This window comes from Spirillospora sp. NPDC048819, from assembly GCF_040650055.1.
Classification (GTDB): Bacteria; Actinomycetota; Actinomycetes; order Streptosporangiales; family Streptosporangiaceae; genus Spirillospora.
This window is the reverse complement of the sequence record NZ_JBEZGN010000055.1, coordinates 1-43,757: the sequence shown is the minus strand read 5'-3', so window position 1 is coordinate 43,757 and position 43,757 is coordinate 1. Positions and strand designations below refer to the sequence as shown.

Sequence of the window (43,757 nt, the reverse complement as noted above, 5' to 3'; positions counted from 1 at the left end):
GCATTCCGACCGCGAGTCACCACGACGATCACTAAGGCCACCTGCCGATTTCTGCGTCCCTCGAAACCCACGAGGCAAGTACCGCGGCCCACTGTTAGCTCACCCTCTTCTACATCCGTGAATGGTCGAGGGCGCCCGGCGCGGGGCTCGGAAACTACGAGGTGGCCGTCGACTTCGACGGCGCCATCGGCCGGGGCCTGCTGCAGTCCTTCCTGGTCACCCTCGCCGTCACGCTGCTCGCGGTCGGCCTGTCGTGGCTGTTCGGCACCGCCGCCGCGATCCTGATGCAGGAGCGGTTCCGGGGACGCGGCACGCTGCGCGCCCTGTTCCTCGTCCCGTACGCGCTGCCCGTCTACACCGCCGTGATGACCTGGGCGTTCATGTTCCAGCGCGACAACGGCATGATCAACCACGTGCTGGCCGACCAGCTGCACCTGACCGGCGGCGACCGGCCGTTCTGGCTCATCGGCGGCAACAGCTTCTGGGCGCTGGTCACCGTCATCGTGTGGCGGTCCTGGCCGTTCGCGTTCCTGATCCTGATGGCCGGACTGCAGAACGTCCCCCGCGACCTGTACGAGGCGTCCGCGCTGGACGGCGCCGGCATGTGGAGGCAGATCCGGCACATCACGCTGCCGTCGCTGCGGCCCATCAACCAGGTGCTCGTGCTGGTGCTGTTCCTGTGGACGTTCAACGACTTCAACACGCCGTTCGTCCTGTTCGGGAAGGCGGCGCCCGCCGGCGGCGACCTGATCTCGGTGCACATCTACCACGCCTCGTTCGTCACCTGGAACTTCGGGACGGGCTCGGCGATGTCGGTGCTGCTCCTGCTGTTCCTGCTGCTGGTCACGGCCGTCTACCTGATCGCCACGTCGATTTCCGCGCGCACTTCGCCGGGCGGTTCAGGGGGGTCGGCCCCCCTGAAGGACAGGAGGCCCGCTCATGGCTGAGACACGCACCGCCCGCGTCCGCGCCGCCGGGACCCGGACCCGCCGCCCCGGCCGCGGGAGGGGACGCGCGCCGGGCGACCCGCCCGCCTCGTTCGTGTGGACGCGGCGGATCGTGCTGACGCTGCTGACCGTGTTCACCCTCGTCCCCGTCTACGCGATGGTCAGCTCGTCGGTGAAGCCGCTGCAGGACGTCCAGGACGCGTTCCGGTGGATCCCGTCCGAGCCGACGATCCGCCCCTACATCGACATGTGGTCGACGGTTCCGCTGGCGCGCTACTTCGTCAACAGCGTCATCGTCGCGGGCGGCGCCACCGTCGCGTCCGTCGTCATCGCGATCGGCGCCGCGTACGCGGTGAGCCGGTACCGGTTCGCCGGGCGCCGGGTGTTCACCGTGACCGTGCTGTCCACGCAGATGTTCCCGGGGATCCTGTTCCTGCTCCCGCTGTTCCTGATCTTCGTGAACGTGGGGAACGCGACCGGCCTCGCCCTGTACGGCAGCCGCGGCGCGCTGATCCTCACGTACCTGACGTTCTCGCTGCCGTTCTCGATCTGGATGCTGGCCGGCTACTTCGAGTCGATCCCCCGCGAACTGGACGAGGCGGCCCGGGTGGACGGCTGCGGGCCGGTCGGCGCGCTGCTGCGGGTTATCGTCCCGGCGTCCATGCCGGGCATCGTCGCGGTGACCGTCTACGCGTTCATGACGGCGTGGGGCGAGGTGCTGTTCGCCTCGGTCATGACCAACGACGCGACCCGGACCCTGGCGATCGGCCTGCAGGGCTACTCGACGCAGCACGAGGTCTACTGGAACCAGGTGATGGCCGCCTCCCTCGTGGTGAGCGTCCCCGTCGTCGCCGGGTTCCTGCTGCTCCAGCGCTTCCTGGTGGCCGGCCTGACCGCCGGCTCCGTCAAGTGACCCGCCACGACCCACGACCGACAGCCCGCCCGCACCGAAGAGGGAGACCCGTGCCCATCGACGATCTGACCGCGTTCGGCCCCGACTTCGCCTGGGGGGCGGCCACGTCCGCCTACCAGGTCGAGGGCGCCACCGGCGAGGACGGCCGCGCCCCCTCCATCTGGGACGTGTTCTGCCGCGTCCCCGGCGCGATCGCCGGCGGCGACACCGGCGACGTCGCCTGCGACCACTACCACCGCTGGCGCGAGGACCTCGCGCTGATGTCGGCGCTGGGGCTGCGCGCGTACCGGTTCTCCATCGCGTGGCCGCGGGTGATGCCCGGCGGCGACGGCCCGGTGAACCCGGCCGGCCTCGCCTTCTACGACCGGCTCGTGGACGCCCTGCTGGAGGCGGGCATTGAGCCGCACCCGACCCTGTACCACTGGGACCTGCCGCAGGCCCTCCAGGAGCGCGGCGGCTGGCCGTCCCGCGACACCGCCGCGCGCTTCGCCGAGTACGCGTCCGCCGTCGCCGCCGCGCTCGGCGACCGGGTCAAGTCGTGGGCGACGCTGAACGAGCCGGTGTGCGCGGCCTGGATCGGGCACCTGCAGGGGGAGATGGCGCCCGGCCTCGCCGACGTCCGCGCGGCGGTGCCCGCCTCGTACCACATGCTCCTCGCGCACGGCCTCGGCGTGCAGGCGGTCCGCGCGGCCGCCCCGGACGCCCGCGTCGGCGTCGTCAACCTGGTCACCGACTGCGAGCCGGGAAGCGACCGGGAGGAGGACGTGGAGGCGGCGCGGCGCGAGGACGGCCACCACAACCGCTGGTGGCTCGACCCGGTCCACGGGCGCGGCCTGCCCGCCGACATGATCGAGGTGTACGGGGTGGAGCCGCCGGTGCGGCCCGGCGACCTGGAGGCGATCGCCGCGCCGCTGGACTGGCTCGGCGTCAACTACTACCGCCGGTCGGTGAACGTCGCCGACCCCGCCGCCCGGCCGCCGCACACCCGGCAGATCACCCCGGCGGGGACGCCGCGGACCGGCATGGACTGGGAGATCCACCCGGACCGGCTGGAGAAGGTCCTCGTCCGCGTCACCGACGACTACGCGCCCCGCAGCGTCATGGTCACCGAGAACGGCTCCGCGTACGCCGACACGGTGACGCCCGGCGGCGCCGTCCACGACGCCGAGCGCACCGCCTACCTGGAGGCGCACCTGTCGGCGTGCGCGTCGGCGATCCGCCGGGGCGTGCCGCTGGACGGCTACTTCGCCTGGTCGCTCCTGGACAACTTCGAATGGGCGTACGGGTACGCGCAGCGCTTCGGGCTCGTCCACGTCGACTTCGCCACCCAGGAACGCGTCGTCAAGGACAGCGGCCGCCGCTACGCCGACATCATCCGCGCGCACCGGGACCTCACGGCCGGCGCCGTCACGACCGGCCACTAGCGGGACGGGTCGTCCGGGCCGGGGTCCTCCGCCGCAGGAGGCCCCGGCCCGGACGCACCACATCCCCGCCCGCCTCTCTAAAGTGGGGCCCCGTCGGGCCGGGTGAGGTGGAGGAGGACCGGGTGGACGGAATCCTTGTGGCCAACCGGGGGGAGATCGCGCTCCGGGTCGTCCGGGCGGCGGCGGAACTGGGCCTGCGGACGGTCGCCGTGCACACCCCCGACGACGCCGCCTCCCCGCACACCCGTCGCGCCGACGAGGCGCGGGCGCTGCCCGGCGAGGGCGTCGCCGGCTACCTCGACGCGGACGCGCTGCTCGCCGCCGCCAAGGACGCGGGCGTCGCCGCCGTCCACCCCGGCTACGGGTTCCTGAGCGAGAACGCGGCGTTCGCCGCGCGCTGCGCCGCCGCCGGGCTGACGTTCACCGGCCCGCGCCCGGAGCTGCTCGAGCTGTTCGGCGACAAGACGCGCTCCCGCGCGCTCGCACGGGAGGCGGGCGTGCCCGTGACGCCCGGCACGGAGGGCCCGGTGAGCCTCGCGGACGCGGAGGCGTTCGCCCGCGAGCACGGCCCGGTGATGCTCAAGGCCGTCGCCGGAGGCGGCGGACGCGGGATGCGCGCCGTCACCGACCCCGGTGAGATCCCCGCCGCGTACGAGCGGTGCCGGTCGGAGGCGCTGGCCTCGTTCGGCGACGGCGGCCTGTACGCGGAGAGGTACGTGCCGCGCGCCCGCCACATCGAGGTCCAGATCGCCGGTGACGGGACCGGAGCGGTCGTCCACCTGTGGGAACGCGACTGCAGCGTCCAGCGGCGGCACCAGAAGCTGATCGAGGTCGCGCCCGCGCCCGCGCTGCCGGAGGCCGTCCGGGACGCGCTGCTGGACGCGTCGCTCCGCATGGCCGCCCGGGTCCGCTACGACGGCATCGGCACGTTCGAGTTCCTCGTGACCGGTGCGGAGTTCTGGTTCCTGGAGGTCAACCCGAGGCTCCAGGTCGAGCACACCGTCACCGAGGAGATCACCGGCGTCGACCTGGTGAAGACCCAGATCAGGCTCGCGCTGGGGGAGGACCTCGCCGCCGTGGGCCTGGGCGGCGGGCCGCCGCGCCCGTCCGGCTGCGCCGTCCAGGTGCGGGTCAACACCGAGACGCTCGACGCGGACGGCGCCCCGCACCCGCGGACGGGGACGCTGACCGCGTTCGCGCCGCCGGCCGGGCCCGGCGTCCGCGTCGACACCCACGGGTACGCCGGATACCGCACGAGCCCGCGCTACGACCCGCTGCTCGCGAAGGTCATCGCCCGCGCGGAGGACCTCCCGGCCGCCGCCGCCCGCGCGCACGGCGCGCTCGGCGAGTTCGAGGTCGCGGGCGTGGCCACCAGCATCCCGCTGCTGCAGGGCGTCCTGCGGCATCCCGGGTTCACGTCCGGCGGCTTCGACACGTCCTTCATCGCCGACCATCTGCCCGAGCTGCTGGAGAGCGAGCACCGCCGCTACTACGTCGAGACCACCCGGGACGAGGCGGACATCCCCGCCGACGCGCAGCCGGACGCGCCGCCCGGCACCGTCGCCGTGCCGGCGCCGATGCAGGGCACGGTCGTCGCGGTTGAGGTGGCCGAGGGCGACCTCGTCCTGGCAGGGACGCCCGTCCTGATCCTCGAGGCGATGAAGATGGAGCACGTCGTCCGCGCGGGCGAGGCGGGCGTCGTCGCGAGCGTCGCCGCCGCGGCCGGCGACACGGTCGCCGAGGGCGCCCCGCTGCTGTTCGTCGAACCCGCCGAGGTCGACGGCGCCCACGCCGCCGAGGACGCCGAGGCCGACCTCGGCGAGATCCGCGCCGACCTCGCCGAGGCCCTGCGCCGGCACGAGCTCGGCCTGGACGCGTCCCGGCCCGAGGCCGTCGCGAAGCGGCACGCGCGCGGGCACCGCACCGCCCGGGAGAACATCGACGACCTGTGCGACCCCGGCACGTTCGTGGAGTACGGCGCCCTCGCCATCGCGGCGCAGCGGCAGCGCCGGTCCCTGGAGGACCTGATCGCACGCACCCCCGCCGACGGCATGGTCTGCGGCGTCGGCGACGTGGACGGCGCGCAGGCCGTCGTCATGTCCTACGACTACACGGTCCTCGCCGGGACGCAGGGCTACCAGAACCACCGCAAGACCGACCGGATGCTCGACATCGCCCACCGCCGCCGCCTGCCGCTGGTGCTGTTCGCCGAGGGCGGCGGCGGGCGGCCCGGCGACACCGACACCTCGTCGGTGTCCGGCCTGGACGTGACGACCTTCCACGCCATGGGGCGGCTCAGCGGCCTCGTCCCGTCCGTCGGGATCGCGTCCGGGCGCTGCTTCGCCGGGAACGCGGCGCTGCTCGGCTGCTGCGACGTCATCATCGCCACCCGCGACGCCAACATCGGGATGGGCGGCCCCGCGATGATCGAGGGCGGCGGGCTCGGCGTGTTCGCGCCCGAGGAGATCGGCCCGATCGGCGACCAGGAGCCCAACGGCGTCGTCGACATCGTCGTCGAGGACGAGGCGGAGGCCGTCGGCGCGGCCCGCCGCTACCTGTCCTACTTCCAGGGGCCGCGGGACGAGTGGGCGTGCGACGACCAGCGGATCCTGCGGCACGTCGTCCCCGAGAACCGGCTGCGCGCCTACGACGTCCGCCGCGCGATCACCCACCTCGCCGACACCGGGTCGGTGCTGGAGCTGCGCCGCGCGTTCGGCATCGGGATCGTCACCGCGCTGGTGCGGATCGAGGGGCGCCCGATGGGCCTGATCGCCAGCAACCCGGCGCACCTCGGCGGCGCCATCGACCGCGACGCCGCCGACAAGGCCGCCCGGTTCCTGCAGCTGTGCGACGCCCACGGCCTGCCCGTCGTGTCCCTGTGCGACACCCCCGGCTTCATGGTCGGCCCGGACGCCGAGCGGACCGCCACCGTCCGGCACTTCAGCCGCATGTTCGTCACCGGCGCGAACCTGCGCGTCCCGATCATCACGATCGTGCTGCGCAAGGGCTACGGGCTCGGCGCGCAGGCGATGGCGGGCGGCGGGTTCAAGGCGCCGCTCGCGACCGTCGCGTGGCCCACCGGCGAGATCGGCGGCATGGGCCTGGAGGGCGCGGTCCGGCTCGGGTTCCGCAGGGAACTGGCCGAGGCCGACGACCCGCAGGGGCTGTTCGAGAAGATGGTCGCCGCCGCCTACGAGTACGGCAAGGCGCTCCACGCCGCCACGGTCTTCGAGCTCGACGACGTCATCGACCCGGCCGACACCCGCCGCCGGATCACCACGGCGTTCGCGTCCGCTCCGCCGCCCGGGGACCGCCACCGCTGGATCGACACCTGGTGACGGCGGCGCCCGTCCCGCATCGCGGGAGCGTCACTCCAGCCGGTCGCGGGTCCATTCCTTGACGCCCGCGACGAACGCGTCGACGTCGGCGGCCTTGCCCGAGGCCATCTCGGAGAACCAGCCCGGCACGTACTCCTCGAACCGGCCCTTCGCGAGGACGTCCATGACGGCGTCGGCGACCTCCTGCGGCGGCAGCGCCTCGGAGACGTCGCTGAGCGGCTCCTCGTTGCCGGGCAGCGTGAACAGCTCGGTGCCCGCGATGAGCGCCGGCTGCACCACGTGGACCTGCACGCCGGTGCCGTCCAGGTCGACCGCCATGCTCTCCCAGAACGCGGTGAGCGCCGCCTTGGACGCCGCGTAGGCGGCCTCGTGCGGCGGCCCGAGCCGCGCGGCGACCGAACCCACCGCCACCAGGTGCCCGCTCCCGCGCGCGACCATCCCCGGCAGCAGCGCCAGCGTGAGCCGCACCGGGGACAGGTAGTTCAGCCGCATCACGTCCTCGGCCTCGGCGGGCGACAGGTCCTGGACGCGGCGCCGCTTCGGCATCCCCGCGTTGTTGACCAGCACGTCCACGCCGCCGAACTCGCGCTCGACGGCCGCCGCGAGCCCGGCGATCCCGTCCAGGTCCGCGAGGTCGGCGACCCACATCGCCGACCCGGGCGCGTGCTCGCGGCACCGGGCGAGGACCCGCTCCAGCCCGGCTTCGCGCCGGGCCACCAGCCCGACCCGCGCCCCGGCCCCGGCCAGCGTCTCCGCGACGACCGCGCCGATGCCGGACGAGGCCCCAGTGACCAGTGCGGTCCGCCCGTGCAACGTCATCGTGTCGCTCCGCTCGGGAACACCATGCCGCCCAACGTCACACACGCCGCCGCGCCCGGCAAGGCGCAGCGCCGCCCGGGGCCTTTCACGGCCATCGAGTAGAGTGTCCCGATCAGCGGTACTCGCGCCCCCTCGGCCCACAAGGCCCCGGCCGGAGCGCGATCGCGGGGATCGACGAGATCCCAGGTGGCGCGAGCGGCGCGCCGCCCGGCGGCGAGGGCACCGGCTCCGGTGGGACGGAGCGGACGACACGGTGCCCCGGGCGTAGCGGCCGCCGGTCGCCTGGACACCCGGGGGAATGTTGCGTCCACTTCGTCGTTCAGGCTGCACGGCCGAACCCGAGCACGCTGTCTTCCGGTCGCGGGACGCGCCTCCCGAGCGCACCCTCCTGGACGTCCTCGACGCGACCGCGCTGCGGCACCCGTACGCGCCCGCGCTGGACGACGGCTCCACCCGCCTCGACTACGAGGGCCTGCGCGCCGAGGTCGCCGTCCTCGCCAAGGACCTGGAGCAGGCGGGGATCGGACGCGGCGACCGGGTCGGCGTCCGCGTCCCCTCCGGCACCGCGGACCTGTACATCGCGATCCTCGCCGTCCTCACCGCGGGCGCCGCCTACGTCCCGGTCGACGCCGACGACCCGGCCGAGCGCGCCGCGACGGTCTTCGGCGAGGCCGGCGTCTGCGCCGTCGTCGGGGAGCACCGGGAGGTCGCCCTCCGCGGGGTCCCCGGCGGCCGCACCGGCCGCCCGGAACCCGGCGACGACGCCTGGATCATCTTCACGTCCGGCTCGACGGGCCGGCCCAAGGGCGTGGCCGTGTCGCACCGCGCGGCCGCCGCGTTCGTGGACGCCGAGGCGCGGCTGTTCCCGGCGCACGAGTCCGACCGCGTGCTGGCCGGGCTGTCGGTGGCGTTCGACGCGTCCTGCGAGGAGATGTGGCTGGCCTGGCGGCACGGCGCCTGCCTGGTGCCCGCGCCGCGCTCGCTCGTGCGCACCGGCGCCGACCTCGGTCCCTGGCTCGCCGGCCGGGGCATCACGGTGGTGTCCACCGTCCCGACGCTCGCCGCGCTGTGGCCGCCCGAGACCCTCGACGGCATCCGGCTGCTGATCTTCGGCGGCGAGGCGTGCCCGCCCGAGCTGGCCGCGCGCCTGGCCGTCCCGGGACGCCGGGTCTGGAACACCTACGGGCCCACCGAGGCGACCGTCGTCGCCTGCGCCGCCCCGCTGGGCGGGCCCGGCCCCGTCCGGATCGGGCTCCCGCTCGACGGCTGGGACCTCGCCGTCGTCGACGCCGCCGGCGACCCCGTCGCCCCCGGCGGGACCGGCGAGCTCGTCATCGGCGGCGTCGGCCTCGCCCGCTACCTGGACCCCGTCAAGGACGCCGAGAAGTACGCGCCCCTGCCGTCCCTCGGCTGGGACCGCGCCTACCGCAGCGGCGACCTCGTCCAGGCCGACCCGGCCGGCCTCGTCTTCGTCGGCCGCGCCGACGACCAGATCAAACTGGGCGGCCGCCGGATCGAGCTCGGCGAGGTCGACGCGGCGCTGCAGGCGCTGCCCGGCGTGACGGGCGCCGCCGCCGCGGTCCGCGCGACACCGGCCGGTCACCGGCTCCTGGTCGGCTACCTCGTCACCGGCGACGGATTCGACCCGTCCGGAGCGCGCGAGCGGCTGCGGGAGGCGCTCCCGGCCGCACTGGTGCCGCGCCTGGTCAGCGTGGAGACGCTCCCCACGCGCACGTCCGGGAAGGTCGACCGGGACGCGCTGCCCTGGCCGATGCCCACCGCGGGCGACCCGGACGGGACGGACACGCACGCTGACGCGGAACCGCTCAGCGGAGCGGAGGAGTGGCTGGCGGCCAGATGGGCCGAGGTACTGGGGGAGGCCCCGGCCGTCCCCGGCGCGGACTTCTTCGGACTCGGCGGCGGCAGCCTCGCGGCGGCGCAACTGGTCTCGGTCCTGCGGCCGCACCATCCGTCCGTCGCCGTCGGCGACGTCTACGAAACCCCGACGCTGCGCGGCCTCGCCGCCCGCCTCGGAGACCGGGAACCGCTCCGCCCGGCGTCGGAGCCGGCGCCGGAGCGCGCCGTGCGGCCGGTGCCGGCGGGGGCGTCCGCCGTCCAGGCGCTGCTGATGATCCCCCTGCTGACGCTCGGCGCCATGCGGTGGGTCGTCGGCCTGGCCGCCCTCAACAACCTGGCCGCCCGGTACGCCCCCGCCGCGTTCCCGTGGGTCCCGGGCGTGTCATGGTGGGCCGTCCTCGCGGGCGTGCTGCTGTTCGTCGCGCCGCCGGGGAGGATGGCGCTGGCCGCCGCCGGGGCGCGGCTGCTGCTGCGCGGGCTGCGGCCCGGCGCCTATCCGCGGGGCGGCGCCGTCCACCTGCGGCTGTGGACGGCCGAGCAGCTCGCCGTCCGCCTCGGCGCCGCCGAACTGTCGGCCGCGCCGTGGTTCGCCTTCTACGCCCGCGCGCTGGGCGCCAGGATCGGCCCGGACGTCGACCTGCACTCCGCGCCGCCCGTGACCGGCATGCTCTGGCTCGGGCGCGGCGCCGCGATCGAACCCGAGGCCGACCTCAGCGGTCACTGGCTGGACGGCGACGTCCTGCACGTCGGCGAGATCCGCGTCGGCGCGGGCGCCGTCGTCGGTGCGCGGGCCGTGCTGTTCCCCGGCGCCCGTGTCGGGAAGAAGGCGCAGGTCGCGGCGGGCGCGGCGGTGACCGGCCGGGTCCCGGCCGGGCAGCGCTGGGCGGGCGCCCCCGCCGTCCGCAAGGGCAAGGTCAAACGGCAGGGCGACGCCGCCCGGCCGCCGAGACGGCGCCGCTGGACGCTGGCGTACGCGGCGTCCGCGCTCGGGCTGGGCCTCCTGCCGCTGATCGCGGCGCTGCCCGGGCTCGCCGTCCTCGGCTACTTCGTGCACGGCACCGCGAGCCTGAGCGGCGCCCTGGCGGCGGCCCTGCTCTCTGTGCCCATGGCGACGCTCGCGGGCCTGGGCGCGTTCGCGTTGATCACCCTGGTCTGCGTGCGGCTCCTCGGCCTCGGGCTGCGCGAGGGCGAGCACCCGGTGCACAGCCGCCAGGCATGGCAGGCGTGGGCCACGAGCCGGCTGATGGGGACGGCGCGCGTGTGGCTCTTCCCGCTGTACGCCAGCGTCCTCACCCCCGCCTGGCTGCGCGCCCTCGGGATGAGCGTCGGCCGGGACGTGGAGGCCTCGACCGTCCTCGCGCTGCCCACGATGACCTCCGTCGACGACGGGGCGTTCCTCGCCGACGACACGATGGTCGCGGCCTACGAGCTGGGCGGCGGGCGGATGCGGATCGCGCGGGCCCGCATCGGCGAGCGCGCGTTCCTCGGCAACTCGGGGATGACGGGCCCCGGACGCAAGGTCCCCAAGGGCGGCCTGATCGGCGTCCTGTCGGCGGCGCCGAAGAAGGCCAAGGCGGGCGCGTCCTACCTCGGCATGCCGCCGGTGCGGCTGAACCGCAGGGCCGACACCGCCGACCAGGCCCGCACGTACCGGCCGCCGCGCAGGCTCAAGGCGGCGCGGGCCGCCGTCGAGGCGTGCCGCGTGGTGCCGGCGATGTGCACCGTGGCGGTCGGCGTCCTGGCCGCCGCCGCCCTCGAAGGCCTCGCCGCCGCTCACGGGCCCGGCGTCGCCGCGCTCCTGGCGGGTCTCGTCCTCACGGCCGCCGGCGTGCTCGCCGCGGTCGTCACGGCCGCGGCCAAATGGGCGCTCGTCGGACGGATCGCGCCCGGAAACCGGGCCCTGTGGAGCTCGTTCGTCTGGCGCAACGAGCTGGCCGACAACTTCGTCGAGGTCCTCGCGGCGCCGTGGTTCGCCGAGCCGTGGCTCGGCACTCTCCCGCTCAACCTCTGGCTCCGGTCGCTCGGCGCCCGCATCGGACGCGGCGTCTGGTGCGCCACGTACTGGCTCCCGGAGGCCGACCTCGTCCGGCTCGGCGACGGCGCGTGCGTCAACCAGGGCTGCGTCCTGCAGACCCACCTGTTCCACGACCGGATCATGCGGGTCGACGCGGTCGTCCTGGAACGCGGCGCGACGCTAGGCTCGGGCGGCGTGATCCTGCCCGCCGCCTCGGTCGGGGCGGGCGCCACGGTCGGTCCGGCGTCCCTGGTGATGCGCGGCGAGCAGCTGCCCGCCGGCACCCGGTGGCTGGGCAACCCGATCGCGGCCTGGACCCCGGGCGGAACCGGCCGGGACGACACCGAACGACGACCCGAGGGACCCCACCGTCCGTGAACATCCGACCGACCCCGGACACCCGGCCGGCCACCAGCACCCGGCCGGACGCGTACTTCCCCGGCCACGGCGACGACGGCTACGCGGTCGCCGCCTACGACCTCGAACTGGACTACCGGGTCGGCCCCAACCGTCTCGCCGCCACCGCCCGGCTGTCGGCGGCGGCCGCCGCGCGGCTCGACCGGTTCGCGCTCGACCTCGGGCCGTTCCGCATCGGCAGGGTCCTGGTGGACGGGAGCCCGGCGCGGTTCCGGCACCGGCGCGGCAAGCTGACCGTCACGCCGGCGCGGCCTCTCGGCCCGGGCGCGTTCACCGTGGAGGTCCGCTATACCGGCAACCCGTCGCCCGTCCGCAGCCACTGGGGCGGGCTCGGCTGGGAGCAGCTGACCGACGGCTCGATCGTGGCGGGGCAGCCGACCGGCGCGCCGTCGTGGTTCCCCTGCAACGACCGGCCCGGCGACAAGGCCCGCTACCGGATCGCGGTCACCGCGGCGTCCGCCTACACCGTCGTCGCGAACGGACGGCTGACCGGAAGGCGGAGCTCCGGCGCGAACACCACCTGGGTGTACGAGCAGGACGAGCCGACCGCGACCTACCTGGCGAGCGTCCAGATCGGGCGGTACCGGTCGCTGGAGCTGGACGGTCCCGTCCCGCAGCACGTCCACTTCCCGGCGGCGCTGGAACGGCGGGTGCTGCACGACCTGGGCCGGCAGGGGCAGATGATCGGCGTGTTCTCCGAGCTGTTCGGCCCCTACCCCTTCGGCGCGTACACGGTCGTGGTCGCCGACGACGAGCTGGAGATCCCCGTCGAGGCGCAGGGCATGTCGATCTTCGGGACGAACCATGTCGACGGGGACCGGGGCGAGGAACCGCTCGTCGCGCACGAGCTGGCGCACCAGTGGTTCGGCAACAGCCTGACGGTGGCGCACTGGCGGGACATCTGGCTGCACGAGGGCTTCGCCTCCTACGCCGAATGGCTGTGGTCGGAGAGGTCCGGCGGAGCGCCCGCGGCCGAGCACGCCCGCCGGTGGCACGCGCGGCTGTCCGGCCAGTCGAAGGACCTCGTGCTCGCCGACCCCGGGCCGCGGCACCTGTTCGACGACTACGTCTACAAGCGCGGGGCCCTCACGCTGCACGCGCTGCGGTGCGCGGCCGGCGACGACGTGTTCTTCGGGATCCTGCGCGAGTGGACGGCCGGGCACCGCCACGGCTCGGTGACGACGGAGGACTTCACCGCGCTCGCCGCCCGCCGCTCCGCCCGTCCGCTGGACGACCTCTTCTCCGCCTGGCTTCACCGGCGTCAGCTGCCTCCGCTGCCCTGAACCCGGTAAGGTAGCGGGTTTGCCCCCACCCATTCCTCGCCGCCGGAGGTCTGCCCGCATGCCCGCCGAGTCCACCGTCCTCGCGGCCGAGCGCGCCCACCTGGCCGAGTCCCGCGCCGCGCTGCGCCGGATGCGCGAACATGCGCGGAGCCTGTCCGCCGACGTCGCGGCGGACTGGGTGTCCAAGCAGTTCCTGGAGTCGCTGCTCGACCAGCGCGTCGCGGCGCTCGCCGACCATCCCGGCACGCCGCTGTTCTTCGGGCGGATGGACCGTGGCGGCGGAGGCGCCCCCGACCTGCCCGCGACCATGTACGTGGGGCGGCGGCACGTCCACGACGGCGACGAGGGCCGGCCGCTCGTCCTGGACTGGCGCGCGCCCGTGTCGCGGGCCTTCTACCAGGCCGGACCCGCCGATCCCCTGGGGTGGAGGCTGCGGAGGCGGTTCGGGTTCCAGGGCGGTGAGCTGACCGCGTTCGAGGACGAGCCCCTGGACGGCGGCGAGATCGGCCCGTCCCGGATCCTGACCGAGGAGATCGAGCGCCCCCGCACCGGGCCGATGCGCGACATCGTCGCCACCATCCAGCCGGACCAGGACGTCATCGTCCGCGCCGACCTGCCCCGCACCGTGTGCGTGCAGGGCGCGCCCGGCACCGGCAAGACGGCCGTCGGCCTGCACCGCGCCGCCTACCTGCTGTTCACGCACCGCGAGCGGCTGTCGCGGTCCGGGGTCCTCATCGTCGGGCCCAACCGGGCGTTCCTCGCCTACATCTCGGCGGTCCTGCCCGCCCTCGGCGAGGTCAGGGTCGAGCAGGCCACGATCGACGACCTGCTCGGCGCGCCCACCGGGGAGGAACCGGCGTCGGTGTCCGCCCTCAAGGGCGAGGCGCGCATGGCGGACGTGCTCCGCAAGGCGCTGTGGCTGCACGTGAGCAAGCCCGAGGAGGGCCTCGTCGTCACCCGGGGCGCCGCCCGCTACCGGCTCGCCGACCACGAGGTCAGGGAGATCGCCGCCGCGCTGCGCGGCACCACCCGCTACGGCAGCGGCCGCGCCGCGTTCGCCCAGCGGCTCGCCCACCAGATCCTCGTGCGGATGGAGCGCCGCGGAGAGGCGCCCGACGACCGCGTCCAGGACCAGGTGGCGCGGAGCAGGCCGGTCAAGCAGGTCCTCGACGCGGTGTGGCCGAAGGTCACGCCCGAGCAGGTCCTGTACCGGCTGCTGTCGGACGCCGCCTTCCTGAGCAGGGCGGCGAAGGGCGTCCTGGACGAGGACGAGCAGGCCGCCGTCCGGTGGGCCAGGTCCCCCCGGTCGCACCGCTCGGCCAGGTGGACCGCCGCCGACCGCGCGCTCCTCGACGAGCTGCACGACCTCATCGAGCGCACCGCCTCGCTCGGCCACCTGATCGTGGACGAGGCGCAGGACCTGTCCGCGATGCAGCTGCGCGCCCTCGGCCGCCGCTGCGGGACGGGTTCGGCGACCGTCCTCGGCGACCTCGCCCAGGGCACCACCGCCTGGTCGGCGCGGTCCTGGAAAGAGGTCCTCGCCCACCTCGGGCAGGACGGCGACGTCACCGAGCTGACCCTCGGCTTCCGCGTCCCGGGGACCGTCCTGGACTACGCCGCCCGCCTGCTCCCGCACGTCGCGCCCGGGCTGGACCGGCCGCGCTCGCTGCGTCCCGGGGCCGGCGCCCTCGGCGTGCGGCGCGTCCCCGACCTGACCGCCGCCGTCGTCGAGGCCGCCCGCGCGGCCCTCGCCCGCCCCGGCTCCACCGGACTGATCGTGCCCGACGCGGAGGCGGCCGCGTACGCCGCCGCGCTGGAGGACGCCGGGCTGGAGCACACCGTCCTCGGACCGGACGCGGGAGGCGACGCCCGCCTGCTCGTCGTCCCCGCGGCGCTCGCCAAGGGCCTGGAGTACGACCACGTGATCGTCGCGGAGCCCGCCGCGATCGCCGCCGCCGAGACGCGCGGCCTCGCCCGCCTGTACGTCGTGCTGACCCGCGCCGTCACGTCGCTGACGGTCCTGCACCGCGCCGACCTCCCCGCCGAACTGGCCTCGTGACGCCCACCGGGCGGTGTCGTGACCGGTGGATAGTGTGCGCTCATGTTCACCGAGACCATCGACCTGCCCGCGGCGCCGCCGTTCGACCTCGGCCCGGCGCTCCGCTTCGTCCGGGGTTTCCCGCCGACATCCGGTGAGCAGGCGATCGAGGACGGGACGCTGACCAAGGCCCTGCGCGCCCGCGGCCGGACCGTCGTCGCCCGGGTCGTCCAGGCGGGAGACGGCGTCCGGGTCACGCTGCACGCCGGCGGGCCCCTCACCCCCGACGACGTCGCGGCGGCGGCCGACCGCGTCCGCTTCCACCTGAGCCTGGACGACGACCTCGCCGAGTTCTACCTCCTGGGGCGCGACGACCCCGGCTTCGCGCCCGTCATCGGCCGCCTGCACGGATACCACCACGTCAAGTTCCCCACGCCCGTGGAGAACCTCGTGTGGGCGATCCTGTCGCAGCGCACCCCCATCGCCGCCGCCGCGAACGGCAAGCGGGCCCTGGCGGGGGAGTTCGGCAACACCCTCGTCGTGGACGGCGCCGAGCACACCGCGTTCCCCGACGCCGAGCAGCTCGCGAGCCTCCCGGAGACGCGCGTCGCCGACCTGGTCGGCAACCGGCGCAAGGGCGGCTACCTGCACGGCGCGGTGCGCTCCTGGCTCGAGGTCGACGAGGACTTCCTGCGCACCGGCCCGTTCTGGGACGTCAAGGCCTTCCTGCTCGGCCTGCCCGGCATCGGCCCCTGGTCGGCCGGCTTCATCCTCATCCGGGGGCTCGGGAGGATGGATGAGACACCGGTGGAGAGGTCGCTTCGGGACGCGGCGTCCCGCGCCTACGGCAGGGCGTTCACCGAAGCGGACCTGCGGAGGCTCGCCGCCCGGTACGGGCGCTGGCAGGGCTACTGGGCCCACTACCTGCGCGTCGCGGCCTGAGCCCGAGGCTCACGCCCCGCTCCGATCCGCGCCCGCCTGGCCTGTGCCCGCCTGAGACGTGCCCGCCTGATTTCAGCCAGCCTGCGTCGTGCCCGCCTGATCCGGGCGGGGGCGCAGGCCGTCGAAGGCGATCTTGAGGACGTCGTCGCGGGCCCCGGCGCGCCCGGCCGCGTAGGACATGCCCGTCAGCAGCGCCATGACCTCGCCCGGGCCCACGTCGGCCCGGACGGCCCCGGCCTCCTGCGCGCGTTCGAGGAGCGTTCCGAGGGCGGCCTTCAGTCCCGGACCGGCCGAGCCGGTGGCCGCGCGGGCGTCGATGCCGGCCTCGGCCAGCGCCTCGGTCACGGCCTGCTTGGCCGCGGCCTGCGCCACCACGCGGGAGAAGAACCCGAAGAACGCGGCGCCGGCGTCGCGGGCGGACCCCAGCTCCCGGGCCTCCGCGGCGAGCCGCTCCAGCAGCGCGACCAGGACGGCCTCCAGCAGCGACTCCTTGGTGGGGAAGTGCCGGAACACCGTGCCGATCCCGACGCCCGCCTTCCGCGCGACCTCCTCGGTGGGGGCGGAGGTCCCCTGGACGGCGAAGACCTCCTCGGCCGCGGCGAGGACCTTGGCGCGGTTGCGCAGGGCGTCGGCGCGCAGCGGCCTCCCGGACGCGGGTGACGTCATCGCGGCCTTTCCGTTGACAAGTGGAGTTCCGACTCCATATTTTCTCATACGGAGCAGCAACTCCGATTGTAGTGGAGGGACATGTCCGAGTTCGCCAGCCCCCGGGCCGTCTTCCAGCGGCTGATCGACGGGGTGACCGCGCGGCGGCCCGAGGCGCTGCCGCGGCTGTACGCCGAGGACGCGGTGGTCGTGCACCCGCTCGCCCATCCCGCCACGCGCCTGGAGGGGCGCGAGGCCCTGCGCGAGCACTTCGCCCGCCTGGAGACGCTGCCGCTGGAGATGTCGGCGCGCAACGTCGTCGTCCACGAGACGGCCGATCCCGAGGTGATCATCGTGGAGTTCGAGTACGCGGGGCGCAACACCGAGACCGGACGCGAGTTCGTCGTGCCCAACATCTTCGTCCTGCGGGTGCGCGGCGGGCGCATCGTCGAGTCCCGCGACTACCACGACCATCCGGGGCTCGACCGGGCGCTGGGCCGCGACGGCGGTTGACGCGCCTGCCGGGGGTTTCTAGGGTGGACGGACCATACCGACCGGTTGGTATGTCCGGGTGGACGGCCCGGCCGCCACCCTCGCCCGCGGAGGTCCGCCCTGTGAGCACAGCACCACCCGACGCCGACGAGCTGGAGAGGCGGGTCGGCGAGTTCCTCGCCGCGCACGACCCCTCCGCCACCGAGCCCCTGGAATTCCTGCGGGCCCGGTTCGACGCCGGACTCGCCTGGGTCCACTATCCCGAAGGGCTCGGCGGGCTCGGCGCCCCGCGCGCGCTGCAGCCCGCCGTCGACCGGCGGTTCGCCAAGGCCGGCGCGCCCGGCAACCACCCCGAGCGCAACGGCATCGGCCTCGGCATGGCGGCGCCGACGATCCTCGCGTTCGGCACCGAGGAGCAGAAGCGGCGCTTCCTGCGTCCCCTGTGGACCGGCGAAGAACTGTGGTGCCAGCTGTTCAGCGAGCCCGGCGCGGGCTCCGACCTCGCCGCGCTCGCCACCCGCGCCGTCCGCGACGGCGACGCCTGGACGGTCAACGGCCAGAAGGTCTGGACGTCCATGGCCCACGAGGCGCGCTGGGCGATCCTCGTCACCCGCACCGACCCGGACGTCCCCAAGCACCGCGGCATGACCTACTTCGTCTGCGACATGACCGCGCCGGGCGTCGAGGTGCGGCCGCTGCGGCAGATCACCGGCGAGGCCGAGTTCAACGAGGTCTTCCTCACCGACGTGCGGATCCCCGACGAGCACCGGCTCGGCGAGGTCGGGCAGGGCTGGCGGGTGTCCACCACGACGCTGATGAACGAGCGCGTCGCCATCGGCGGCGCGGCCGCGCCGCGCGAGAGCGGCATGATCGGCGTGGTCGCCGCCCTGTGGCGCGACCGCCCCGAGCTGCGCACCCCCGGCCTGCACGACTCGGTGCTGCGGGCGTGGGTGCAGACCGAGGCGGCCCGGCTCACCGGGGAGCGGCTGCGCCAGCAGCTCACCGCCGGGCAGCCCGGCCCGGAGGGCTCGGGCGCCAAGCTGGCCTTCGCCGAGCTCAACCAGCGGGTGTCCGGCCTGGAGCTGGAACTGCTCGGCGAGGAGGGCCTGCGCTACGACGACTGGACCATGCGCCGGCCCACCGAGGTCGACTTCACCCGCCGCTCGCCCGGCTACCGCTACCTGCGCGCCAAGGGCAACTCCATCGAGGGCGGCACCTCGGAGATCCTGCGCAACATCATCGCCGAGCGCGTGCTGGGCCTGCCCGGCGAGATCCGGGTCGACAAGGACGTGGCGTGGAAGGACCTCCCCAAGTGAGCGACCTGCTGTACAGCGAGATCGAGAACGACCTGCGCGCGAGCGTCCGCGAGGTCCTCGACGACAAGGCGCCCTGGACGTCCGTCCTCGCCGGGACCGAGAAGGACGAGCCGTACGACGCGGCGCTGTGGCAGGCCGTCGCCGCCCAGCTCGGCTGTGCGGGGCTGCCCGTCCCCGAGGACCTCGGCGGCGCCGGCGCCACCTGGCGCGAGACCGCCGTCGTCATGGAGGAGCTCGGCCGCTACGCCGCGCCCGTCCCGTTCCTGAGCGCCTCCGTGATCGCGACGGCGGCGCTGATGGCCGCCGGGGAGCGCGACCTGCTGGCGGGGCTGGCGTCCGGCGAGCGGATCGCCGTGCTCGCCGTCCCGTTCAGCACCGCGCCCGGTGACGCCGTGGCCGCCGCCCGGGTCGAGGACGGCGCCGTGACCGGCGTGGTCACGAGCGTCGCCGACGGGATGGCCGCCGACGTGTTCCTGGTCCCGGCCGGCGACGGTCTCTACGCGGTGGACGCCGCCGGCGTCCGCCGCACCGCCGTGACCTCCCTGGACATGACGCGCCGCCTCGCCGACGTCGCCTTCTCCGGTGCGCCCGCGCGCCGCGTCGGGGAGGGGGACGGCGCCGTCCGCGCCGCCCTGCTGACCGGTGCCGCGATGCTGGCGTCCGAGCAGCTCGGGCTCGCCGAGCGGTGCCTGGACGACACCGTCGCCTATGTGAAGACGCGCTACCAGTTCGGCCGGCCGGTCGGCTCCTACCAGGGCCTCAAGCACCGCCTCGCCGACCTGTGGACGTCCATCACCCAGGCCCGCGCGGTCGCCCGCCACGCGGCATCGCGCGTCGCGGCCGGCGATGCGGGCGATGCCGGTGACGCCGGCACCGCGATCGCCGTCGCGGTCGCGCAGGCGCACTGCTCGGCCGTCGCCCTCAAGGCCGCCGAGGAGTGCGTGCAGATGCACGGCGGCATCGGCTTCACGTGGGAGCACCCGGCGCACCTGTACCTGAAGCGGGCGAAGGCCGACTCCCTCGCCCTCGGCACCCCCGGACACCACCGCGCCGCCCTGGCCGCCCTGGTGGACCTGCCCCCGGCCTGAGATCCGGTGAACCGGCGGCTCCGCGCGTCCGCGCGCGGGGCCGCCCGGCTCACCCGCGCCGCCCCGGCCGCCGGGTCACCGCGGCATCGGCAGCCGGAGCCTGTCGCGGAGCGTCCGCTGCACCTCGTCGATGCCGGGCCGCGCGTCCACGGTGACCACGTACTCCTTGCGGCCGAACAGGTCCAGGACGGGGTCGGTCTTGTCGTGGTACTGCCGCAGCCGCTCGGCGAGGGCCTCCTCCGTGTCGTCCTCCCGCGCGACCAGCTCGCCCCCGCACACGTCGCAGCGCCCCTCCTCGGTGGGACGGTCCGCGATCAGGTTGTAGTCCATCCCGCACCCGGCGCAGAGCCGGCGGGCCAGGACGCGGCGGCGGACCTCCTCGTCCGGCAGGTCGAGATGGATCACGCCGTCGATGTCGTAGCTCTCCAGGAAGAACTCGGTCTGCCGCCGGTTGCGCGGGAAACCGTCGATGACGAACCCGTAGTTCCAGTCGTGCTGGTCGAGCCGGTCGCGGACGACGCCCTCCACGAGGTCGTCGCCGACGAGCTCACCGGCCCCCATGATGCGCCGCACCTGCGCGCCGAGCTTCGTGTGGCTCTTGACGTGCCACCGGAAGATGTCGCCGACGCTGATGTGCACGATGTCCAGGTCACGGGCGAGCAGCCCCGACTGCGTGCCCTTGCCGCTGCCGATCGCGCCGATGATGACGTACTTGCGCATACCGGAAGACTATGCGGGCGGCCCGGTCACGGTGGCGGGGTCAGAGCGGCAGGCGAAGGCGGCGGCCCAGCCGGCGGAACCGGGAGCCGGGCACGTGACCGGGGGACTCGTCCTGCGCGGCCAGGCGCTCCAGCAGCGTGTCGAACGCGGGCGCGCTGACGCACACCAGCGTCGCCCGGGCGCGGCGGGCGCAGTGCAGCCGGACCGACGGCCGCAGCATCCGCGAGAACGGGCCCCGCGTCCCGTGCCCGACGACGAGGATGTCGTCGTCGCCCGCCAGCCGCACCAGCGCCGCGCCCGGCTCGCCGACCAGCGCCAGCGCCGACATCTCCACGCCGTCCGGGGGGCCGTCGCTCACGTCCGACAGGACCCGGGCGATCAGCTCGGCGCCCGAGCCGCGCAGCGCCTCGGTGATGCCGCAGCCGAGCTGCCCGGCCGCCGACACGTGCGGCGGCAGCGGCGCGGCATGGGCCACCAGCAGCGGCAGCCTCCGCAGCCGCGCCTCCCCGATCGCCCACGACAGGGCGCACCGGGCGCCCGCGGAGTCGTCGACCCCCACAACGACGCGGGGGCCGCCCTCCGGTCTCGCGATCACGGTCCCTCCCGAGGCCCGCCTGTTGATGTGCAGTCTAGGGTGCAGGCATACCCGTTCCGAAGGAAGAGTTTCGCCTTTTGGAAACTCCGGTTTCCGTAAAGGGCGCGGCCGGCTGGACCGGCCGCCGCCGCGCGGGGCAGACTTCGGGGTATGGGCACACCGCACGAGAACGATCCGTCCTGCGCCGTCGCGCACGGCGACGTCCCCGCACCGGCGGGGGAGCGGACGCTGGTCGCGGTGTTCGCCGGCCCCGTCGCGGAACACCTGCTGCGCTACGGCGCCGACCTCGGTTACCGCACGTTCCTGGTCGACCCCGACAAGGACCGCGAGGGGACCGCGGACCTGCCGCACCTCGACTCCACCGCGGACGTCGTCGTCACCGACCACCACCGGCCCGAGCTGGGGCCCGTCCTGCGGGACGTGCTGACCCAGCCCGTCCGCTGGGTGGGCGTCATGGGCAATCCCCGGCATCCGGCGCCGCACATCCCGGCCCTCACCGAACTCGGCGTCCCCGCGGAGGACATCGCCCGGGTGCACCGCCCCATCGGCCTCAACATCGGCTCCCGGTCCCCGGCGGAGATCGCCATCGCGACCCTCGCGGGCCTCATCGCCGACCGGAACGACCGTCCCGGCGGCTTCGAGTTCTGATGCGGCCCCTCTAGTGCGGGCCGTCGTCTACGAGGCGTTCGGGGCGCCGCCGCACGTCCGCGAGGTTCCCGATCCCAGGCCGCCCGGCGGCGGCGCGGTGATCCGTGTCGAGGCGACCGGGGTGTGCCGCAGCGACTGGCACGGCTGGCAGGGCCACGACCCCGCCATCCGGGTCTTCCCGCACGTGCCCGGCCATGAGCTGGCGGGGACGGTGGAGGAGGTCGGCGCGGGCGTCACCGGCGTGCGCCCCGGGGACCGCGTGACCGTCCCGTTCGTGTGCGCCTGCGGCCGCTGCGCCGCCTGCGCGGCGGGAGACCAGCAGGTCTGCGAGGCGCAGACCCAGCCCGGCTTCACCCGCTGGGGCTCGTTCGCCCACTACGTCGCGGTCGAGAACGCCGACGTCAACCTCGTGCGCGTACCGGACGAGATGTCGTCCACGACGGCCGCGGGCCTCGGCTGCCGGTTCGCCACCGCGTTCCGCGCCGTCCTGGCGCAGGGCGGCGTCACCGCGGGGATGCACGTCGCCGTGCACGGCTGCGGCGGCGTCGGGCTGTCCGCCGTCATGATCGCGGCGGCGGCCGGCGCCCGCGTCGTGGCCGTCGACGTCTCGCCCGCGGCGCTGGAACTGGCGCGCCGCTGCGGGGCGGCCGCCGTCGTCGACGCCGCAGGCCACAGCGACGTGGCGGGCGCCGTGCGGGACGCCGCCCGCGGCGGCGCCCACGTCTCCCTGGACGCGCTGGGCAGCCCGGCCACCGCCCGCGACTCCGTCGAATGCCTGCGCCGCCGCGGCCGGCACGTCCAGGTCGGCCTGCTCCCGTCCGGCGCGGGCGCCGCCGGCCTCCCGATGGACCGCGTCGTCGCCTGGGAACTGGAGATCGTCGGCAGCCACGGGATGGCCGCCCACGCCTACCCCCCGATGATGGAACTGGTACGGGCGGGCACGCTGCGCCCCGACCTGCTGATCGGCCGCGTCCTCACCCTCGACGACGCCCCGGCCGCCCTCGCCGAGATGCCGGGTCCCGGAATCACCATGATCGAACCTCACCGGCGCGGCGGGCCGGAGGCCACGCCCGGCACCTGACCGCCGGTCCGGGCCGCCGGAGCCACTCGCCCGCCATGAGGCGCTCACCGGTGATCTTCCCGGTGGGGGGCGTAGGATGTGGGGGTTGCGCATTCTGTCGGTGGGCTCGCCTACGGTCGGGGACGACGGGGCCCGTCGGCGGCGCCCGTCCACGTGACGACGCCGAGCGAAGGTGACGACCACCATGGCGAACAGCACCATAGAAACAGACCGGGACTTCCAGGAACTCGCCGATCCGTACCGGCGGGAGCTGCTGGCGCACTGCTACCGGATGCTCGGTTCCATCCACGACGCCGAAGACCTGGTGCAGGAGACCTACCTGCGGGCGTGGCGCTCGTACGGCAACTTCGAGGGGCGCTCGTCGCTGCGGACGTGGCTGTACCGGATCGCCACGAACGTGTGCCTGACGGCGATCGACCAGCGCGGCAACCGGCCGATGCCGTCCGGGCTGGGCGCGCCGAGCGACGAGCCGGAGCGGCCCGTCGTGGCCTCGCCCGAGGTGCCCTGGCTGGAGCCCGCACCCGACACCGTGCTCGGCGCCGACGCCGCCGACCCCGCCACGATCGTCGCCGCGCGGGAGAGCACCCGGCTCGCGTTCGTCGCGGCGCTCCAGCACCTGCCCGCCAAGCAGCGGGTCGTGCTGATCCTGCGGGACGTCCTGAAGTGGCGGGCCGCGGAGGTCGCCGAGCTGCTGGACACCTCGACCGCCGCGGTCAACAGCGCGCTCCAGCGGGCCCGTGCGCAGCTGGACGAGCACGCCCCGGCGCGGGACGAGCTCGTCGAGCCGACCGACCCGGCCCAGCGCGAACTCCTCGAACGCTACGCGAAGGCGTTCGAGGACGCCGACATCACCGGGCTCATCGAGCTGTTCAAGAAGGACGTCATCTGGGAGATGCCGCCGCACCTCCAGTGGTTCGTCGGCGCCGACATCGTCGTCCGGCTCATCCGCACCCAGTGCGCCCCCTCCCCGGGGGACATCCGGATGGTGCCGGCCGCCGCGAACGCGCAACCCGCGTTCGGGCTCTACATGCGCGACGAGGAGGGCGTCCACCGCGCCTACCAGCTCCAGGTGCTGAGCGTCACCGACGACGGCGTCGCGCACGTCTCGGCCTTCTTCGACACGAGCCTGTTCCCGCTGTTCGGGCTGGCCGAGCACCTCTGATCAGGCCCCTGTTCTTCCACTCTGCGGAAACCTCGATGTGCCGCGGGCGCCGGGTGCTGCCATGGTGGCGGCGGCGGCGCGGGCGCCGTCCGCCGAGTGGGAATGGGAGGCACATGGACAAGGTCGTGGCGTCGGCGGCGGAGGCCGTCGCCGGCATCGGCGACGGGTCGTCGCTGGCCGTCGGCGGGTTCGGGCTCTGCGGGGTTCCCACCGTTCTGATCGGCGCCCTGCACGAGCGCGGCGCGTCGGACCTGAAGATCGTGTCGAACAACTGCGGGCTGGACGGCCGGGGGCTCGGGCAGCTGCTGGCGGCGGGCCGCATCGCCCGCGCCATGGGCTCCTACGTCGGGGCGAACAAGGAGTTCGCGCGCCAGTACCTCGCGGGCGAGATCGAGGTCGAGCTGATGCCGCAGGGCACGCTCGCCGAGCGGCTGCGCGCGGGCGGCGCCGGCATCCCGGCGTTCTTCACCCCGGCCGGCGTCGGCACGATGGTCGCCGACGGCGGGCTGCCGTGGCGGTACGCGCCGGACGGGACGGTCGCGGTCGCCTCCCCCGCCAAGGAGGTCCGCGAGTTCGGCGGCCGGGAGTACGTGCTGGAGGAGAGCATCACCACCGACTTCGCGCTCGTCCGCGCGGCGCTCGGTGACCGGCACGGCAACCTGGTGTTCGACAAGGCCGCCCGCAACTTCAACCCGCTGGCCGCGATGGCCGGGCGCGTCACGCTCGCCGAGGTCGAGCGGCTCGTCGAGCCCGGCGAGATCGACCCCGACGCCGTCCACCTGCCGGGCGTGTTCGTGCAGCGTGTGCTGGAGCTGACGCCCGAGCAGGCCGCCGACAAGCCCATCGAGCTGCGGACGGTCCGCGACGGCGCCGGCGGGGAAGGGGACGGCTGATGGCCTGGTCCAGGAACGAGATCGCCGCCCGCGCCGCGGCCGAGCTGCCCGACGGCGCCTACGTCAACCTCGGCATCGGGCTGCCCACGCTGATCCCCGGCTTCATGCCGGAGGGCAGGCACGTGACGCTGCACGCCGAGAACGGCGTCCTCGGCGTCGGCCCGTACCCCGCCGAGGACGAGGTCGACCCCGACCTGATCAACGCGGGCAAGGAGACGGTGACCGCGCTGCCGGGCGCGGCCTGCTTCGACTCGTCGCTGTCGTTCGGCATGATCCGCGGCGGCCACATCGACATCGCGGTCCTCGGCGCCATGCAGGTCTCGGCGCGCGGCGACCTCGCCAACTGGTCCGTCCCCGGCAAGATGATCAAGGGGATGGGCGGGGCGATGGACCTCGTGCACGGCGCCGGCAAGCTGATCGTCGTGATGAGCCACACCACCCGCGACGGCGAACCCAAGATCGTGGACGAGTGCACGCTGCCGCTGACCGGCAAGGCGTGCGTCGACCAGATCATCACCGACCTCGGCGTCCTGGACGTCACCGCCGACGGCCTCGTGCTCGTCGAGACGGCCCCCGGAGTCGGCGCGGAGGAGATCCGCGCGGCGACCGGGCCGCCACTGATCGAGCGACGAACGGCCGGGCCGACCGGGCGCGTCGCGGCAGAAGGGAACAGCGCATGACGCACCCCCCGTACCTGTCCCCGGGCTACAAGAGCACCGTGCTCCGGGCCCCCGCACAGGAACTGATCATGCCGAAGCTCGGCCCGGACAGCGTCGAGCTGACCTCGCCGGTCTTCGGGCACCAGGAACTCGGCCGGCTGGACGAGGACCTCACCGTCCAGCACTCCGGGGAGCCGCTCGGCGAGCGGATCATCGTGACCGGCCGGGTGCTCGACGGCGCCGGCCGCCCCGTCCGGGGCGCGCTGGTCGAGGTGTGGCAGGCGAACGCGGCGGGGCGGTACGCCCACCTCGGCGACGTCCACCCGGCGCCGCTCGACCCGAACTTCACCGGCGCCGGGCGGTGCCTCACCGACGACGACGGCCGCTACCGGTTCGTCACGATCAAGCCGGGCGCGTACCCGTGGCGCAACCACCACAACGCGTGGCGGCCCGCGCACATCCACTTCTCGGTGTTCGGGACGGCGTTCACCCAGCGCCTGATCACCCAGATGTACTTCCCGGGCGACCCGCTGTTCGCCTTCGACCCGATCTTCCAGTCGATCCCCGGCGAGGGGGACCGCGAGAAGCTGATCTGCCGGTTCGACATGGACACCACCGAGCCGGAGTGGGCGCTCGGTTACCAGTGGGACATCGTCCTCGGCGACACCCCGATGGAGGCTTGATGAGCACCTCGTCCCAGAACGGCGTCTCCCGGGCCACGCCGTCGCAGACCGTCGGCCCGTTCTTCGGCTACGCGCTGCCGTACGAGAGCGGCCCGCAGGTCGTGCCGGGCTGGCGGCCGGACGCGATCGACGTGCGCGGGCGGGTCCTGGACGGCGCGGGCGAGCCGGTGCCGGACGCGCTGCTGGAGATCTGGCAGGCCGACGGGGCGGGCGAGATCCCGCGGCGGCCGGGCGGCATCGTCCGGGAGGGACACGACTTCTCCGGGTTCGGCCGGTGCGGCACCGACGGCGACGGCGGCTACTGGTTCACCACCGTCAAGCCCGGCGCGGTCGGCGGCGGCGCCCCCTACATCGCCGTCCTGGTCTTCGCCCGGGGCCTGCTCAAGCCCGTCTTCACCCGCCTGTACTTCCCCGAGGACGAGTCCGCCCACGCGACCGACCCGCTGCTCGGCGCCGTCCCGGCCGAGCGGCGCGCGACCCTGATCGCCGGGCGCGAGGGGGAGCGGAGGTACCGTTTCGACATTCACCTGCAAGGGGAGCGGGAGACGGTCTTCCTTGGTTTCTGACGAACGCGGCCCGGCGCCGGACGCCGTGTCGCCGGACGCGGGGCTGCTGTCGCCCGTCCGCGCGGGGACGGCGGCCGAGGCCGCGACGGGCGACGCGGCCTACCTGGCGGCGATGCTGGACGCCGAGGCGGCCCTCGCCCGGGCGCAGGCGCGCCTCGGGATCGTCCCCGTGGACGCGGCCGCCGCGATCGGCGCCGCCGCGGACGCGGGCCGGTTCGACCTGGTGGACGTGGCCCGCCGGGCGCGCGGCTCCGGCAATCCCGTCGTGCCGCTGGTCGCGGATCTGCGTGCGCTCGCCGGGCCGGCCGGCGAGCACGTCCACAAGGGCGCCACCAGCCAGGACATCGCCGACACCGGCGCCATGCTCGTCGCGGCCCGGACCAGGCGCGTCGTCCTCGCCGACCTCGACCGGGCACTGGACGCGCTGGCCGGGCTCGCGGCGCGGTACCGCGACACCCCGATGGCGGCCCGCACGCTCGGCCGGCAGGCGCTGCCGACGACGTTCGGCGCGAAGGCCGCGAACTGGCTGATGGGCTGCCTGGAGGCCCGCGAGCGGCTCGCCGCGGTGCCGCTGCCGGTGCAGCTCGGCGGCCCGGCCGGGACGCTGGACGCCTTCGGCGACCGCGCCCTCGACGTCGTCGCGGCGTTCGCGGACGAGGCGGGGCTGGCCCGTCCCGTCCTGCCGTGGCACACCCGCCGCACCGCGGTCGTGGACCTGGCGGCGGCGCTGGCGCTGACCGCCGGGGCGCTCGGCAAGATCGCCACCGATGTGTGGCTGCTGTCGCAGAGCGAGGTCGCGGAGGTCGCCGAGGCCGCGGGGGCGGGGAAGGGCGGCTCGTCGTCGATGCCGCACAAGCGCAACCCGGCGCTGTCCACCATGATCCGCTCGGCCGCGCTGCAGGTTCCCGCGCAGGTGCAGGTACTGCTCGCCGCGCAGGCGGCACCGCACGAGCGGCCGGCGGGGGAGTGGCACGCCGAGTGGCAGCCGCTGCGCGAATGCCTGCGCCTCACCGGCGGCGCCGCGGAGACGGCCGCCGATCTGCTGGACGGCCTGGAGGTGTCGGCGGAGCTGATGCGGGCCGACCTCGACGACCTGCTGGACGTGCTCGGCGGCGATCCCGGGCCCGGCGCCGCCGCGGTCCTCGTCGGCCGAGCCCTCGACGCCTATCGGAGGAGCCGCGCGTGACCGCGCCTTCAGCACCGGGCGGGACACCGCCGCACCACCGCCTGGACGGTCCGGCGGACGCGCCCGTCGTCGTCCTCGGCCCGTCCCTCGGCACGTCCATGGACCTGTGGCTGCCGCAGCTGCCCGCGCTGACCCGCTCCTGGCGGGTCCTGCGCTACGACCTGCCCGGTCACGGCGCCGCTCCGCCGCCGGACGGCCCGTTCACCGTCGAGGACCTCGCGGACGGGATCATCGCCCTGCTGGACGGCCTCGGCGTCGGCCGCGCCGCCTACGCGGGCGTGTCCCTCGGCGGCGCCGTCGGCACCGCCCTCGCGCTCCGCGCCCCGGAACGCGTCGGCAGCCTGGTCCTGAGCTGCACGTCCCCCCGCTTCGGCGACCCGGAGCCCTGGCGCGAGCGGGCGGCCCTCGTCCGCCGCGAGGGCGTCGGGCCGGTGGCGGAGACGGCGGCGGGACGCTGGTTCACCCCCGCGTTCACCGGCGCGGAACCGTACGTGGCGATGCTCCGCGCGACCGATCCCGAGGGATATGCGGCGTGCTGCGACGCCTTGGCGCAGTTCGACGCCACCGGGCGGCTCGGGGCCGTCTCCGCGCCGACCCTGGTGATCGCCGGGGCGCAGGACGGGCCCACGCCGCCCGACGGCCACGGCCGCCGGCTCGCCGACGGCATCCCGGACGCTCGCCTGACCGTCATCGACGGCGCCGGGCATCTCGCCAACGTCGAACGGCCGGGCCCGGTCACGGACGCGATCACCGCGCATCTGGACCGCACATGGAAGGGGGCCGGCCGATGAGCGGGCAGAGCACCGGCGGCGGAACGCCCGGCGGGGAGACGACCGCCGGGCGGCACGCGCAGGGCATGAAGACCCGCCGCGAGGTCCTCGGCGACGCCCATGTCGACCGCGCCGAGGCCCGCAAGGACGACTTCACCTCCGACTTCCAGGACCTCATCACCCGGTACGCGTGGGGCGAGATCTGGAGCCGGCCCGGCCTGGACCGCAGGACCCGCAGCTGCATCACGCTGACCGCCATGGTCGCCGGCGGCCACCTGGAGGAACTGGCGATGCACGTGCGGGCCGCGCTCCGCAACGGGCTGACGCACGACGAGATCAAGGAGGTGCTCCTGCAGACGGCGATCTATTGTGGAGTGCCCGCGGCGAACTCGGCCTTCGCCGTCGCCCAGCGGGTACTCACCGAGCAGGAGTGACGGGCGCGAGCCCGGGCGGAGGGGCTCACATGCACAGGGCCGGGGGCGACGGGGCGGAGACCGGCGGGCCGGCGCCCGCGCGGCCGGTCAGCGTGGCCGGCAAGGTGATGGCCATCCTGAACGCGTTCGCGCAGGGCGGTGTCCGCCTCAACCTGAGCGAGATCTGCCGCCGCTCCGGGCTGCCCCTGGCGACCGGGCACCGCCTCGTCGGCGAGCTGGCCGAGGGCGGGTTCCTGGAGCGGGTGCCGGACGGCACGTACCGCATCGGCACCCGGCTCTGGCGGATCGGCAGCCAGGCCCCGGCGGTCATGGGCCTGCGCGAGCTGGCTCTCCCGCACATGGAGGACCTGTACGAGGCGACCCACGACAACGTACAGCTCGGCGTGCTGCGCGACGACCGCGTCCTGATCGTCGAGCGGCTGCGCGGGACACGGTCGGTGCCGGTCGTGACGCAGGTCGGCGCGATGCTCCCGCTGCACACCACCGGCGTCGGGAAGGTGCTGCTGGCCTACGCCCCGCCGGAGGTCCGGGAGAAGGTCCTGGCCGGGGAGCTGACCCGGCACGCGGTGCGCTCCATCACCGACCCGGAGGAGCTGCGGCGCGGCATCGAGCGGGTCCGCCGCGCCGGCTACGCGCTGACCCGCGACGAGATGACGCTGGGCGCGTCGTCGGTCGGCGCCCCGGTGCGGGACGGGGCGGGGGACGTGGTCGCGGCGATGTCGCTGGTGTCCGGGACCCGCGGCGCCGACCTGCGGCGGCTGCTGCCGCCGCTGACGACGGCGGCGCGGGCCCTGTCGCGGGACGTGGCCGCCCACTGGCGCGGACATCCCGACATGTTTTCCGCTGAGCGGAACACCGGCGCCTGAACCTGCGGCGATGCGCGCGAGCATCGCCGGGTAACCGACGACGAGGAGGCTCGATGCGTACCCAGGTCGCGATCATCGGCGGCGGCCCCGCGGGGCTGCTGCTGTCCCATCTGCTCCACCTTCAGGGGATCGACTCGGTGGTCCTGGAGAGCCGGGACCGCGACTATGTGGAGCATCGGCAGCGCGCCGGGATGCTGGAGCAGGGCACGACCGACGTGCTGCGCGAGAGCGGGGCCGGCGAGCGGCTCGACCGGGAGGGCCTCGTCCACCACGGGCTGGAGCTGCGGTTCGGCGGCGCGGGGCACCGCATCCCGCTGACCGACCTGACCGGCCGCACGGTGACCGTCTACGCGCAGACCGAGATCGTCAAGGACCTCGTCGCCAGGCGCCTCGCGGACGGCGGCGACGTGCGGTTCGAGGCGGAGGTCGTGGCGCTGGACGCGTCCGCGCCGAGCGTGACGTTCCGCAGCGGCGGCGAGACGCACACCCTCGACTGCGAGTACATCGCCGGCTGCGACGGCTTCCACGGCGTCAGCCGCCCGGCGGTGCCGGGGCTGCGGACGTTCTCCCGCGACTACCCGTTCGCGTGGCTCGGGATCCTCGCCGACGTCGCCCCGTCCACCGAGGAGCTGATCTACGCCAACCACGACCGCGGTTTCGCGCTGCACAGCCTCCGCTCGCCCAAGGTCAGCCGCCTGTACCTGCAGGTGCCGCCGGACGAGGACCTCGCCGGGTGGTCCGACGCCCGCATCTGGGACGAGCTGGCGACGCGGTTCGCGACCGACGACGGGTGGACACTGCACGAGGGCCCGATCACCGACAGGTCGCTCACGCCGATGCGCAGCTTCGTGGCCGAGCCGATGCGCCACGACCGGCTGTTCCTCGCCGGCGACGCCGCCCACATCGTCCCGCCGACCGGGGCGAAGGGCCTCAACCTCGCCGTCTCCGACGTGATCGTCCTGGCGCGGGCGTTCGCCGAGCGGTACGCCTCGGGGAAGCAGACGCCGCTCGACGGCTACTCCGACGCGTGCCTGCGGCGCGTCTGGCGGGCCGAGCACTTCTCCTACTGGATGACGCACCTGCTGCACGTGGACCCGGCCGCGAGCGAGTACGAGCGGCGGCTCCAGCGCTCCCACCTGGACTACGTGGTCTCGTCCGAGGCCGCCGCGACGTCGCTGGCGGAGAACTACGTCGGCCTGCCCATCGCCTAGCGGCGGGTCCGGCGCTCAGCCGGCCGGCCGTGCCCCCAGCGTGTCGAGCAGTTCGGCGACCGGCTGCAGCTTCTCGTACAGCAGCAGGACGGGCTCGCCCGGCTCCGCCATGTCCAGCGCCGACGTCACCGCCCCCTTCAGGTCGCCGGCCGGGTGGTGCCGCACGTCCGGGCGGCCCTCCCGCAGCCCCTGGACGATCAGCCGGGTCATCTCGCCCGAGCGCCGGCCGCGCAGGTCCTCGTCCTCGTAGACGACGACGCGCCCGAACGTCCCGGCCAGGGCCCGCGCGGTCTCGCCCACCAGTTCGTCGGGCCGGTCGCCCGGCAGGGTGACGGCGGCGACGCCCCCGGCGCCCCAGCGCCGCTCGACGAACGCGCCCATCGCCGCGACCGCCGCCGGGTTGTGCGCGTAGTCGACCACGACGGGATTGCCGCCGACCTCGTACACGCAGCCCCGCCCGGGGTTGCGGGTGTGCGGGTCGAACGTGCGCAGCGCGCGTGCGAGCACGTCCACCGGGACGTGGAGCGCGCGGGCGGCGGCCACCGCGGCGAGCGCGTCGGCGACGACGTGGGCGGCGTGCCCGCCGAACGAGCCCGCGACCTCGTCCGCGGGCAGGATCCGGGTCCGGCGGTCTCCGCGCGCCTCGGTCAGCCAGCCGTGGTCCACGTAGTAGCCCAGGCCGCCGTCCCGCAGATGCTCCGCGAGGACGGGTTCGTCCGGGGAGAGCGAGAAGTAGCGCAGCACCGGGTCGCGGCGCCGGACCGCGGGACGCGCGGCCAGCGCCGCGGTCGGCGGGTCCCCGGCGTTGAGGACGAGATGCCCGCCGGGCCGAATCTCCTCGGCGACCAGCGCCTTGATGTCGGCCAGGTCGTCGATGTCCTCGGTGCCGTCCACGCCGAGGTGGTCGCGGGTGATGTTGGTGACGACGGCGACGTCGGCGCGCTCGTAGCCGAGGCCGCGCCGCACGATCCCGCCGCGCGCGGTCTCCAGCACGGCCACCTCCACCGAGCGGTCGCCCAGCACCATCTCCGCGGAGCGCGGGCCGGACGCGTCGGACAGGTGGACGAGCCGCCGCCCCACGTACACGCCCTCGGTGCCGGTCATGCCGGTCCGCCGGCCGTCCAGCTCCAGCATGTGCGCGATCATCCGGACGGTGGTGGTCTTGCCGTTGGTGCCCGTCACCGACACGACCGGGACCCGCGACGGCGTGCCCGGCGGATACATCAGGTCGATGATGTCGCCGGCGACGTCGCGTCCCGCCCCCTCCTGCGGCGCGAGGTGCATGCGCAGGCCCGGTGCCGCGTTGACCTCCAGGATCCCGGCGGCGCCGCGGTCGGCGGGCGGCGGGGACCCGATGTCGGGCAGCCGCAGGTCGATGCCGCACACGTCCATGCCGACGGCCGCGGCGGCCCGCACGCACATCTCCGCGACGTCGGCGTGCACGTGGCCGGTCACGTCGCTGCTGGTGCCGCCGGTGGACAGGTTCGCGTTGCGGCGCAGCCACACCCGCTCCCCGGCGGCGGGCACGGATCCGGGCCCGTGGCCCTGGCCCGCCAGCAGCGCCCGCTCGGTCGGGCCGAGCACCAGCCGGGTCAGCGGCCGGTCGTGGCCCTCGCCGCGCGCCGGGTCGGCGTTGACCCGCTCCACCAGTTCGGCGACGGTGGCGGCCCCGTCGCCGGTGACGCACGCGGCGGTCAGCTCCGCCGCCGCCGCGACGCGGCCGCCGACCACCAGGACCCGGTAGTCCCTGCCCGGGATGTAGGACTCCACGAGGACCTCGCCCTCGTCCCCGGCCGCGGACGCGAACGCGGCCACGACCTCCGGCGGGCTGGTCAGCTCGATGTGGACGCCCTCGCCCTGGTGGCCGGCCAGCGGCTTGACCACGACGGGCCCGCCGATGTCGCGCAGCACCTCGAGGGCCTCCGCCGGCGACGCCGCGACCCGTCCCGCGGGGACGGGCAGGCCCGCGTCGGCGAGCACGCGGTGCGCGAGCCGCTTGTCGCCCGCCACCTCCATCCCGATCGCCGACGTGCCGTCGGTCATCGCCGCCCACACCGTCCGGCGGTACCGCCCGTACCCGAGCCGCAGCAGGTTCAGATCGCCGACGCGGCGGACCGGGATGCCCCGCCGCCGCGCGGCCCGCGCCAGCGCCGAGGTGCTCACCCCGAGCCGCCCGCACTCGTGCTCGGCGGCGACGCGGGCCAGGTCGGCGGACGGGTCGGGCACCCGCCCGGCGAGCGCCCCGCCGACGGTCCGCACCGCGAGCGTGACCAGCTGCTCCACCACCGTGCTGCCGGCCGGCTCGTCCCGCGGGCATTCGAGGATCACGTTGTAGTCGCCGGGACCGCCCGCGCGGACGGTGCGCCCGAAGAACACCTCGCGGCCGATGAGGCCGGACAGCTCCAGCGTGACGTGCTCGGTGACATGGCCGAAATAGGTGCCGCGCGCCATCGCGTCCAGCAGGCCCCCGGGCCGGCCCGCCGAGCAGTGGTGCGTCGCCAGGCCCGGCAGCGCCTCCAGCAGCCGCTCGGCGAAACCGGGATGGTCGGTGGTCTCATGACCGGTGAGGCCCTGCAGGTCGAGGCGGGCGATCGCGACGGGACGCGAGAGGTAGACGTTCGGGCCGCTCAGGCGGCGCACATGGTCGAGGCGCACCGCTAGTCCTCCTCCGCCGGGCCGCGCATGTTGCCGATCTCCGGAAGCTTGTCGATCATCTGGAACGCGCAGCCGGCGGGCAGCAGATGCAGCGACACGTCGAACATCGCCATCGGCTCGTCGTCGGAGGCGGCGTAGGCGACGGTGGACTGCCCGGCGTCCACGACCGTTACGACGCCCGTCCCGACGACGTCGAAACGGCCGTCGCCCACCACGATCGCGGTGTCCTCGTCTATCCCGACGCCCAGCAGCCGGGTGTCGAGCGCTATCCCGCTCATCAGCCTCGGCAGCCGCCCGCGCTCGTTGAAATGCATGTCGATCAGCACGTTGTCGAGCAGCGCCAGCCCCGGGCCGACCTTCACGCTGGACGCGGCGACCTCGTGGCCGTGGCCGCCGAGGATCATCCAGTGGCCCATGGCCGTCGCGCCCGCGCTCGTCCCCGCGATGACCAGGCCCTCCTGGTCGAGCCGCCGCTTGAGCAGATCGTTGGTCTTGGAGCCCACCAGGGTCCGGATCCGGGACTGGTCGCCGCCGCTGAACAGCACGCCCGTCGCCGCGTCCAGGGCCCGCAGCGTCGCGGCGCTGTCGGCCGCGGCGCGGCCCAGCAGCCGCAGCTCCCGGACCGAGGACACCCCGAGCCGGCCGAACACGGCGGTGTACTCCTCGGCGACCTCCTCCGGTACCTCGGTCGCCGTCGTCACGACGACGACCCGCGCGTCCTCGCCGCCCGACAGCTCGACGAAGGTCTCCAGCGCCCCGGACCCGCAGGTCCGGTTCTCCGCCCCACCGATGATCAGCAGCCGGCCCTTGCGTCCGGCACCCCCATGTCTCTCTTTCACATCTGCTAGCTACCCCTGATCACCCCTGGTAGTCGTTCGACCGCGAGGCGCCGCGTGCGGGGCGGGGAGGCGCGCTGTGTCATGCTGTGCGGATGAGCGGCATCCCCGTTCCCCCGGACGCCCCCGCCCGGCGTCCGCCCGCGCCGTCCGCACGGCCGCCGGGGCCCGCCGCCGCGCTCGACGCCGCCTCCGCGCACTACCTGCGCGGCGAGCAGATCGACATGTCGGCGCTGGCAGCCGAGCTGGGCGTCGGCCGCGCGACCCTGTACCGCTGGGTGGGCAGCCGTGAACAGCTCCTCGGCGCGGTCCTCGCGGAGATGACCGAGCGCACCTACCGCTTCGCCACGCGGGACGTGGGCGGCGCCGGCCCGGACCGGATCCTCATGCTCCTCGACCGGTTCATGCACGCGGTGGTGGAGGCCGAGCCGCTCAAGGCCTTCACCGAACGCGAACCCAGGCTGTTCATCCGGCTGGCCACCATGCCGGGCACCATCGAGGACCGCGCCACCGAGCTGCTGACCAGGGAGCTGCAGGCGGAGATCGACCGCGGCGAGATGCGCGTCCCGCTGCCGACCCGGACCCTCGCGCAGGCGATCGTCCGGCTCTCCGACTCGTTCATGTACGCGCACTACCTGGGCGGGAACCGGCCGGAGATCGACCAGGCCCTGGAGGTCGTCGAGCTTCTCCTGCGCCCGTGCGCCGGCGCCCGGGCGGGCGCCGGGCGGAACGGCCGGGGAATCTCCGGGACCGCCTGAACGCTGAAGTCTTTGAGAGGGAATGACCCTTTGGTGGTGGTCCCTCGCCATGAGAGTCTGTATTGGACCTTTCGTCGAACGAGGGACGGCCGGGCAGTGAGCGACATTCCCCGCCGCGCGGTGACGCGGACCGCCAAGCTGGCGACGCTGCCGCTCGGCTTCGCCGGGCGCACCGCCCTCGGATTCGGCAAGCGGACGATCGGCCGCCCCGCCGAGGCCGTCGCGCTGGAGGTCCAGCGCCGCACCGCCGAGCAGCTGTTCGCGGTGCTCGGCGAGCTCAAGGGCGGCGCCATGAAGGTCGGGCAGCTGCTGTCGATCTTCGAGGCCGGACTGCCCGAGGAGATCGCCGGGCCGTTCCGCGCCAGCCTGACCCGGCTCCAGGAGGCCGCGCCGCCGATGCCGGCCGCCACCACCCACCGCGTCCTCGCCGAGGGCCTGGGCGGCGACTGGCGCGAGAAGTTCGCCGAGTTCGACGACAGGCCGGCCGCCGCGGCGTCCATCGGCCAGGTCCACAAGGCCGTCTGGCACGACGGGCGGACCGTCGCGGTCAAGGTCCAGTACCCCGGCGCCGCCCAGGCGCTGATGAGCGACTTCAACCAGATCTCCCGCCTCAGCAGGCTCTTCACCCCGCTGTTCCCCGGCGTCGAGGTCAAGCCCGTCATCGCCGACCTCAAACGGCGGCTGGAGAAGGAACTCGACTACGTCGACGAGGCCCGCGCACAGACCGCCTTCCACGACGCCTACGACGGCGACCCCGACTACGTCGTCCCCGCCGTCGTCGCCCAGTCGGGCAACGTCCTGGTCACCGAATGGCTGGGCGGCACCCCGCTCGCCAAGGTCATCGCCGAGGGCGACCAGGACCGGCGCGACCGCGCCGGCCTGCTGCTGTTCCGCTTCCTGCTCTCCGGCCCGTCCCGCTGCGAGATGATCCACATCGACCCGCACCCGGGCAACTTCCGGCTGCTGGACGACGGCCGGCTCGGCGTCATGGACTTCGGCGGCGCCGCCCGCGTCCCGGCCGAGCTGCAGTGGTCGATCGGCCGGCTGACCCGCATCGGGACGCTCGGCGACCCCGACGAGATCGTCGAGACCCTCCGCGACGAGGGATTCCTCGTGCCGGACGCCGATGTCGACCCTCAGGAGGTCGCCGACTTCATCGGGCCGCACGCCGCCCCGTTCGCCGTGGAGCGCTTCCGGTACTCCCGCGAGTGGATGCGCGAGCAGACCGCGCACGGCCTCGGCGTCGCCTCCGACATGCGCCCCGGCGCACTCGCCCGCCAGTTCCGGCTGCCGCCCCAGTACCTGGCCGTCAGCCGCGCCCTGACCGGATGCGGCGGCGTGCTGTGCCAGCTGGAGGCCGAAGGCGCGTTCCGCGCCGAGGTCGAGCGCTGGCTCCCCGGCTTCACCGACGACGGCGGACCCGACCTCGACGGGACCGAGGAGCCCGAACAGGCCACCGCCTGACCCGGCCCGGCTCGGGCGGGGTCAGGACCTGCTCCGTGCTAGTCCAGGAGCGTGCAGGTTCTGGAGCGTGCAGGCTCAGGAGAGGGCCTGCGCCTCCTCTTCCTCGACCTGGCGGTTCCAGTCGCCCTTCGTCGTCTGCCACCCGTCCTCGTCGCGGCCGCGCCGCCAGTACCCGGAGATCGACAGCCGCTCCATCGGCAGCCCCCGCTCGACCCGCAGGTGCCGCCGCAGCGCCTTCACGAAGGTCGCCTCGCCGTGGACGAACGCGTGGACCTCGCCGTCCGGGAACTCCAGCTTCTCGACCGCCTCGACCAGCAGGTCACCGACCTGCCCGCCGCCCCGGTGCAGCCACACGATGTCCGCGTCCCCCGGAGTCGGGAGCTCCTGCTCCTCCTCCGGCCCGGCGACCTCGATGAACACCCGGGCGGGCGCGCCCTCCGGGATCCGCTCCAGTGAGGCGGCGATCGCCGGCAGCGCGCTCTCGTCCCCGACGAGGAGGTGCCAGCCGGCGTCGGCGCGGGGCGCGTAGGCGCCGCCCGGCCCCAGGAACAGGATCTCCTCGCCCGGCCGGACGCTCGCCGCCCACGGGCCCGCGAGGCCCTTGTCGCCGTGGTGGACGAAGTCGATGGTCAGCTCCACCGCCTCCGGATCCCAGGCCCGGACGGTGTAGGTCCGGGTGGCCGGCCACTGCTCGCGCGGCAGCTCCGCGCGGACCCGCTCCATGTCGAACGGCTCGGGATACTCGACACCCGGCCGCGGGAACTGCAGCTTCACGTAGTGGTCGGTGAACTCGCCCGCGCCGAAACCCGCGAGGTCCGCACCGCCGATGACCACGCGGATCATGTGCGGGGTGAGGCGCTCGGTGCGCAGCACCGTCCCTCGGTTGAGCGTGCGTCCCTTGCGTGCCGGTTCCGTCGCCATGCAGTTCCTCCCGAGATGCGGATCACACACTTAGGTAACCCTAACCACCGGAGGTGCGCGGATTGTTCCCGGGGCAAGGGGCGGCGGCCGGTCCGCCGCCCCTTGAGCGGGCGGTCAGTGCGCCGAGGCGAGGCGGGCCGTGCGCGTCCGCGCGACCTCGGCGGCGACGGCCTCGAACGCGGCGTCCGTCTCCTCCGCGCCGAGGACGGTGAAGAGCGTCGACTTGACGATGACGACGTCGTACCTGGGCGAGACCCAGATCAGCTGACCGCCGAGGCCGTTGGCGGAGAAATCGCCGTCCTCGCCGAGCCACCACTGCAGGCCGTACCCCTGGTTGAACGGCGCCGACGGCCGCGTGGACCGAGTCACCCACGAGTCTGGGACGACCTGCCGTCCATTGGCCTTCCCCCCGTTCAGGTACAGGAGCCCGAACCGCGCGAAGTCCCGGTCGGTGGCGTAGTAGCAGCAGTACCCCATGCTGTTGCCGTTGGAGTCGTTGCCGAGGTACGCCTTGGACGCCATCCCCGCCGGCTCCCAGATCTTCTTCTGGACGTAGGCGTGGTACGGGACCCCGGTCGCCTTGGCGACGGCCCAGGCGAGGACGAACGTGTTCATGCTCGTGTACTCGAACCTCGTCCCCGGCTCCCAGCCGCGCTTCTGCTGCTTGGCCAGTTCGGTGAGCGGATACCCGAGGCTCGCGGCGACGTGCACGAACGGGACGTCGGACGTCTCGTCCCAGTCGATGCCCGACGACATCCGCAGCAGGTCCCGCAGCGAGACGCCGTCGAACCCGGAGCCCGCCAGTTCGGGGACGTAGCGGGTGACCGGGTCGTCGATCGAGTCGATGAAGCCCTCGCCGAGCGCGATGCCGACGGCGGCCGACGTGAACGACTTCGCCATCGACCACGACTGGAAGAGGCTGTCCTCACCGGACGCGACGTAGCGCTCGAAGACGATGTCGCTGCCGTCCAAGACGACGAATCCCTGCGTCCCCGTGCGGGCGAGGTAGTCGTCCAGCGTGCGCTCCTGGCCCTCGAAGGTGTAGGTCACCGAGAGCGGACGGTACGCCTCGCGCAGCTCGACCGGGTCGGACGAGGGGACCAGCGGATCGAAGCCGGCACGGTGCTCGGTGACGGCGGCGGACGGCGGTGCGGGCGGCGGCGGGGACGCGGCGGCCTGTGCTGGGGAGGCGGCGAGTGCTGGGGGAGCGGCGTGTCCGAGGGGAGCGGCCAGGGCGGCCGTGAGGGCGGCTGTGGCGAGCGCGATCGTCCAGGGCCTTCGGCGCATGCGGACCTCCGTGGGGGGCGGTGTCGACCGGGGTTCCGCCCCGATGGTGATCGCGCGGCGACGCTGCGTCCATGTGGTCATGCAACGAAATCCGGACCCGGACGTGGGCATGAACGAAGGGCATGCGGCCTGGCCTGGGTGACCCTCCGAACAGGCGCATCTGCGATACGTTCATGGCACCCCGCGACCGTCAGCCACCCCGCGCCGCCGGAGGACCGATGTCCCTGCTCGACCAGTTGCTCACCGCCGTCGCCGACGGCTCGGTGGAGATCGTCGATCTCACCGCTCCGCTGTCGGAGCGGACACCGATCCTCCAGCTGCCGGAGCCGTTCGCCAACACCGTCCCGTTCCGGCTGGAGGAGATCAGCCGGTACGACGACCGCGGGCCCGCCTGGTACTGGAACGACATCGTCACCGGCGAGCACGTCGGCACCCACTTCGACGCGCCCGTGCACTGGGCCACCGGCCGCGACGGCGAGGACGTCTCGCAGGTGCCGCCCGGCCGGCTCGTCGCCCCCGCCGTCGTGCTGGACGCCTCCGCGCACGCCGCCGGCGACCCCGACTTCCTGCTGGAGATCGACCACGTCCGCGACTGGGAGAAGACGCACGGGCCGCTCCCGGACGGCGGCTGGCTCCTCTACCGGACGGGCTGGGACGCGCGCTCCGGCGACCAGGACACCTTCCTCAACGCCGACGAGAGCGGCTCGCACACGCCGGGGATCTCGGCCGCGTGCGCGCGGTGGCTCGCCGAGGAGACCCCCGTCCTCGGGCTCGGCGTGGAGACCGTCGGCACCGACGCGGGCGGCGCCCACGCGTTCGACCCGCCGTTCCCGTGCCACTCCTACTTCCTCGGCGCCGGCAAGTACGGGCTCACCCAGCTGCAGAACCTCGACCGGCTCCCCGCCCGCGGCGCCGTGCTGCTCGCCTCGCCGCTGCCGATCGTCGGCGGCTCGGGCAGCCCCGCCCGCGTGCTCGCGCTGATCGAACGATGAACGTCGCGGAGGCCGTGGGCGAGGCCCTCGCGCGGCTCGGCGCCGACACCGTCTTCGGGGTCGTCGGCAGCGGCAACTTCCATGTCACCAACGCGCTCATCGCGAACGGCGCCCGGTTCGTCGCGGCGCGGCACGAGGCCGGGGCGGCCACGATGGCCGACGCGTACGCGCGGGTGAGCGGCGGGCTCGGCGTGGTGTCGCTCCACCAGGGGCCCGGCCTGACCAACGCGGTCACCGGCATCGCCGAGGCCGCCAAGAGCCGCACGCCGCTGCTGGTGGTCGCCGGCGAGGTGGCCGCGGCCGCGGTCCGCTCCAACTTCCGCGTCGACCAGGCGGCCATCGCCGCCGCGGTCGGGGCCGTCCCCGAACGGGTGCACTCCCCGCGGACGGCGCTCGCCGACGTGTCCCGCGCGTGCCGCACGGCGGTCGCCGAGCGCCGGACGGTCCTGCTCGGCCTGCCCCTGGACATCCAGGCGGCCGCGCATCCGGAGCACGCGCGGGAGCGGCCGCCCGCGGGCGGGCGGCCGAGGGTGGCGCCGCTGCCGGTGCCGCCGCCGGCCGCGATCGCCCGGCTGGCCGACGCACTGCAGGCCGCGGAACGGCCGGTGTTCATCGCCGGGCGGGGCGCGCGGCTGTCGGCCGCCCGCGAGCCCCTCGCGGAGCTGGCCGGCCGCTGCGGTGCGCTGCCCGCGACCTCCGCCGTCGCGCGCGGGCTGTTCGCCGGCGATCCGTTCGCCCTCGACGTCAGCGGCGGCTTCGCCACCCCCGCCGCCGCCGACCTGATCCGCGGCGCCGACCTGATCGTCGGCTGGGGCTGCTCGCTCAACATGTGGACGACCCGTCACGGCGCCCTCATCGCCCGGGGTGCGACGGTCGTGCAGATCGACGTGGACGCCCGGGCGCTCGGCGCGCACCACCCCGTCGACCTCGGCCTCATCGGCGACGCCGCCGAGACCGCGCGGGCCGCCGCCGCAGAACTCGACGCGCGCGGCCACGCCGCCTTGGGCTACCGCACACCGGAGGTGGCCGAGCGGCTCGCCCGGGAGGGACGCTGGCAGGACGTCCCGTACGAGGAGCACCGCGACGGCAAGGACGACGCCGACGGGCCGCGGATCGACCCGCGGACGCTGTCCATCGCCTTGGACGGGATGCTGCCGCGCGAACGCACCGTCGCCGTCGACTCGGGCAACTTCATGGGCTACCCGGCGATGTTCCTGGACGTCCCCGACGCCGACGCGCTCGTGTTCACCCAGGCGTTCCAGTCGATCGGCCTCGGCCTCGCCACCGCGATCGGCGCGGCGGTCGCCCGTCCCGACCGGCTCACCGTCGCCGCGCTCGGCGACGGCGGCGCGCTCATGTCGGTCGCGGAGCTGGAGACCGCCGTCCGGCTGCGGCTGGGCCTGCTCGTGGTGGTCTACGACGACGAGGCGTACGGGGCGGAGGTGCACCACTTCGGCCCGGGCGGGCACCCGCTGGACACGGTGACGTTCCCGCCGGCGGACCTGGCCGCGATCGGACGCGGCTTCGGCTGCGCGGCGGCGACCGTCCGGCGGCGCGAGGACCTGGCGGCGGTCGCCGACTGGCTGGCGGGCCCGCGCGACCGCCCCATGGTCGTGGACGCCAAGGTCACCCGGGGCCGGCCGGCCTGGTGGCTGGAGGAGGCCTTCCGCGGCCACTGACCCCGCCTCCCCGGACTGACGGACGGTCGCCGAGCGGAGCTCGTCCGTTGAATGGCGGTGGGTGGGGGCTGGCGGACGGTCGTCGAGCGGAGCTCGGACGGTTTGCGAATCGATCTCTGGGAAAGATCATGCTCGCGATCGTTCCCCGGGGGTGGTGATGAACGGGACAGGGTGCCGACATTGTCGTCATGTGATGGTTGACCCGTTTTGTCGGACGACCTTACGTTCGCGGCAACTGTGCCTTACGTCACACACCCCTGAGGAGGAGAGATGACGCGAGGGCCGAAGGTCCCCGAGCTCGCCAGAGAGATGGCCGCGGAGTTCGCCGGCACGATGATCCTCATCCTGTTCGGCGTGGGCGTCGTCGCCCAGGTCATCGCGGGGAGCGGGCTCGGAGACCCCCAGAGCCTCGGCGACCACGACAGCATCTCCTGGGCCTGGGGCATCGGGGTGACGCTGGGCGTGTACGTGTCCGCCCGCATCAGCGGCGGGCACATCAACCCCGCCGTGACGGTCGCCCTCGCGGTCTTCAAGGGCTTCCCCTGGCGCAAGGTGCTCCCGTACTCCTTCGCCCAGACACTCGGGGCGTTCGTCGCGGCGCTCATCGTCCGGTGGAACTACAGCGAGATCCTGCAGAAGTTCGACCCCGGCCTGACGGACAAGACGCACATCGTCTTCTCCACCATGCCCGGCAACGGGACCCTCCCGATCGGGACCTGGGGGGCGTTCCGCGACCAGGTGATCGGCACCGCGATCCTGCTGTTCCTCGTGCTGGCCCTCACCGACCTGCGCAACGCGCCGCCGCTGGCGAACATGGCGCCGCTCATCATCGGGCTCATCGTGGTGGCGATCGGGATGGCGTTCGGCTCCGCCGCCGGGTACGCGATCAACCCGGCCCGCGACCTCGGCCCGCGGCTCGTGCAGTTCCTCACGGGCTACGAGACCCCATGGGACGATCAGTACGGGAACCTGTATTTCTGGGTGCCGATCGTCGCGCCGGTCATCGGCGGCGTGATCGGCGCCGGTCTCTACATCCTGCTCATCGGGCGCAACATCCCCGAAGAGGAGGAGGGCACAGAGGTCACCGAGCCCAAGCCGGAGTACGACGTTTCCTGACGGGGCCGCACCCGCCGGCAGAAAGGGAGAAGTCCATGGCCGACTTCGTCGGAGCGCTCGACCAGGGCACCACGAGCACCCGCTTCATGATCTTCGATCACGGCGGCAACGAGATCGCCCGCCACCAGCTCGAACACGACCAGATCATGCCGCAGGCGGGCTGGGTGGAGCACAACCCCACCGAGATCTGGGAGCGGACCCGCGCCGTCATCCAGTCCACGATGAACCGGGCGAACCTGACCCACACCGACCTGGCCGCGTTCGGCATCACCAACCAGCGCGAGACGACCGTGGTGTGGAACCGGCGGACCGGCCGCCCGTACTACAACGCGATCGTCTGGCAGGACACCCGCACCGACCGCATCGCCTCCGCGCTCGAACGGGACGGCAGGGGCGAGACGATCCGGCACCGCGCCGGCCTGCCGCCCGCGACGTACTTCTCCGGCGGCAAGGTCCAGTGGATCCTGGAGAACGTCGACGGCGTCCGCGAGGCGGCCGAGAACGGCGACGCGGTCTTCGGCAACGTCGACACGTGGGTGCTGTGGAACCTCACGGGCGGGACGGACGGGGGCGTGCACGTCACCGACCCGACCAACGCCAGCCGCACCATGCTGATGGACCTGGAGACCCTCGACTGGGACGACCAGCTGCTGTCGTTCTTCGGCATCCCGCGCCGGATGCTGCCGCAGATCAAGCCGTCCTCCGCGCCCGAGCCGTACGGGACGTCCCGCGCGGACGGCCCGCTCGGCGGCGAGGTCCCGCTCACGGGGATCCTCGGCGACCAGCAGGCCGCGACGGTCGGGCAGGTGTGCTTCGCGCCCGGCGAGGCCAAGAACACCTACGGCACCGGCAACTTCCTCCTGCTCAACACCGGTGAGGAGCTGGTCAGGTCGAAGGCGGGGATGCTCACCACCGTCTGCTACAGGTTCGGCGACGACGCGCCCGTGTACGCGCTGGAGGGGTCGATCGCGGTGACGGGGTCGGCGGTGCAGTGGCTGCGCGACCAGCTCGGCATCATCTCCGGCGCCGCGCAGAGCGAGGC

At 74.4% G+C, this 43,757-nt stretch carries 37 protein-coding genes; 29 read left to right on the top strand and 8 right to left on the bottom strand.

The window, feature by feature from the left end; all coding sequences use genetic code 11:
• Positions 1-161 precede the first annotated feature (161 nt).
• The 4 genes from AB0C35_RS42465 (at position 162) to AB0C35_RS42450 (ending at position 6,622) form a co-directional block, all read left to right on the top strand.
• Positions 162-947: a sugar ABC transporter permease gene (locus AB0C35_RS42465; protein ID WP_358469089.1), complete on the top strand. Its 786-nt coding sequence runs from the start codon at positions 162-164 to the stop codon at positions 945-947.
• Positions 940-1,860 carry a carbohydrate ABC transporter permease gene (locus AB0C35_RS42460; protein WP_358469086.1) on the top strand — a complete coding sequence of 307 codons (921 nt, stop codon included), beginning with the start codon at positions 940-942 and terminating at the stop codon, positions 1,858-1,860. Before AB0C35_RS42465 ends, AB0C35_RS42460 begins: the two co-directional genes overlap by 8 nt.
• 50 nt (positions 1,861-1,910) lie before the next feature.
• The gene (locus tag AB0C35_RS42455; RefSeq protein ID WP_358469083.1) at positions 1,911-3,284 is read left to right on the top strand and encodes a GH1 family beta-glucosidase; all 1,374 of its coding nucleotides are present in this window, start codon (positions 1,911-1,913) and stop codon (positions 3,282-3,284) included.
• 122 nt (positions 3,285-3,406) lie between these two features.
• Entirely contained in the window at positions 3,407-6,622 is a 3,216-nt protein-coding gene (locus AB0C35_RS42450; protein WP_358469080.1) for a carboxyl transferase domain-containing protein, read from the top strand.
• Positions 6,623-6,652: 30 nt separating this feature from the next.
• Here the strand turns inward: AB0C35_RS42450 and AB0C35_RS42445 are convergent, their stop codons facing one another.
• The gene (locus tag AB0C35_RS42445; protein WP_358469077.1) at positions 6,653-7,441 is read right to left on the bottom strand and encodes an SDR family NAD(P)-dependent oxidoreductase; all 789 of its coding nucleotides are present in this window, start codon (positions 7,439-7,441) and stop codon (positions 6,653-6,655) included.
• Positions 7,442-7,739: 298 nt separating this feature from the next.
• Between AB0C35_RS42445 and AB0C35_RS42440 the strand changes: the two genes are divergently transcribed.
• Genes AB0C35_RS42440 through AB0C35_RS42425 form a run of 4 tightly spaced genes read left to right on the top strand, consistent with a single transcriptional unit; the run spans position 7,740 to position 15,992 of the window.
• A complete protein-coding gene (locus tag AB0C35_RS42440; RefSeq protein WP_358469075.1) occupies positions 7,740-11,690 on the top strand; it encodes a Pls/PosA family non-ribosomal peptide synthetase in 3,951 nt (1,316 codons plus the stop codon).
• A complete protein-coding gene (locus tag AB0C35_RS42435; RefSeq protein WP_358469072.1) occupies positions 11,687-13,012 on the top strand; it encodes a M1 family metallopeptidase in 1,326 nt (441 codons plus the stop codon). Before AB0C35_RS42440 ends, AB0C35_RS42435 begins: the two co-directional genes overlap by 4 nt.
• A gap of 58 nt (positions 13,013-13,070) precedes the next feature.
• Positions 13,071-15,071: an AAA family ATPase gene (locus tag AB0C35_RS42430; protein ID WP_358469069.1), complete on the top strand. Its 2,001-nt coding sequence runs from the start codon at positions 13,071-13,073 to the stop codon at positions 15,069-15,071.
• Between the two features lie 42 nt (positions 15,072-15,113).
• A complete protein-coding gene (locus AB0C35_RS42425) occupies positions 15,114-15,992 on the top strand; it encodes a hypothetical protein (RefSeq protein ID WP_358469066.1) in 879 nt (292 codons plus the stop codon).
• 72 nt (positions 15,993-16,064) lie between these two features.
• Here the strand turns inward: AB0C35_RS42425 and AB0C35_RS42420 are convergent, their stop codons facing one another.
• Entirely contained in the window at positions 16,065-16,658 is a 594-nt protein-coding gene (locus tag AB0C35_RS42420; RefSeq protein ID WP_358469063.1) for a helix-turn-helix domain-containing protein, read from the bottom strand.
• Positions 16,659-16,739: 81 nt separating this feature from the next.
• On the opposite strand from AB0C35_RS42420, the gene AB0C35_RS42415 reads away from it, so the two are divergent.
• The 3 genes from AB0C35_RS42415 to AB0C35_RS42405 all read left to right on the top strand — a co-directional run bounded on the left by AB0C35_RS42415 (position 16,740) and on the right by AB0C35_RS42405 (position 19,533).
• A complete protein-coding gene (locus AB0C35_RS42415; protein WP_358469060.1) occupies positions 16,740-17,150 on the top strand; it encodes a nuclear transport factor 2 family protein in 411 nt (136 codons plus the stop codon).
• A 101-nt stretch (positions 17,151-17,251) separates the two neighbouring features.
• Positions 17,252-18,445 (top strand): acyl-CoA dehydrogenase family protein, encoded by a 1,194-nt coding sequence (locus AB0C35_RS42410; RefSeq protein WP_358469057.1) that lies wholly within the window; start codon positions 17,252-17,254, stop codon positions 18,443-18,445.
• Entirely contained in the window at positions 18,442-19,533 is a 1,092-nt protein-coding gene (locus AB0C35_RS42405) for an acyl-CoA dehydrogenase family protein (protein ID WP_358469054.1), read from the top strand. Before AB0C35_RS42410 ends, AB0C35_RS42405 begins: the two co-directional genes overlap by 4 nt.
• Positions 19,534-19,608: 75 nt before the next feature.
• Here the strand turns inward: AB0C35_RS42405 and AB0C35_RS42400 are convergent, their stop codons facing one another.
• The gene (locus AB0C35_RS42400) at positions 19,609-20,253 is read right to left on the bottom strand and encodes a nucleoside monophosphate kinase (RefSeq protein WP_358469051.1); all 645 of its coding nucleotides are present in this window, start codon (positions 20,251-20,253) and stop codon (positions 19,609-19,611) included.
• A gap of 40 nt (positions 20,254-20,293) precedes the next feature.
• Positions 20,294-20,848, bottom strand: a complete 555-nt coding sequence (locus AB0C35_RS42395; protein ID WP_358469048.1) for a universal stress protein — start codon at positions 20,846-20,848, stop codon at positions 20,294-20,296.
• Positions 20,849-20,998: 150 nt separating this feature from the next.
• Here AB0C35_RS42395 and AB0C35_RS42390 point away from each other — a divergent pair, with 150 nt between their 5' ends.
• The 12 genes from AB0C35_RS42390 (at position 20,999) to AB0C35_RS42335 (ending at position 31,007) form a co-directional block, all read left to right on the top strand.
• On the top strand, positions 20,999-21,496 hold the full coding sequence (locus AB0C35_RS42390) for an XdhC family protein (RefSeq protein ID WP_358469045.1): 498 nt from the start codon (positions 20,999-21,001) through the stop codon (positions 21,494-21,496).
• A gap of 13 nt (positions 21,497-21,509) precedes the next feature.
• Positions 21,510-22,577, top strand: coding sequence for an alcohol dehydrogenase catalytic domain-containing protein (locus tag AB0C35_RS42385; protein ID WP_358469042.1), 1,068 nt, complete (start codon positions 21,510-21,512; stop codon positions 22,575-22,577).
• 184 nt (positions 22,578-22,761) lie between these two features.
• Positions 22,762-23,739 carry a sigma-70 family RNA polymerase sigma factor gene (locus AB0C35_RS42380; protein WP_358469039.1) on the top strand — a complete coding sequence of 326 codons (978 nt, stop codon included), beginning with the start codon at positions 22,762-22,764 and terminating at the stop codon, positions 23,737-23,739.
• 113 nt (positions 23,740-23,852) lie between these two features.
• Positions 23,853-24,632: a CoA transferase subunit A gene (locus AB0C35_RS42375; protein ID WP_358469036.1), complete on the top strand. Its 780-nt coding sequence runs from the start codon at positions 23,853-23,855 to the stop codon at positions 24,630-24,632.
• On the top strand, positions 24,632-25,312 hold the full coding sequence (locus AB0C35_RS42370; protein WP_358469033.1) for a CoA transferase subunit B: 681 nt from the start codon (positions 24,632-24,634) through the stop codon (positions 25,310-25,312). Before AB0C35_RS42375 ends, AB0C35_RS42370 begins: the two co-directional genes overlap by 1 nt.
• Positions 25,309-25,974 carry a protocatechuate 3,4-dioxygenase subunit beta gene (gene pcaH / locus AB0C35_RS42365; RefSeq protein ID WP_358469030.1) on the top strand — a complete coding sequence of 222 codons (666 nt, stop codon included), beginning with the start codon at positions 25,309-25,311 and terminating at the stop codon, positions 25,972-25,974. Before AB0C35_RS42370 ends, pcaH begins: the two co-directional genes overlap by 4 nt.
• Positions 25,974-26,540 carry a protocatechuate 3,4-dioxygenase subunit alpha gene (gene pcaG / locus AB0C35_RS42360; RefSeq protein ID WP_358469028.1) on the top strand — a complete coding sequence of 189 codons (567 nt, stop codon included), beginning with the start codon at positions 25,974-25,976 and terminating at the stop codon, positions 26,538-26,540. The genes pcaH and pcaG overlap by 1 nt, the downstream gene beginning before the upstream one ends.
• Positions 26,530-27,726 (top strand): 3-carboxy-cis,cis-muconate cycloisomerase, encoded by a 1,197-nt coding sequence (gene pcaB, locus AB0C35_RS42355; protein WP_358469026.1) that lies wholly within the window; start codon positions 26,530-26,532, stop codon positions 27,724-27,726. Before pcaG ends, pcaB begins: the two co-directional genes overlap by 11 nt.
• Entirely contained in the window at positions 27,723-28,517 is a 795-nt protein-coding gene (gene pcaD / locus AB0C35_RS42350) for a 3-oxoadipate enol-lactonase (protein WP_358469024.1), read from the top strand. Before pcaB ends, pcaD begins: the two co-directional genes overlap by 4 nt.
• On the top strand, positions 28,514-28,930 hold the full coding sequence (gene pcaC, locus AB0C35_RS42345; protein WP_358469022.1) for a 4-carboxymuconolactone decarboxylase: 417 nt from the start codon (positions 28,514-28,516) through the stop codon (positions 28,928-28,930). The genes pcaD and pcaC overlap by 4 nt, the downstream gene beginning before the upstream one ends.
• Before the next feature lie 29 nt (positions 28,931-28,959).
• Entirely contained in the window at positions 28,960-29,796 is an 837-nt protein-coding gene (locus tag AB0C35_RS42340; protein ID WP_358469019.1) for an IclR family transcriptional regulator, read from the top strand.
• 53 nt (positions 29,797-29,849) lie between these two features.
• A complete protein-coding gene (locus tag AB0C35_RS42335; RefSeq protein ID WP_358469017.1) occupies positions 29,850-31,007 on the top strand; it encodes a 4-hydroxybenzoate 3-monooxygenase in 1,158 nt (385 codons plus the stop codon).
• Positions 31,008-31,022: 15 nt separating this feature from the next.
• Here the strand turns inward: AB0C35_RS42335 and cphA are convergent, their stop codons facing one another.
• Both cphA and AB0C35_RS42325 read right to left on the bottom strand, forming a co-directional pair.
• The gene (gene cphA, locus AB0C35_RS42330; RefSeq protein WP_358469015.1) at positions 31,023-33,662 is read right to left on the bottom strand and encodes a cyanophycin synthetase; all 2,640 of its coding nucleotides are present in this window, start codon (positions 33,660-33,662) and stop codon (positions 31,023-31,025) included.
• Between the two features lie 2 nt (positions 33,663-33,664).
• Positions 33,665-34,501 (bottom strand): cyanophycinase, encoded by an 837-nt coding sequence (locus AB0C35_RS42325; protein WP_358469013.1) that lies wholly within the window; start codon positions 34,499-34,501, stop codon positions 33,665-33,667.
• A 92-nt stretch (positions 34,502-34,593) separates the two neighbouring features.
• Here AB0C35_RS42325 and AB0C35_RS42320 point away from each other — a divergent pair, with 92 nt between their 5' ends.
• Both AB0C35_RS42320 and AB0C35_RS42315 read left to right on the top strand, forming a co-directional pair.
• Positions 34,594-35,256 (top strand): QsdR family transcriptional regulator, encoded by a 663-nt coding sequence (locus AB0C35_RS42320; protein WP_358469010.1) that lies wholly within the window; start codon positions 34,594-34,596, stop codon positions 35,254-35,256.
• A 96-nt stretch (positions 35,257-35,352) separates the two neighbouring features.
• Positions 35,353-36,720 (top strand): AarF/ABC1/UbiB kinase family protein, encoded by a 1,368-nt coding sequence (locus tag AB0C35_RS42315; protein ID WP_358469007.1) that lies wholly within the window; start codon positions 35,353-35,355, stop codon positions 36,718-36,720.
• A gap of 75 nt (positions 36,721-36,795) precedes the next feature.
• Here AB0C35_RS42315 and AB0C35_RS42310 read toward each other — a convergent pair whose 3' ends face one another.
• Complete coding sequence (locus tag AB0C35_RS42310) at positions 36,796-37,641, bottom strand: siderophore-interacting protein (protein WP_358469004.1); 846 nt, start codon at positions 37,639-37,641, stop codon at positions 36,796-36,798.
• 114 nt (positions 37,642-37,755) lie between these two features.
• Positions 37,756-38,928, bottom strand: a complete 1,173-nt coding sequence (locus AB0C35_RS42305) for a serine hydrolase domain-containing protein (protein WP_358469001.1) — start codon at positions 38,926-38,928, stop codon at positions 37,756-37,758.
• A gap of 218 nt (positions 38,929-39,146) precedes the next feature.
• Between AB0C35_RS42305 and AB0C35_RS42300 the strand changes: the two genes are divergently transcribed.
• The 4 genes from AB0C35_RS42300 to glpK form a co-directional block, all read left to right on the top strand.
• Positions 39,147-39,920, top strand: coding sequence for a cyclase family protein (locus tag AB0C35_RS42300; RefSeq protein WP_358468998.1), 774 nt, complete (start codon positions 39,147-39,149; stop codon positions 39,918-39,920).
• The gene (locus AB0C35_RS42295) at positions 39,917-41,599 is read left to right on the top strand and encodes a thiamine pyrophosphate-binding protein (protein WP_358468995.1); all 1,683 of its coding nucleotides are present in this window, start codon (positions 39,917-39,919) and stop codon (positions 41,597-41,599) included. Before AB0C35_RS42300 ends, AB0C35_RS42295 begins: the two co-directional genes overlap by 4 nt.
• Positions 41,600-41,869: 270 nt before the next feature.
• Positions 41,870-42,715 (top strand): MIP/aquaporin family protein, encoded by an 846-nt coding sequence (locus tag AB0C35_RS42290; protein ID WP_358468992.1) that lies wholly within the window; start codon positions 41,870-41,872, stop codon positions 42,713-42,715.
• A gap of 35 nt (positions 42,716-42,750) precedes the next feature.
• Positions 42,751-43,757, top strand: a 1,007-nt coding sequence (gene glpK, locus AB0C35_RS42285) for a glycerol kinase GlpK (RefSeq protein ID WP_358468989.1), incomplete at its 3' end; no start/stop codon positions are given.

What these genes read in the sequence shown, in the direction of transcription:
- AB0C35_RS42340 (WP_358469019.1), top strand. Translation starts at nt 28,960, where the DNA reads ATGCACAGGGCCGGGGGCGACGGGGCGGAGACCGGCGGGCCGGCGCCC.
- AB0C35_RS42295 (WP_358468995.1), top strand. Translation starts at nt 39,917, where the DNA reads ATGAACGTCGCGGAGGCCGTGGGCGAGGCCCTCGCGCGGCTCGGCGCC.
- AB0C35_RS42320 (WP_358469010.1), top strand. Translation starts at nt 34,594, where the DNA reads ATGAGCGGCATCCCCGTTCCCCCGGACGCCCCCGCCCGGCGTCCGCCC.
- AB0C35_RS42370 (WP_358469033.1), top strand. Translation starts at nt 24,632, where the DNA reads ATGGCCTGGTCCAGGAACGAGATCGCCGCCCGCGCCGCGGCCGAGCTG.
- pcaG (WP_358469028.1), top strand. Translation starts at nt 25,974, where the DNA reads ATGAGCACCTCGTCCCAGAACGGCGTCTCCCGGGCCACGCCGTCGCAG.
- pcaH (WP_358469030.1), top strand. Translation starts at nt 25,309, where the DNA reads ATGACGCACCCCCCGTACCTGTCCCCGGGCTACAAGAGCACCGTGCTC.
- AB0C35_RS42310 (WP_358469004.1), bottom strand. Translation starts at nt 37,641, where the DNA reads ATGGCGACGGAACCGGCACGCAAGGGACGCACGCTCAACCGAGGGACG.
- AB0C35_RS42290 (WP_358468992.1), top strand. Translation starts at nt 41,870, where the DNA reads ATGACGCGAGGGCCGAAGGTCCCCGAGCTCGCCAGAGAGATGGCCGCG.
- AB0C35_RS42445 (WP_358469077.1), bottom strand. Translation starts at nt 7,441, where the DNA reads ATGACGTTGCACGGGCGGACCGCACTGGTCACTGGGGCCTCGTCCGGC.
- AB0C35_RS42300 (WP_358468998.1), top strand. Translation starts at nt 39,147, where the DNA reads ATGTCCCTGCTCGACCAGTTGCTCACCGCCGTCGCCGACGGCTCGGTG.
- AB0C35_RS42460 (WP_358469086.1), top strand. Translation starts at nt 940, where the DNA reads ATGGCTGAGACACGCACCGCCCGCGTCCGCGCCGCCGGGACCCGGACC.
- AB0C35_RS42415 (WP_358469060.1), top strand. Translation starts at nt 16,740, where the DNA reads ATGTCCGAGTTCGCCAGCCCCCGGGCCGTCTTCCAGCGGCTGATCGAC.
- AB0C35_RS42400 (WP_358469051.1), bottom strand. Translation starts at nt 20,253, where the DNA reads ATGCGCAAGTACGTCATCATCGGCGCGATCGGCAGCGGCAAGGGCACG.
- AB0C35_RS42430 (WP_358469069.1), top strand. Translation starts at nt 13,071, where the DNA reads ATGCCCGCCGAGTCCACCGTCCTCGCGGCCGAGCGCGCCCACCTGGCC.
- AB0C35_RS42390 (WP_358469045.1), top strand. Translation starts at nt 20,999, where the DNA reads ATGGGCACACCGCACGAGAACGATCCGTCCTGCGCCGTCGCGCACGGC.
- AB0C35_RS42425 (WP_358469066.1), top strand. Translation starts at nt 15,114, where the DNA reads ATGTTCACCGAGACCATCGACCTGCCCGCGGCGCCGCCGTTCGACCTC.
- AB0C35_RS42380 (WP_358469039.1), top strand. Translation starts at nt 22,762, where the DNA reads ATGGCGAACAGCACCATAGAAACAGACCGGGACTTCCAGGAACTCGCC.
- AB0C35_RS42335 (WP_358469017.1), top strand. Translation starts at nt 29,850, where the DNA reads ATGCGTACCCAGGTCGCGATCATCGGCGGCGGCCCCGCGGGGCTGCTG.
- AB0C35_RS42375 (WP_358469036.1), top strand. Translation starts at nt 23,853, where the DNA reads ATGGACAAGGTCGTGGCGTCGGCGGCGGAGGCCGTCGCCGGCATCGGC.
- pcaC (WP_358469022.1), top strand. Translation starts at nt 28,514, where the DNA reads ATGAGCGGGCAGAGCACCGGCGGCGGAACGCCCGGCGGGGAGACGACC.
- AB0C35_RS42440 (WP_358469075.1), top strand. Translation starts at nt 7,740, where the DNA reads ATGTTGCGTCCACTTCGTCGTTCAGGCTGCACGGCCGAACCCGAGCAC.
- AB0C35_RS42305 (WP_358469001.1), bottom strand. Translation starts at nt 38,928, where the DNA reads ATGCGCCGAAGGCCCTGGACGATCGCGCTCGCCACAGCCGCCCTCACG.
- AB0C35_RS42420 (WP_358469063.1), bottom strand. Translation starts at nt 16,658, where the DNA reads ATGACGTCACCCGCGTCCGGGAGGCCGCTGCGCGCCGACGCCCTGCGC.